This window comes from Streptomyces sp. NPDC002790 (assembly GCF_040295505.1).
Lineage (GTDB): Bacteria > Actinomycetota > Actinomycetes > Streptomycetales > Streptomycetaceae > Streptomyces.
In genome coordinates this window covers 1-43,894 of sequence record NZ_JBEOVM010000052.1, presented here as the reverse complement: position 1 = coordinate 43,894, position 43,894 = coordinate 1, and the positions used below count along the sequence as shown (strand labels likewise).

Here is a 43,894-nt window from a genome sequence, read left to right as displayed (position 1 = left end):
GCCACGGCTACCCGGCGCAAAGATCGGGGCGCTGCCCCATACCCCGCGCCTCAATCGCCGGCGGGGCTTGGTGGTCAGAAGCCGTGAGGAGTGGACGCAGCCCGCACCAGGCCGGTTGTGACGCGGGCGTCCTCGCCCATTTCGGGGTGCCACTGCACGCCCATCACCCAGGACATGCCGGGGAGTTCGACCGCTTCCACCGTGCCGTCGTCCGCGTGGGCCGAGGCGACCAGGCCCCTGCCGAGGCGGTCGACCGCCTGGTGGTGGTAGGTCGGGACCTCGGTGGGCTCCGGGACGAGGTCGCCGTAGCGCGTGCCCGGCAGCGGAGTGACGGTGTGGGTGCCGAAGGTGCCCGTCTCCTTGACGTGGCCCTCGATGTGCTGCGTGAGCGTGCCGCCGAGGGCGACGTTGAGCAGCTGCATGCCGCGGCAGATGCCGAGCAGCGGCGTACCGGAGGTCAACGCGGCCCGGATCAGGGCGAGTTCCCACGTGTCCCGCTCCCCGGCGGCCGGGCCCGTGCGCGGGTCGCGCTCCGCTCCGTACCGGCCAGGGTCCACGTCGGGGCCGCCCGCCACGATCACCCCGTCGAGCCGGGCCACCACCGACGGAGCGTGCTTCGGGTCGTCCGGGGGCGTCATGGCGGCGAGCCCGCCGGACTCCTGCACGAGCCGCGGGTAGCCGACGGGCAGCAGCGCCGCGGGCAGCTCCCAGATGCCCCAACTGGCCCTGTCCTCCAGGTAGGTGCTGATGCCGATCAGCGGCCTGCTCATCATGGTGTCGCGCTCCCCGATGCCGTTCCCCGATGCCGTACCTACCGAGCACCCGAGCGTACGAGATCACGCCGCACGCCACCGGAGCGTTCAGCATGCGGGCAGCGTCACCGGGGCAGTGTCCACTCTGCGGTGCCCCGTGGCTGCTTCCCTGGTGGCGGCCCGGCGATTACGTTGTGGTTCCGGTTGACCTGAGGAGGATCTTCCCGTGGCAGACCGCACATCCCCGCTGACCATCGAGGAACTGCACACCCTCGTCGGAAGCGGAGAGATCGACACCGTGGTCCTGGCGTTCCCCGACATGCAGGGCCGTCTCCAGGGCAAGCGTTTCGCCGCCCGCTTCTTTCTCGACGAGGTCCTCGAGCACGGCACGGAGGGCTGCAACTATCTGCTGGCCGTCGACACCGAGATGAACACCGTCGACGGCTACGCGATGTCCTCCTGGGACCGCGGCTACGGCGACTTCGCCATGCGTCCCGACCTGACCACCCTGCGCCGCGTCCCGTGGAACACTGGCACCGCCATGCTCACCGCCGACCTCGCCTGGGACGACGGTTCCCCGGTCGTCGCCGCGCCCCGGCAGATCCTGCGCCGCCAGCTGGAGCGCCTCGCCGAGCTGGGGCTCACCGCCCAGGTCGGCACCGAACTCGAGTTCATCGTCTTCAAGGACACGTACGAGCAGGCCTGGGACGCCAACTACCGGTCCCTTACGCCGGCCAATCAGTACAACATCGACTACTCCGTCCTCGGCACCGGCCGCATCGAGCCGCTGCTGCGCCGCATCCGTAATGAAATGGCCGGCGCGGGCCTCACCGTCGAGTCCGCCAAGGGGGAGTGCAACCCAGGGCAGCACGAGATCGCCTTCCGCTACACCGAGGCCCTCGCCACGTGCGACCAGCACGCGATCTACAAGACCGGCGCCAAGGAGATCGCCGCGCAGGAGGGCTGCTCGCTCACTTTCATGGCGAAGTACAACGAGCGGGAGGGGAACTCCTGCCACATTCATCTGTCGCTCGCCGACGCCGATGGTGTGAACGTCATGGCCGGGCCGGGAGGGCGCGGCATGTCGGAGCTCATGCGGTACTTCCTCGCCGGACAGCTCGCCGCGCTGCGGGACTTCTCGCTGCTCTACGCGCCGAACATCAACTCCTACAAGCGGTTCCAGCCGGGCTCGTTCGCGCCGACCGCCGTCGCCTGGGGGCACGACAACCGCACCTGCGCGCTGCGCGTCGTCGGCCACGGCCGCTCGACCCGCTTCGAGAACCGGCTCCCGGGCGGCGACGTCAACCCGTATCTCGCCGTCGCCGGGCTCGTGGCGGCGGGCCTGTACGGGGTCGAGAACAAGCTCGAACTCCCCGAGGGCTGCGCAGGGAACGCCTACACCGCCGACTACGCGCACGTCCCCTCCACCCTGCGCGAGGCCGCCGAACTCTGGGAGAACAGCCCCCTCGCCCAGGCCGCCTTCGGCGACGATGTCGTCGCCCACTACCGCAACATGGCGCGCGTGGAGCTCGATGCGTACGACGCCGCCGTGACCGACTGGGAACTCCGCCGGGGATTCGAGAGGCTGTGAAAGGGAGCGCCTTGCTGCACGTACTGAACCCGGCCACGGAAGAGCTCGTGGCCACCGTCCCGCCCGCCACCCGCGAGGACGTCGACGCCGCCGTCGCCCGCGCCACCGGCGCACAGCGCGCCTGGGCGGCGCTCGCCCCGGCCGACCGGGCCCGGCTGCTGCGCCGCTTCGCCGCCACCGTCGACCAACACCTGGAAGAACTCGCCCAGTTGGAGGTCCGCGAGGCCGGTCACCTCATCGGCAACGCCCGCTGGGAGGCCGGCAACGTACGCGATCTGCTGGAGTACGCGGCCGGCGGCGTCGAACGCCTTACGGGGCGTCAGATCCCGGTGGCCGGCGGCCTCGACGTCACGCTCCTCGAACCGCTCGGCGTCGTCGGCGTCATCGCGCCGTGGAACTTCCCGATGCCGATCGCCGCCTGGGGCGCGGCCCCGGCCCTCGCGGCGGGCAATGCGGTACTCCTCAAGCCCGCGGAGACGACACCGCTGACGGCTCTGCGGCTCGCCGAACTCGCCCTGGAGGCAGGGTTCCCCGAGGGACTCTTCCAGGTGCTGCCTGGGGAGGGGTCGGTCGCGGGGGACGCCCTCGTCGAGCATCCGGGCGTCGCCAAGATCGTGTTCACCGGCTCCGCCCGCGTCGGCAAGCGGGTCATGGCCAAGTGCGCCGACCGCGTGAAACGCGTGACCCTTGAACTCGGCGGCAAGAGCCCCAACATCGTGTTCGCCGACGCGGACGTCGAGGCCGCGGCCCTCGCCACCCCCATGTCGTTCCTCGACAACTCGGGCCAGGACTGCTGCGCCCGCACCCGCATCCTCGTACAGCGGTCCGTGTACGAGCGGTACCTGGAACTGCTCGCCCCGGCCGTGGAGTCGGTCGTCGTCGGCGACCCGTCGGACGAGAAGACGCAGATGGGGCCGCTCATCTCCAAGGCGCAGCTGGAACGGGTGCGCTCCTACGTCCCGCTGTGCGAGCCCGCGATCAGGGGCGCGGCCCCGCAGGGACCCGGCTTCTGGTTCCCGCCCACCGTCCTCACCGCCGCCGCCCCCGACGCGCGCGCCGCCGTCGAGGAGGTCTTCGGCCCGGTCGCCGTCGTCCTCCCCTTCGACGACGAGGCGGACGCCGTACGGCTCGCCAACGCCACCGAGTACGGCCTCTCCGGATCGATCTGGACCCGCGACGTGGGCCGCGCCCTGCGTGTCTCGCAGGCCGTCCGCGCCGGGAACCTGTCCGTCAACTCGCACTCGGCCGTGCGCTATTGGACCCCCTTCGGCGGCCACGGACAGTCCGGGCTCGGCCGCGAACTCGGCCCCGACGCCCTCGCCGCCTTCACCGAGACCAAGAACGTCTTCATCAGCACGGAGGCCTGACCCACTCATGAGCGAAGACATCATCTGCCGTCGCCTCGTCGGCCGTACCGCCGTCATCACCGGAGCCGGCAGCGGCATCGGCCTCGCCACCGCGCGCCGGCTCGCCTCCGAGGGCGCGCACGTCGTCTGCGGCGACATCGACGAGACGGCGGGCAAGAAGGCGGCCGAGGAGGCCGGCGGGACCTTCGTGAAGGTCGACGTCACCGATGCCGAGCAGGTCGAGGCGCTGTTCAGGACCGCGTACGACACCTACGGCAGCGTCGACGTCGCCTTCAACAACGCGGGCATCTCGCCGCCCGACGACGACTCGATCCTCGACACGGGCCTCGAGGCCTGGAAGCGCGTCCAGGAGGTCAACCTGACCTCCGTGTACCTGTGCTGCAAGGCGGCCATCCCGTACATGCGGCGCCAGGGCAGGGGCTCCATCATCAACACGGCGTCGTTCGTGGCCCGGATGGGCGCCGCGACTTCGCAGATCTCCTACACCGCGTCCAAGGGCGGCGTCCTCGCCATGTCCCGCGAGCTGGGCGTGCAGTTCGCGAGGGAGGGCATCCGGGTCAACGCACTGTGCCCCGGGCCCGTGAACACCCCGCTGCTCCAGGAGCTGTTCGCCAAGGATCCGGAGCGGGCGGCGCGCCGGCTCGTGCACATTCCGGTCGGCCGGTTCGCCGAGGCGACGGAGATCGCGGCGGCCGTCGCCTTCCTCGCCAGCGACGACGCGGCGTTCGTGAACGCCACCGATTTCCTGGTGGACGGAGGCATTTCCGGCGCGTACGTGACACCCGTGTGAGAACCCTGTGAGCAACGGACTTGCGCGTGTACGGTCCACTCACATGCGTAACAGACATGTTGCCGCGTGGACCTCGGTCGCGGCCGCCGCCCTCATGGCGGCCGCGGGCCTCAGCACTCCCGCGGCCGCCACCTCCGCACGGCCCACCGCCGCCAAGTGCCCCCAGTTGTCGACGAAGCTGCCCTGGTACGGCCAGAACCGGGCCAAGCTCCAGCGCATGATCGACGAACGGGGAATCTGCGGCGGGCACAAGGGCCCGCGTCCCGTCGCCGCGTTCGACTGGGACAACACCGTCAGCAAGAACGACGTCACCGACGCGACCATCGCCTGGTCGCTCAAGCACAACAAGATCCTGCGGCCCGCGAGCTGGAAGAAGACCAGCAAGTGGATGACCGACGACGCCGACAAGGCGCTCACCGCCGCCTGCGGCACGGACGTGCCGGTGGGCACCCCGCTGCCCACCTCCACCGACACCGACTGCACGGACGAGATCTTCAACATCCGTGAGTCCGGCGAGACGATGAGCGGCGCCGCCGCCTTCGCGGGCGAGTGGAACCACCGGCGCACCGTGCCCCAGTACGCCTGGGTGCCGCAGCTGTTCGCGGGCCACACCGTCCCCGAAGTGGAGTCGTACGCCGCCGCGGCCCGCACGGAGGCGCTCGCCGCCCCCGTCGGCTCCACGCAGAAGCTGGGCACGCACACCATCCCCGGCTACGTGCGCTATTACGACCAGCAGCGCGACCTGATCCGTACGCTGCAGCGGGCCGGCTTCGACGTCTACATCGTGTCGGCCGGGTCCGAGCCGGTGACCGAGGTGTGGTCGCGGGGCGTCGGCATCGACCGCAAGCACACCATCGCCATCCGCTCGATCCTCGACCGCGAGGGCCGCATCACCACGTACAACGAGGGCTGCGGCGGCGTCGGTGTGAACCAGGGCGAGGCCATCCCGTACATCGACGGCAAGCGCTGCTGGATCAACCAGGACATCTTCCACATCAAGGGGAAGTCGGCCTGGGAGAAGCAGCGTTGGGACAAGCGCATCGCGCTCGGCGGCGGTGACGCCGACACCGACGTGACCTTCGTCGGCGACGCGACCGGCGCGCACCTCGTCCTCAACCGCAACAAGCCCGAGATCATGTGCCGGGCCTACGACAACGCCGACGGACGCTGGGTCGCCAACCCGATGTTCATCGAGCCGCTGCCGCAGAAGACGGGCACGTACCCGTGCTCCACGGCCGGGTACAACGAGCCGGAGGGCGGCTTCGGGCCGCTGCTCAGGGACGACGGTTCGGTCGTCCCCGACCAGGTCGACTCGATCTTCTGAGCCCTACGTCGGTGGGTGGGGGCTACAGGAACGTGTAGCCCTCGCCCCGGTACGTCGGCACCGTCTCCACGATCCGGTCGCCCGACACCAGGCGCAGTGTCTCGAACCGCTCGCACAGCTCCCCGGCCTTCGCGTGCCGGAACCACACCTTGTCCCCGATGAGCAGGTCGTCGGCGGCGGAGCCCAGCAGCGGCGTCTGCACCTCGCCCGGACCCTCCTGCGCGTCGTAGCGCAGCCCCTCCGGCAGATACGGCACCGGAAGCCGGTCGGCGCCCGCGGCGCCCGAGGCCGGATAGCCGCCGCCGAGCACGGTGACGACACCGACGCCTGGCCTGCGCACCACGGGCTGCGCGAACAGTGCGGCCGGACGCCCCGTGAACGACGTGTAGTTGTCGAACAGCCGCGGTACGTACAACCCCGAGCCCGCGGCGATCTCGGTCACGGCCGCCTCCGCCGCCGTGTGTTGCACGCTCCCCGTGCCGCCCCCGTTCACGAACTCCAGGTCCGGCGCCACGGACCGCACCGCGCGCACCACTTCCGCCCGCCGCACCGCCAGCTCCTTGCGCGCCGCGGCCTGCATCAGCCGGATCGCCCGCGAGCGCACGGGCCGCCCCACGAGCGAGTCCCCGACGCCCGCCACATGGCCCTCGTACGCCATGATCCCCGCGAGCCGGAAGCCGGGGCGGCGGGTCACGATGCGGGCCAGGTCGGCGAGTTGGGACGGCGTACGCAGGGGTGACCTGAGCGCGCCGATCCGGACCCGGCCGCCGACGGCGCGCCACGAGGTGTCCAGCTCCACGCAGACCCGGATCTCCTCGCGGCCGCCGTCCCGCGCGCCCTCGATGAGACGCAACTGGGCCGGGTCGTCGACCATCACGGTCACGGCCGCGGCCAGCTTCGGGTCGTGGGCGAGCTCCGCGAAGCCGGAGCGGTCGGCGGAGGGATAGGCGAGGAGCACGTCGTCGAACCCGGAGCGCGCGAGCCACAGCGACTCGGCGAGGGTGAACGACATGATCCCGGCGAAGCCGTCCCTGGCGAGCACCCGTTCCAACAGGGCGCGGGAGCGCACGGACTTGCTGGCGACGCGGATCGGCTTTCCGGCGGCCCGGCGTACCAGGTCGTCGGCGTTGGCGTCGAACGCGTCCAGGTCCACGATCGCCAGTGGGGCGTCGAGATGAGCGGTGGCCCGGTCGTACCGGGCCCGATCGGCGGCGCGCGGTGTCATGGCCGAAGCCTGCCAGACAGGATTACCGCAGGGTAGGGGGACGGATGGTGATGGATCGGTCGATCCCGTGTACGGAGTACGCGTTGACCTGGTCGGGCCCGTTAGAGTGACGCGCACGTTGGCTTGAGGAGACGGGGGAGGCATGAGCACGGAAGCCCGACGCGTACCACCGCGCCCCACGACGCCGCCCCCCTCCGCCGAACTTCCCCCCACGGCCCCACCGTTGCCTCCCACACCTCCGCAGCCGACCTCGGCCGCTCCGTCGCCCCAGACCCCTTCGTCGTCTCCGGCCGCGTCGTCTCCCGCATCCCCGCCGCCGCCGAGCGCGTCCTCCCGCCTGCCCGACGGGCCGCCGCCGGCCAACAAGGGGGAGGGCCCGACGGCTTCACCGCGAACCCCGGACGGCCACCCCCGGCGCACACAGACGAAGAGCTCCGGCATCCCCCTTCCCCCCGAAACCCCGCCTGCGCAGCGCCCTGCCCCGGGCCAGGCGCCCGGCCTGCGCCCCGCGCCTGCCGGGACTCCCGGGATGACGGCGGCCTCCGATCCGCCGTCAGCCCCCGGCCAGGCGCCCGGCCCGCGGCCTGCTTCTGCCGGAGCTCCCGGTGTGCCGCCCGCTCCGGCGCCCGCCGCCCCGCTGCCGCCCGCCGCCGCCCCTTGCGCGCCGAAGGAAGCCCCCGCCGAGTCCACCACCCGGCTGCGCCCCGTGCCGCCCGCACCGACGGCGCCGCCCGGCACGCCGTCCGCGCCGCCCGGCACGCCGTCCGCGCCGCCCGGTGCGGTGGGAGCGCCGCCCATACCCCCGGCCCCGACCCAGCCGCCGCGGCGACCCGTCGGCGCGGTCGACCTGACGCCGCGCCCGGACACCGCCGGCCGGCCCTTCGTACGGTTCGCGCGCCCGGACCACTACGACGACAGCACCACGCTCCTGCGCCCCGTCGGCCCCCGCCTCAAACCGCGAACCGCGGCCATCGCGGCCTGCCTCGTGCTCGGCCTCGGCCTGCTCGGCGGCGCCACGACCGGCACCCTGCTCACCGGAGACGACAGCGGCCCGCCGTCCGTGCAGACCGCGTACCGGGAGGCGGGCCAGCTCTGGCACGGCGTCCCCGTCGACCAGCTGTTCCCGCGCACGCTGAAGGGCGAAGGCGCAGGCCCCGGCCGGGCCGACCGCACCTGGACGCGGATAGCGGTCGCCCCCGATACGAACTGCGCGGACGCCTTCGACCCGCTGCTGCACAAGGCCCTGCGTTCGGCCGGCTGCCTGCGCCTGCTGCGCGCCACGTACAGCGACGCCACACAGAGCAGCGTCACCACGGTCGGCCTGATGTTCACCAAGGCCGACGCGGAGGCCACCAAGGCGCTGCGCTCCCGCTTCATGGAGCAGGGCCTGGACCGGCGCGACGACCTCATGCCCCGGCCCTACGCCGCCAAGGGCACCCCGGCCGCCGGATTCGGCGACCGCCAGCGCGCCGCTTGGGCGATCAACATCCTGACCGACGCCCCCGTCGTCGTCTACGCGGTCTCCGGCTTCGCCGACGGCCGCACCGTCAGCGAGCCGCAGCCGGCCGCCGAAGCCATGAAGTCCGGTGCCACCAGCGCCCCCGCCCAGGCGGGCCTCGGCCACGACGCGCAGGGCGTCGCCGACCGGATAGAACGCGACCTGCGCAAGACGGTCAAGAAGGCCGCCGACCGGGACACGGAGCAGTAGCAGCCATGAAGCGTCGCCACACGATCGCCGCGGCCGGCACCGCGGTCCTCCTCGCGCTGCTCCCCGCCACCGCCGCCCACGCCGACTCGGTCCGATCACAGCAGTGGGGCCTCACCGCGCTGCACACCGACGAGGCCTGGAAGACGACGCGCGGCAAGGGCGTCACGGTCGCCGTCCTGGACACGGGCGTCGACGACAAGCACCCGGACCTCAAGGGCAGCGTGCTCCCGGGCAAGGACCTCATCGGCTTCGGCGCCGAGCGCGGCGACCGCCCCTGGGCCCGGCACGGCACCGCCATCGCCGGCATCATCGCGGGCCACGGGCACGGCAAGGGCGACGGCGACGGAGTCTTGGGCGTCGCCCCGGAGGCGAAGATCCTGCCGGTCCGGGTGATCCTGGAGGACGGCGACCCGGACCGCTCGAAGGCCCGCGAGACCCGCGGCAACGCCCTGGCCGAGGGCATCCGCTGGGCCGCCGACAACGGCGCCGATGTCATCAACCTGTCCCTCGGCGACGACTCGAACACGGCACATCCCGAGGCGAGCGAGGACGCGGCTGTCCAGTACGCGCTGAAGAAGGGCGTCTCCGTCGTCGCCTCCGCGGGCAACGGTGGCGAGCAGGGCGACCGCGCCTCCTACCCGGCCGCGTACCCGGGCGTCATCACCGCCACCGCCGTCGACTCGACCGGCACCCGCGCCTCGTTCTCCACCCGCCGCTGGTACGCCTCCGTCGCCGCGCCGGGCCGGGGCATCGTCACGGCCGACCCCGACGGCAAGTACTACTCGGCGTGGGGGACGAGCGCCGCCTCCGCGTTCGTGTCCGGCGCCGTCGCCCTGGCCAGGGGCGCCCACCCCAGCCTGGGCCCAGCGCAGATCAAAAAGCTCATGGAGGACACCGCCGACGATCCGCCCTCCGGCGGCCGCGACGACTCGCGCGGATTCGGCCTCGTCGACCCGGCCGCCGCGATCACCGCGGGCGCGAAACTGAAGCCGCAGCGCCTGGCCTCGGCCTCGTACGGCCAGAAGTACTTCGGCCCGGGACCCGACGACGACTCCGCCGGCTCCCTCGCCACCTGGGCGGGCGTGCTCGCGGGCACCGTCGGGGTGCTGCTGCTCGGCGCGGCCGGCTACCTGTGGCGCGGCCACCGCCTCACGCGCCGCCGCTGACCACCCGCACCGCCGCCTTCGCCACGTCCTCGACGAGCTCGACGCCCGCGTCCTTGGTGGCGCTCCCGTTGGACACCACAGAGACCAGGTACCGCTTCCCGTCGACGGTGACCCGACCGACGCTGTTGATGTCCCACAGCCCGGTCGTGCTGCGCCGCAGCCACCCGTTCTTCAGCGCGGCACCCCCGTCCCCGGCCGCGGACACGCCCCACGCCTGATCGCTCTCCACGTTTCCCATGAGCTTTTGGACGTACGCCTGCGAGTCCTCGCTCAGTACGAGACCGTCGCCGACCCCGAACACCTGCTTGAGGAGGGTGAGTTGGTCGCCGGAGGTCGTCTGCGTGAGACCCCACAGCGCCCCGTCCCCGCCGCTGGTGTCCGTCAGGCCCATCCGCTCGTTCGCCGCGTCGAGCGCCTCGGCCTGCCCGATCTCGTCCCACAGCGCGGTCGTCGCGGCGTTGTCACTGTTCTCGATCATCGCGATGGCGTACGTCCGCTCCCGCGCGTTCAGCGTCCGCCCCGCGTCCTGCGCCCGCAGCAGCAAGGTGGCGAGCACGTCGACCTTCACGATGCTCGCGGTGTCGTACGTCCCGGCCCCCGACGCGTATGAGGCGCCGCTCCCGCTCGTCTCGTCGTACACGGCGACGGAGACCTCGCCGCCGTGCCCCTTCGTGGCCGCCTTCACGGCAGTGGCCAGCTCGGCTTCGGTGTCCACGGTCGTGGGACTCCTCTGTGCGGAGGCGGTGTGCGAGACGAGGGCGGTCGCGTCGTGCGGCCGTGTCTGTGCGTAGACCGTAGTGCCGCCGAAGGCGGCGGCGAGTATGACGGCGGCGGCGGCGAAGCCGCGTCTTCTCGTTCGGCGGGACATGCCGCGATGCTCCGTCGCCGCCCTGTGCGGACCCTGAGTTCCGTCTCAGGGTCCGCTGAGAATCCGCCCTCGCCCGCTCGGTAGGCTCGGTGAACGTGGCGAACAAGAACATTCCCGACCCCGGCTTCTCCGACGACGACGGTACGGCGGACCCGCACCTGACCGAGGCCCTGGCCGCGTGGTCGAAGGACCGCACGGCCCACGGCCCGGTCCTGGCGGCGCTCCGGGGCACCCGGCTGCTCGTCCCCGTGGTCGCCGTGCTCGGCGAGGTCGAGGAGGACAGTGAGGAGGGGCGCGAAGCTCCCTGGAAGGGCGGTGGTGGGAGACGGGCGGGCGGCCTGCGCCGCGAGAAGACGTCCGACATGGCGGTCCCGACCCTGAAGGCGGGCGAGCGCACCGCCCTCCCCGCCTTCACGTCCACGCAGTCGCTCGCCCTGTGGGACCCCGAGGCCCGCCCCGTGGCCGTCCCGCTGCACCAGGCGCTCCAGGCCGCCGCCCACGAGCAGGCCGACACCGTCGTCCTCGATATCGCGGGCCCCGTCCCGTACGAGCTGACGGGCCCGGCCCTGTACGCCGTCGCGGAGGGCCGCACCGACGCCGACCCGCTCGCCGACCCGGCCGTCAGGGGCGCTGCGCGCGCGGCGGTCGCCGCCGAGCCGTCCGTGGCCCGCGCCTACCTGGGCCGCGGCCACTCGGATGCGGACGGCGCCCTGGCCCTGGTCCTCGACGCGGCCGCCGACGTCCAGGCCACGGCCCAGGCCGTCGCCGGCCGCATCGCCGCCGACGAAACACTGAGGGCCCGCCTGGTGCGCGGCCTCGATCTGGCACTCCTGCCGACCGAGGCGACGCCGCCGGGCGAGCCCCTCTACGTACGTCAGTGATGCGTACGTCAGTGACTTTCGCTACGTACGTAGTACGTAGCCCATTGATTGCTTGACCGCTCAGCCGTATACGGGGCCCGTGTACTTCTCGCCCGGGCCCTTGCCCGGCTCGTCCGGTACGACGGAGGCCTCGCGGAACGCGAGCTGCAGCGACTTCAGGCCGTCCTTCAGGGGCGCCGCGTGGAAGGAGCTGATCTCCGTCGCGCTGCCGTCGAGCAGGCCCGCCAGGGCGTGGATCAGCTTGCGCGCCTCGTCGAGGTCCTTGTGGGCATCGCCCTCCTCGGTGAGGCCGAGCTTCACCGCGGCGGCGCTCATCAGGTTCACCGCGACCGTCACGATGACTTCTACGGCGGGAACCTCGGCGATGTCGCGGGTCAGCGCGTCGTAGTCGGGGCTGTCGGTTGCGGGGGTCGCGTCACTCATGGGCCCCACGATATGTCGCGCGCACCCGATTGGGCGCACCCCCCAAGTCCTGCTAACCTTGTGTAACGACCGGCCGGACACACGTCCTCGCGGATGCAGTGACCGGCCCACAAGTGGAGGCTCCGATCTCCCACCTGACCGTCCGACCAGGGCGGTGGGTCACCGGTCAGACGGCCCCCGTCGTTCCGTACGGACGACGGAGCCGTCCGAGTCTGCGCCCCGCGGTTCACCGTGGTGGTGCTCCGGTATTCCTTGGAGCCCCGCCTGTGTACCGTCCGGGGCATTTTCTGTGTTTCGGCGCGGTTGGTACTTACGTCAAAACGTACGCGGCGGTCCGCCAGGCCGTCGTGTGGTGCTACCGAGGAGGATCCATCAGCGCCGAGCCCCGCATCAACGACCGGATTCGCGTTCCCGAAGTGCGACTTGTCGGTCCAAGCGGCGAGCAGGTCGGGATTGTTCCGCTTGCCAAGGCCCTTGAGCTTGCTCAGGAGTACGACCTCGACCTGGTCGAGGTGGCGGCGAATGCCCGTCCGCCCGTATGCAAGCTCATGGACTACGGGAAGTTCAAGTACGAGTCGGCCATGAAGGCCCGTGAGGCGCGCAAGAACCAGGCGCACACGGTCATCAAGGAGATGAAGCTCCGGCCGAAGATCGACCCGCACGACTATGACACCAAGAAGGGTCACGTCGTCCGGTTCCTCAAGCAGGGCGACAAGGTCAAGATCACGATCATGTTCCGTGGTCGCGAGCAGTCCCGTCCGGAGCTCGGCTTCCGGCTGCTGCAGCGTCTCGCGAACGACGTCCAGGACCTCGGGTTCATCGAGTCGAACCCGAAGCAGGACGGCCGAAACATGATCATGGTCCTCGGTCCGCACAAGAAGAAGACCGAGGCCATGGCCGAGGCTCGCGAGGCGCAGGCCGCCCGCAAGGCCGACGCGAAGGCCAACCCGGGCAAGTCGCAGAACGCGGCTGAGGGCGATGAGGACGTAGACGGAGCGGTCGAGGCCGACGCCGAGACCCCCGCCGAGGCTCCGGCCGAGGCATGATCCGTGCGGCGCACAGCCTGTGCGTCACGGATACCAACTGACACAACTGACGTTCCACCACGGCCGGTTCGCGCCACGCACGGACCGGCCGGGAATGCCACTGACGAGGAGAGAACGGCGCCATGCCGAAGAACAAGTCGCACAGCGGTGCCAGCAAGCGCTTCAAGATCACCGGCTCCGGCAAGGTCATGCGCGAGCGCGCCGGCAAGCGCCACCTGCTCGAGCACAAGTCGTCCCGCGTGACGCGTCGCCTCACCGGCAACGCCGAGATGGCCCCGGGCGACGCCGCGAAGATCAAGAAGCTTCTCGGCAAGTGATGTACGGGCGTTTTTGCGCCCAGTACGTCGGCTAGACCGGGACCCATTCGAATTCGGGTCGGGTGACAACAACCCCGGCCCCGCTACAAGGAGTTAACAGTGGCACGCGTCAAGCGCGCGGTGAACGCGCACAAGAAGCGTCGGGCGATCCTCGAGCAGGCCAGCGGCTACCGCGGTCAGCGTTCGCGTCTGTACCGCAAGGCCAAGGAGCAGGTCACCCACTCCCTGGTCTACAACTACAACGACCGCAAGAAGCGCAAGGGCGACTTCCGTCAGCTGTGGATCCAGCGCATCAACGCCGCTGCCCGCCAGAACGGCATGACGTACAACCGCCTCATCCAGGGTCTGAAGGCCGCCAACATCGAGGTGGACCGCAAGATCCTGGCCGAGCTGGCCGTGAACGACATCAACGCGTTCGCCGCCCTCGTCGAGGTTGCGCAGAAGGCGCTGCCGTCGGACGTGAACGCGCCCAAGGCTGCGTGAACGCTCCGCTGAGCTGCATGTGACGTGGGACCCGCAGGCCGGTTGGCTTGCGGGTCCCACGTTGTTCGGGGGTCGTCGCCGCGTGCCGCACCGCACGGGGCTCCCGCCCCGGACCCCGGCTGCTCAATCGCCGCAGGGGCTTAATCAGGTGACCCACATCAAGCCCCGCCGGCGATTGAGGCGCGGGGCCCGGGGCGGAGCCCCGTGCGGTGCCGTGCAACCGTTCCTAAGGCCCCAACCCCGTCACCCTCCCGAAAGTTAGGCGCATGGTTGCAACGCCCGAGTTGATTTCTCCCAAGTCGCCCCGCGTGAGCGCCGCGCGGCGGCTTGCCAAGCGGAACTTCCGGGGGAAGGAGCGGCTGTTCCTCGCCGAGGGGCCGCAGGCCGTGCGGGAGGGCGCTGCGCACGGCGGGCTCGTCGAGATGTTCGCGACCGTCGAGGCCGCCGAGCGCTACGCCGACATCGTCGGGGAGGCCAGGGACGCGGGCGCCCGGGTGCACCTCGCCGAAGAGGACGTCATCGGTGAGATCTCCACCACCGTCACCCCGCAGGGCCTCGTGGGCGTGTGCCGGTTCCTGGACACACCGTTCGAGGAGGTCCTCGCCGCACGGCCCAAGCTCGTCGCCGTCCTCGCGCATGTGCGTGATCCGGGGAACGCCGGGACCGTGCTCCGGTGCGCCGACGCCGCCGGTGCCGAGGCCGTCGTGCTGACCGATGCCTCCGTGGACCTCTACAACCCGAAGGCCGTACGGGCTTCGGTCGGGTCGCTGTTCCACCTGCCCGTCGCCGTGGGCGTACCCGTCGAGGAGGCCGTCGCCGGGCTCAAGGCGGCGGGCGTGCGGATCCTCGCCGCCGACGGAGCGGGCGAGGACGACCTCGACGACGAGCTGGACCAGGGGACCATGGGCGCCGCGACCGCCTGGGTGTTCGGCAACGAGGCCTGGGGCCTGCCGGAGGAGACCCGCGCACTCGCCGACGCCGTCGTGCGCGTGCCCATTCACGGCAAGGCCGAAAGCCTCAACCTCGCGACGGCCGCCGCCGTGTGCCTGTATGCCTCCGCGCGTGCGCAGCGTGCCCCCGGAGGGTGCCGCTCCGTCACTCCCGGCTAGTAGGGTGACTCCTCCGGATCGACCGCCGGAAGGGGGAGTGCGGGAGATGAGCGTCGTCAACGGCAGCGGATCGCGGGGCCTTGCCGGTCCCGGCGCGTCCGGGCCCGACGAGCTCGCCGCTCTCGGCATCCACCCCGACGACCTGCCCGACGGACTCGTCGTCGCGGACGAGCGTGGCCACGTCATCTGCTTCAACGCCGCCGCGGAGCGCATCACCGCGGTCCGCGCGGACACCGCCCTGGAAGCTCCGCTCGAGCGCGTCCTCCCGCTGGAGGACCTCGAAGGCCGCCGCTGGTGGCAGCTCACCGATCCGTACGGGGGGCTCGCCACGCGTGTCGGACAGCCCGAGCGGAACCTGTTACTGCCCGGCGGCCGGGAGGTTCTGGTCACCGCGCGTTACGTACGGACCCGGCCGACAGGACCCGTGGGCCGCGTCGTCGTGTCGCTCCGGGACACCGAGGCCCGGCGGCGTACCGAACGCAGCCACGCCGAGCTGATCGCCACCGTCGCCCACGAGCTGCGCTCCCCGCTGACGTCGGTCAAGGGCTTCACGGCGACGCTGCTCGCCAAGTGGGAGCGGTTCACGGACGAGCAGAAGCGGCTGATGTTGGAGACGGTCGACGCCGACGCGGACCGCGTCACGCGGCTGATCGCCGAGCTGCTCGACATCTCCCGGATCGACTCCGGCCGGCTCGAACTACGGCGCCAGCCCGTCGACGTCGCGGCCGCCGTCTCCCGGCACATCCAGGCGCACGTCGCCGCGGGCCGGTCGGCCGACCGGTTCCTGCTGCGCGTCAAGCATCCGCTGCCCGACCCGTGGGCCGACCCGGACAAGGTCGACCAGGTCCTGAGCAACCTGCTGGAAAACGCCGTGCGCCACGGGGAGGGAACCGTCACCATAGATGTCGAGCCAAGCCGGCCCACCGGCACGTCGGTCACCGTGAGCGACGAGGGCCCCGGCATCCCGGAGGAGTCCATGAACCGCGTCTTCACCCGCTTCTGGCGGGGCAGCAAGCGCGGCGGGACGGGCCTCGGGCTCTACATCGTGAAGGGCATCGTCGAGGCCCACGGCGGAACGATCACCGTCGGCCGCGCCCCCGGCGGCGGCGCCGAGTTCCGATTTACGTTGCCCGTGGCGACGCCGGCGTATCTCACCAGCTGACCGCCAGGCACCACGGGCGCATTCGTACACCTCACCCCCGCCAGACGAGTAGATCCGCGCTCCCGCCTGACCGGATCGGCCTGGCACGCACTCTCCCAAGCTCTTAAGGAGCAGGGGGACCCCCCCCTCGGCGTTGTCGTCGGTCCACGACGCTCCGCGTCGCCTCCCTCCTCTGCCTTGCGATCGCACGCACCAGGCCGATCCGGTCCCGCCCTGCGGTCGGACGACGGGAGCGCGGATCTACTCGTCTAGACTCGTCCTTTGGCACGTTTGCGTCCCCGCCACTCGACGGCCGTCGAACGCGTCTGCGGGACCATCAGCCACGCCAATCGGAAGCACGGGAAGAGATGTCGGCACCGAACAAGTCGTACGACCCTGTCGAGGTCGAGGCACTGAAACCGGAAGAGATCGAGCGCGTGCAGGCGGAGGCGCTCGCCGCCTTCGCCGCCGCGGACTCGCTCGACGCGCTTGCGGAGGCCAAGACCGCGCACGCCGGCGGCACCTCGCCGCTGTCGCTCGCCAACCGCGAGATCGGCGCGCTGCCGCCGCAGGCCAAGGCCGCCGCGGGCAAGCTCGTCGGGCAGGCCCGCGCCGCCGTCGGCCGGGGCCTCGCCGCCCGCCAGGCCGAGCTGGAGGCCGAGCGTGACGCCCGCGTCCTGGTCGAGGAGGCCGTGGACGTCACGCTGCCCCACGACCGCGAGCAGGCCGGCGCCCGGCACCCGCTGACCACGCTCTCCGAGCGCATCGAGGACGTCTTCGTGGCCATGGGCTACGAGGTCGCCGAGGGCCCGGAGATCGAGGCCGAGTGGTTCAACTTCGACGCGCTCAACATCGGGCCCGACCACCCCGCCCGCGGCACCCAGGACACCTTCTTTGTCGAGGGCGCCACGGAGCAGGGGGACGACGGGGCGGGGCTCGTGCTGCGTACGCACACCTCGCCCGTGCAGATCCGCTCGATGCTCGACCGCGAGCCCCCGGTCTACGTGATCTGCCCCGGCCGCGTGTACCGCGCCGACGAGCTGGACGCCACGCACACCCCCGTCTTCAACCAGGTCGAACTGCTCGCCATCGACGAGGGCCTGACCATGGCGGACCTCAAGGGCACCCTCGACCACATGGTCCAGGCGCTCTTCGGCCAGGGCATGAAGACGCGGCTGCGGCCGAACTTCTTCCCGTTCACCGAGCCGTCCGCCGAGATGGACATGGTCTGCTACGTCTGCCGTGGCGAGTCCGTGGGCAACCCCGACCGCCCCTGCCGCACCTGCGGCAGCGAGGGCTGGATCGAGCTGGGCGGCTGCGGCATGGTCAACCCGAAGGTGCTCGTCGCCTGCGGTGTGGACCCCGAGAAGTACAGCGGATTCGCCTTCGGGTTCGGCATCGAACGGATGCTGATGTTCCGCCACAACGTCGAAGACATGCGAGACATGGTCGAGGGTGACGTCCGGTTCACCCGACCGTTCGGGATGGAGATCTGATGCGTATCCCGCTTTCCTGGCTGCGGGAGTACGTCGACCTCCCCGCCACCGAGACCGGCCGTGACGTACAGGCCAAGCTCGTCTCCGCCGGCCTCGAGGTCGAGACGGTCGAGCAGCTCGGCGCAGGCCTCAAGGGCCCCCTCGTCGTCGGTCAGGTACTGACCATCGAGGAGCTGGAGGGCTTCAAGAAGCCCATCCGCTTCTGCACCGTCGACGTCGGGCAGGCCAACGGCACCGGTGAGCCGCAGGAGATCGTCTGCGGCGCCCGGAACTTCGCCGTCGGCGACAAGGTCGTCGTGGTCCTGCCGGGCGCCGTGCTGCCCGGCGACTTCGCGATCGCCGCGCGCAAGACGTACGGCAAGACCTCGCACGGCATGATCTGCTCCGGCGACGAGCTGGGCATGGGCGACGACGGCAGCGGCGGCATCATCGTGCTGCCGCCGGAGCACGAGGTCGGCACCGACGCCATCACGCTGCTCGAACTGGTCGACGAGGTGCTGGACATCGCGGTGACCGCCAACCGCGGCGACTGCCTGTCCATCCGCGGCGTCGCCCGCGAGGCCGCCATCGCCTACGGTCTGCCGCTGCGCGACCCGGCCCTCCTCGACGTGCCGACGCCGAACGCCGACGGCTACCCGGTGCAGATCACCGACCGCCTCGGCTGCGACCGCTTCACCGCGCGCACGGTCGCCGGGCTCTCGCCCGACTACCGCTCCCCGGTCTGGCTCCAGCGCCGCCTGCAGAAGGTCGGCATGCGCCCGATCTCACTCGCGGTCGACGTCACGAACTACGTGATGATGGAGCTCGGCCAGCCCCTGCACGCCTACGACCGTTCGCTGGTCCAGGGCGCGATCGGCGTCCGCCGCGCCGAGCAGGGCGAGCAGCTCACCACCCTCGACGGCGTCAAGCGCAAGCTCGATGCCGAGGACCTGGTCATCACCGACGACCGCGGCCCCATCGGCCTCGCCGGCGTGATGGGCGGCGCCAACACGGAGATCGCGGACCACGCGGAGGACGCCGGCACCACCGACGTCGTCATCGAGGCAGCGCACTTCGACGCCGTCTCCATCGCCCGCACCGCGCGCCGCCACAAGCTGTCCTCCGAGGCGTCCAAGCGCTTCGAGCGCGGCGTCGACCCGCAGGCCGCGTCGGCCGCCGCCCAGCGCGTCGTCGACCTGCTCGCGCTGCTCGCGGGCGGCAAGGCGGAGCCCGGCGTCACCGAGGTCGTCGCCCCGTCCGGGCCGCATACCATCACCGTCCCGGCCGACCACCCGGACAAGGTGGCGGGCGTGACGTACGGCCGTGAGACCGTGGTGCGCCGCCTCCAGGAGGTCGGCTGCGACGCGTGCGGCCAGGACGTCCTGACGGTCACCGTGCCGTCCTGGCGCCCCGACCTCATGGACCCGAACGACCTCGCCGAAGAGGTCATCCGCCTGGAGGGCTACGAGAACCTGCCCTCCACGCTGCCGAAGCCCCCGGCGGGCCGTGGCCTGACCGCGCGGCAGCGTCTGCACCGCCGCGTCGGGCGCGCCCTGGCCGGCGCCGGGTACGTCGAGGCGCTCAACTACCCGTTCCTGGGCGAGGGCGTCTTCGACCAGCTCGGCCTGGAGGCGGACGACGCCCGCCGCAAGGTCGTCAAGCTGATCAACCCGCTCAACGACGAGGAGCCCGCGCTCCGTACGACGCTGCTGCCGGGGCTGCTCTCCGCGCTGCGCCGCAACGACGGCCGGGGCAGCCACGACCTGGCGCTCTTCGAGACCGGTCTGGTGTTCCGGCCGACCGGCGAGGAGATCGCCCCGGTCCGCCTCCCCGTCGACCGCCGCCCGACCGACGAGGAGATCGCCGGCCTGAACGCCGCGCTGCCCGCGCAGCCGCGCCGTGCCGCCGTCGTCCTCGCGGGCGCCCGCGAGCAGGCGGGCTGGTGGGGCAAGGGCCGCCCGGCCGACTGGGCCGACGCCATCGAGGCGGCGCGCATCCTCGCCCGCGAGGCGCACGCGGAGCTGACCGTCCGTGCCGACCGGCACGAGCCGTGGCACCCGGGCCGCTGTGCCGCCCTGTACGCGGGTGACCAACTGATCGGCCACGCCGGTGAGTTGCACCCGCGTGTCGTCAAGGCGCTGAACCTGCCCGAGCGCACCTGCGCGATGGAACTGGACCTCGATGCTCTGGAGCAGGCCGGTACCGGCGCGCTCGAGGCGCCGCGGATCTCCACGTTCCCCGTCGCCACGCAGGACGTCGCCCTGATCGTGGACAGGACGGTGCCGGCCGCCGAGGTCGAGAAGGCGCTGCGCGAGGGCGCCGGTGAACTCCTCGAGTCCATCCGGCTGTTCGACGTGTACGAGAACGCGGAGCAGCTCGGCGACGACAAGAAGTCGCTCGCCTACGCGCTGGGCTTCCGGGCCGGCGACCGCACGCTGAAGGCCGACGAGGCCTCGGCCGCGCGCGACGCCGCGGTGGCGCTCGCCGCCGAGCGCACGAGCGCGGTGCTGCGCGGCGCGTAACCACGCCCGCCGGCGCACGCAGCCGCACCTTGAGGGGTGCACCCGGGAGACCGGGTGCACCCCTCACTCATTCGAGTGAGGATTCTCGATGATCCGGTCCCGAACGGGCAGGCGGTAGACAGAATCATTGCGGCTGCCGGGCCGACCGGCGAGCGCGCTGCAGTGGCCGAGGGAGCCGTCGGCATGATCCGTATCAAGACCAGGGCACCCACCGGAATCGGAGCCAGGCGCTCGCGGCGTACGTTGATGCTGGGGCTGCCGACCGTCTGGGGTGCGGTCGCGATGACGTACAAATACGTCTGCCCGCTCGCGCAGTTGGACGGGCTGGGGGCGCGGGTCGCGACCAGCGCCGTCTTCTTCGCCGTCGGCACCGGGCTGATATTGCGCGTACGCCACACCCTGATGCGGGAGTTGAGCGAGGCGCGGGCCGTCGCGGACGCCGCGCAGTCCGCGCTGCTGCGCCCGCTGCCGCCCCGGCTCGACGGGCTCGCGCTCGCCGCTGGGCAGCTCTCAGCGGACCGCGCCGCCAGCGTCGGCGGTGATCTGTACGACGTCGTCGCCACCGATCACGGCGTCCGTGTGGTCATGGGGGATGTACGAGGGCATGGCATCAGCGCGCTCGGCACCGTCGGCGCCGTCCTCGGCAGTTTCCGCGAGGCCGCACACGACGAGGACGAACTCGGTCCCGTACTAAGGAGGTTGGAGCGCGCGCACGCCCGCTACCTGCGCCAGCGCGCCCCTGACGAGCACCCTTCCGCCTGTGCGACGGAGCCGGAGAACCCGATCGCGGAGGAGTTCGTTACGGTGCTGCTCCTGGAGATCCGGCAGGACGGCGCGGTGCACGCCCTCAACTGCGGTCACCCGTGGCCGTATCTGCTGCGCCCCGGCGCCGAGCACTGCGTGGAGCCTCTGAGTGGCGGCGATCCGATGCCTCCGCTCGGCCCGTTCCCGCTGCCCGCTGAGCTGCCGCCGGTGCGCTGCGGGCGGATCCGGCCCGGCGAGGGGCTCCTGCTGCACACCGACGGTGTCGAGGACGCCCGCGATCACCAGGGTCGGTTCTTCCCGCTGCGGTCCACGCTCGACGGGGCGGTGCGCCGCGGTCCCAGCACGCCGCAGGCCGTCATCCACGCCGTCTACAGTCGGCTCCTGTGCCACGTCGGCGGACCGCTCGACGACGACGCCGCGCTGCTCGTGCTGCGCAACGACCGGAGCCGGGTCCCCGCCCAGCATGCCGGGCCCGCCGTGCGCACCGCCCACAAGGTGCTCTGAACTTCCGGGCGTTCACGACCGTACGAGGCCGGGGGCCGCGCCGTCCGCCCGTCGCGGAGTGGGTCGGGCAGGCGAGCGGGCGGACGACGCGGGTTCGGGCCGCCGCGCTGTACGAGGGGGAGCCGACGGCCCGGCCGGCCTCTTGCGAGGCAATTCAGTCAACCGGGCTCCAATCAGCCACAACAGCGCGCACACGCCACGGACTTGGGCATTCCGATCACACCCCGTGTGAACGCGGCTCGACTAGGCTGGCGCCACCGAGCCAATGGCGGGCAACGGAGGCTCTTGATGCAGCCCAACACCCTGCTCGACGCGATTCTCGACGAAGCCGGGATCTCCCATGCGGGACTCGCGGCCCACGTGAACCAGGAGGGCAAGGCGCGCGGCGTCGCTCTCCGCTACGAACACACCGCGGTCGCCCGCTGGTTGAAGGGCCAGCGGCCGCGCGGCCAAGTCCCCGACCTGATCTGCGAGGTGCTGGCGGCGCGGCTGCAACGGCACGTCACCCTCGACGACATCGGCCTCGGCGTCTCCTGCGAGCCCGCCGCAGCGCACGTCACGACGCTGTCCGGTTTCGTGGAGCGGGCCACCGCTCTGTGGCGCTCCGACCAGCAGCAGCGCCGGCACATCCTGGACGCGCCCGCCGTCACCGGCACCCCGGCCGTGATGCCGGTGTGGGAGTGGGAGAACCCGCCCGAGGACAACGACGTGTCGCGCGGCGGCCGTCACCCGGTCAGCGTCGCCGACCTGGAGATGATGCGCTCGGCCCGCGCCCACTACGAGCAGATGTACCGCAAGGCGGGCGGCATCGCGACGCGCAGCCGCATCGTCGGCTTCCTCAACACCGAGGCGGCGCCCCTTCTGCGCGGTAGCTACACGGACGACACCGGCCGCCAACTGCACCGCGCCACCGGCGGATTGGTGGCCATCGCGGGCATCTGCGCGTACGACTCCGATGCGCACGGACTGGCGCAGCGCTACTTCCATCAGGCGCTGCGGCTCGCGAAGGCCAGTGCCGACAGGGGACTTGGGGCGTATGTCATCGCGCTGCTCGTCAACCAGTCGCTGCACATGCGCGATCACCGGCAGGCGGTCGCCTTCGCGGAGGCCGCGCTGCGCGCCGCCGGCCGGCACATCTCGCCCGCGCTCGCGTCGGATCTGTACGCGATGCAGGCGAAGGCGTACGCGCACCTCGGTGACGGTACGAGCGCCCTGGAGTGCATCCGGCGTGCCGAATCCGCCGCCGATCGCATCCGGCGCGGGCACGAGCCGGACGAGACGGGTTACGTGCAGCCCGGATTCGTCAACGTACAGGTGGCGGAGGCCCTGTTGAGCCTCGGGGACTACGCCGCCGCCAAGGAGCACGCGCAGGAGGCGGTGCACACCCCGGCGCACGATCGGGGGCGTGTGCACCGACTCGCCGTGCTCAGCCAGATCCAGCTCAGACAGGGGAACGCGGAACAGGCCGTGGCCACCGCCGTGGAAATGGCCGAGACCGCTCGGGGAATGGAGTCGCAGCGGCTGCGCGACAGACTCCGGGCGGTGCGCGAACACCTCGTGCGCAGCGGCTGTGCAGGTACGGCCGAGGCCGCCGAACTCATCGACGGAGCGCTGCGCGTGCCGCTGTGACCCATTGCGCGGGGAGCCCACGAACGCCACTGCTGCGATATTGCCAGCAACTCGGCGGAAGGTGGCAGAACCGTGCAGTGGACGAAACAGAACGAACAAACTGTGTATGCAAACCGATGGTTCAGCGTCAACCTGGCAGACGTCGCTCTACCGGACGGCCGGCACCTCGACCACTTCGTGATACGGCTGCGGCCCGTGGCCGTCGCCACGATCGTCAACGAGGCGCACGAAGTGCTCCTGCTGTGGCGGCACCGCTTCATCACCGACAGCTGGGGCTGGGAACTGGCCGCGGGTGTCGTCGAGGACGGGGAGGACATCGCGTACGCGGCGGCAAGGGAACTGGAGGAGGAGACCGGCTGGCGGCCGGGACCGCTGCGGCACCTGATGAGCGTCGAACCGTCCAACGGCCTGACCGACGCCCGACACCACATTTACTGGACCGACGAGGGAACGTACATCGGCCACCCCCAGGACGATTTCGAGTCGGACCGCAGGGAATGGGTCCCGCTCAAACTCGTCCCCGACATGATCGCTCGCGGAGAGGTCCCGGCCGCCAACATGGCGGCCGCACTACTTCTCCTGCACCACCACAGCCTCGGCTAGCGCCCTTTGGGCTAGTGGCCGAGTGCCTGCCACACCACGACGGCCAGTGCGCAGACCGAGGTCAGCGCGGCCACCGTGGGCAGCGGCCAGCGGGTGTTCTCGAGCGCGCTGAGCCGGGTGCCGAGGTCGTCCTGATCCTTGACGGTCTGGTCGTCGCGGTGTGTGTGCAGCGCCAGTTGACCGTCGATGCGGGCCAGTTGGACCTCGACGACCCGTCGTAACTCTGCGAGTTCCTCCGGGACCACGGGATTATCCGGGTCGGTGGTCACGAGTTGGCTCCTTTCCATGGGCGCACATCCCTTGATGTACGTACCGGAAGTCAACTCGCCTGGTGGGCGCGGAGGGAGCGTGTGCGAACGGCATATGCGGGTCACCCGCGCGCTCCCCGTGCGAACGCGATGGGCCCGGTGCTCGAAAGAACACCGGGCCCATTCGGGCGTCACGCTGTGTGGTCAGGCGTAGGTGTAGAAGCCCGAACCGCTCTTGCGGCCGAGCCGGCCCGCGTCGACCATCCGCTGCAGCAGCGGGGGAGCGGCGTACAGCGGCTCCTTGTACTCGTCGTACATCGAGTCCGCGATGGAGACGATGGTGTCCAGGCCGATCAGGTCGGCCAGCTTGAGCGGGCCCATCGGGTGGGCGCAGCCGAGCTCCATGCCGTTGTCGATGTCCTCGCGGCTCGCGATGCCCGACTCGAACATCCGGACGGAGGAGAGCAGGTACGGCACCAGCAGCGCGTTCACCACGAAGCCCGAGCGGTCCTGGGCGCGGATGGCGTGCTTGCCGAGGATCTTCTCCACCATGACCTGGGCGCGGCTGATCGTGCCCTCGGACGTGGTGAGCGCGGGGATCAGCTCGACGAGCTTCTGCACCGGCGCCGGGTTGAAGAAGTGGATGCCGACCACGTGGTCGGGGCGGGACGTCGCCACGGCCAGCTTCACCAGTGGGATGGAGGAGGTGTTCGAGGCGAGGATCGCGTCGGACCGGGTCACGACCTGGTCGAGGACCTGGAAGATCTCCGTCTTCACCTGCTCGTTCTCGACGACCGCCTCGATGACGAGGTCACGGTCGGAGAACTCCCCGAGGTCCGTGGTGAAGGTGAGGCGCTCCTGCGTCTCGGCCAGCTCCTCCTCGGTGATCTTGCCGCGCGAGGCTGCCTTGGAGAGGGAACTGAGCAGTCGCGTGCGCCCGTACTCCAGGGCCTCGCCGGTGGTCTCGGCCACCTTCACGTCGAGTCCCGCACGGGCGCAGACCTCCGCGATTCCGGCGCCCATCTGGCCGCAGCCCACTACGCCGACGCGTTGGATGTCACTCAAGGGGTCCGTCACCTCGTGCCTTTCGCTCTTCTTCCGGGGCGCACCGGTGCCGGGGCACGGTGTCTCTCCGGGGGCTTCCGGATCCGCACGTTACCCCGTAGACATGGGTGGGGTGGAGCCCGGGTTAACGCCTGTTCATGCGGTCCACACCGTGTCACATGTGTTTGGGGGGAACCTATGGGACGTATCTCACGTATGTCGCGGCGCGCTTTCACGCTCGGGTCGGCCCTCGCGCTGACCACCTTGACGGCGGCGGACGCCGCTTCCTCGGTGCCGGTGCGGCGGCAGTTGCGGGGCATGTGGCTGGCCACGGTGGCGAACCGGGACTGGCCCTCGCGGGCGGGCCTGGGCGCCGCCGAGCAGCGCGCCGAACTGATCGCGCACCTGGACACGGCCGTTCGCCGCCGGCTCAACGCCGTGATCTTCCAGATCCGGCCGACCGCCGACGCGCTGTGGCCCTCCGCTCACGAACCGTGGTCCGCCGTCCTCACCGGAACGCAGGGGCAGGACCCGGGCTGGGACCCGCTGGGCACGGCGGTGGCCGAGGCGCACGCGCGCGGCCTGGAGCTGCACGCCTGGTGCAACCCGTACCGGATCGCCAACCACACGGACCCGAGCCGGTTGATCCCCACGCATCCGGCGCGGCTGCACCCCGACTGGGTCGTCGTCTACGGCGGCAAGCTCTACTACAACCCCGGTCTGCCGGAGGTCCGTCGTTTCGTCGTGGACGCGATGCTGGACGCGGTCGAGAAGTACCCCGTCGACGCCGTGCACTTCGACGACTACTTCTACCCGTATCCCGTCGCGGGCCAGACCTTCGACGACGACGCGGCCTACGCCACGTACGGCGGCGGCTTCCCGGACCGGGCGGCCTGGCGGCGCGCCAATATCGACCGGCTGATCCGGGAGATGGCGGCGCGCATCAAGAAGACCAGGCCGCGGGCGAAGTTCGGCATCAGCCCCTTCGGCGTGTGGCGCAACAAGGTGACCGATCCGAACGGTTCGGACACCATGGCAGGCGTGCAGACCTACGACGACCTGCACGCGGACACCCGCAAATGGGTGCGCGAGCGGTGGATCGACTACATCTGCCCGCAGGTGTACTGGAACATCGGGTTCGCCGCCGCCGACTACGCCAAGCTCGTGCCGTGGTGGGCCGACGTCGCACACGGCACGGGTGTGCGCCTCTACGTGGGAGAGGCCCTCTACAAGGCGGGCGATCCGGCGCAGCCCGCCGCCTGGCAGGACCCCGCCGAGCTGTCCCGGCACCTCACGTTCGCGGACGGCTTCCCGGACGTGCGCGGGCACGTCTTCTTCTCGGCCAAGGAGGTCGGGCAGGACAGGAACGGCGCGATGGCCCGCGTGGTGGCGGACCACTACACGCCCTGAGGCCGGTCCCGCCGTGTGGTGGGGTGCCGGACGACGGCGTCGGGCCCCGGCGACATGATCGCCTCGTGGCCGTCCTCGAACCGCACGCGGAACGGCGGATCACCGTCCGCGCCGAGCACTTCGACGATCTGCGCCACCCGGTCGTGCTGCCCGACGATCCGGCCGTGCACCAGGAGCTGGTCCCCTATGGTCGCGCGCATCAGGAGTGACCTCCTCTACGTGCCGTACGTGCCTGCCGTACTGTGCGGCAAGTGTACGGCCGTGCAAGGGAGTTGAGACCTGCCGGGCGTTCAGCCGCGTGCGCGTTGGGTGGCCGCGATGCACAGCAGGACCGCCACCGCGGTGAGCGGCGCCGCGACCGGCAGCGTCTCGCCGAGCAGGGCGACCGACCAGATGAGGGTCAACAGCGGCTGCGCGAGCTGGAGTTGGCTCGCCTTCGGGATACCGATCATCGCCATGCCCTTGTACCAGACGATCAGGCCGAGGAACTGCGAGCCGACCGCCACCCACAGCAGCCCCGCCACGGCGTGCCCGGTCAGGTGCGCGGGCTCGTACGGGAGGGAGATCGCCGCGCCCGCCACGGCGAGCGGCAGGCACAGCACGAGCGCCCACGCGATGACCTGCCAGCCCGGCATCACGGACGCGAGTCGGCCGCCCTCTGTGTAGCCCGCCGCGCAGATCAGCAGCGCCCCGAAAAGGAACAGGTCGGCCCGGGTGAGGGCGCCGCCGCTCTGCTGCACCGTGAACGCGATCACCGCCGCCGCGCCCACGCACGCGGCGACCCAGAAGGTGCGCGAGGGGCGGGTCCCGGTGCGTATCGACGAGAAGACGGCCGTGGTCAGCGGCAGCAGGCCGACCACCACAGCTGAGTGCGCGGTCGTCGCCGTCTCGAGCGCGAGCGTGGTGAGCAGCGGGAAGCCGACCACCACTCCGGCGGCGACGACGGCGAGGCCCGCCCAGTGCCGCCGCTCGGGAAGCCGGACGCGCAGGGCCAGCAGGCAGGCGCCCGCGACGAGCGCGGCCAGCACGCAGCGCACGCTGATCAGGGAGTAGGGGCCGAAGCCCTCGAGGCCCCAGACGGTGGCGGGGAAGGTGAGCGAGAAGGACGTGACACCGATGGCGGCGAGCAGCGTTCCGGCGAGCCTGCCCGGCGGCCGGACCGGGGGCGCGAGGGCTTCGGCCGCGGTGGCCGGGGCGGTCGGCCGACCGGCAACTGCTACCCGGTCCCGCTCGATAGCGCTATTCTGTGCTCTCATGCAACAGAGTAGCAGCGTGGGCGAACTGGCGAAACAGCTCCGATCCGAGCTGAACCGCTACTCACCAGGGGAAAAGCTGCCGTCGAGCCGCTCCCTCGTCGAGCGCCTCAAGGTGAGCCCGGTGACGGTCTCCCGCGCCCTCGCCCAGCTCGCCGCCGAGGGCCTCGTCGTCACCCGCCCGGGAGCCGGCGCCTACCGGGCCGAGGCGCGGGCCTCCGCCGGACCCGTCGGCGACACGTCCTGGCAGGAGGTCGCGCTGAGCGCCGACGCCGCGACGGAGGTCGTGCCGCGCGCGGTCGACGCGGCGGGCGTCCTGGTCACCCTCTCCGCGCCGCCACCCGGCGTGATCGAGCTCAACACCGGCTATCTGCACCCGGTACTGCAACCGGTCAGCGCGATGTCCGCCGCCCTCGCGCGCGCCGGACGACGCCCAGGGGCCTGGGCCAAGCCGCCAGTCGACGGCCTCCCCGAACTGCGTGAGTGGTTCGCGCGCGGCATCGGCGGGGCGGTCTCCGCCTCGGACGTGCTGATCACGTTCGGCGGGCAGTCGGCGCTCACCACGGCGCTGCGCGCACTCGCGCCGCCGGGTGCCCCCGTCCTCGTCGAATCGCCCACGTATCCCGGCATGTTGGCGATCGCGCGCGCGGCGGGCCTTCGGCCGGTGCCGGTGCCGGTGGACCGGGACGGTGTGCGCCCCGAACTCCTCGCGCAGGCCTTCAAGGCGACCGGTGCCAGGCTCTTCGTGTGCCAGCCGCTGTTCCAGAACCCGACGGGGGCGGTGCTCTCCGCCGAGCGGCGGCCCGAGGTGCTGCGGATCGCGCGGGAGGCCGGGGCGTTCGTCGTCGAGGACGACTTCGTGCGCCGCCTCGTCCACGAGGACGTGGGCCCGCTGCCGAGACCCCTCGCGTCCGACGACCCGGACGGCGTGGTGGTCCACGTCTGCTCGCTCACCAAGGCGACGTCGCCGAGCCTGCGCATCGGCTGCCTCGCCGCCCGCGGACCCGTCCTGGAACGGCTCCGCGCGATCCAGGTCGTCGACCACCTCTTCGTACCGCGCCCCCTCCAGGAGGCCACCCTCGAACTCGTCGGGTCCCCGGCCTGGCCGCGCCATCTGCGCACCCTGGCGGGGAAGTTGAGGACCCGCCGCGACATCCTGGCGGCCGCGATCACCACGGACCTCCCCGCGCTCGACCTCACGCACATCCCGGCCGGCGGCTACCACCTGTGGCTGCGCCTGCCGGAGGGCAGCGACGAGGCGGCGCTGGTCGCGGGCGCCCTGCGCGCGGGCGTCGCGGTCGCCCCCGGCCGCCCGTACTTCTCCGCCGAACCCCCGGCGCCGCACATCCGGCTGAGCTTCGTCGGTGTCGCGTCGACCGAGGAGATCACCGAGGGCGTACGCCGCCTGAAGCAGGCCTGCGCGAAGGTCCTGGCCCCGAATCCACTCGACGCGCACGCGTCCGACCTGTGAGGATCCCGGAATGACCAGCTCCCTGCCCGACGGCTACGCGATATCCACCGACCCCGCCCGCATCGACGCGGACCGCGTCCACAGGTGGCTCTCCGAGGACGCGTACTGGGCACTCGGCCGACCGCGCGCCCAGCAGGACAAGGCGCTCGCCGGTTCCCTCAACTTCGGCGTGTACGACGCGGCCTCGGGCGAACAGGTCGCCTACGCGCGCGTGGTCACGGACGAGGCGACGTTCGCCTGGCTCTGCGACGTGTACGTGGACCGCTCGGTCCGCGGCAAGGGCATCGGCAAGGCGATGGTGTCGTCGGTCCGCAACCACCTCCAGCCACTCGGCATCCGCCGGATCCTGCTGGCAACGCGCGACGCCCACGGCGTCTACGAGGAGCTGGGCTTCGCCCCTCTGGAACACCCGGACCAGTGGATGGCGCTGTACTTCACCCAATAAAGCCCCTGCGGCGATTGGGCAGCGGGGTCCGGGGCAGCGCCCCGCGACCGCACCCCCGGACTACCGCTCCTCGACGACCCGCCGATAGTCCGTCGTGAGCACCAGATCCTTGGCAGGCCCCTTCACGCGCCACACACTCCGCCACCGCCGCGAGTCATACACGGTGAACTCCCCCCGATAGAGATCCGCCGAACACGGATGGTCGGCAACGTGCTGCCCCGCCCGTAGATCCAGGCCATGGAAGAACCGCCCGTCGGCGAACCGCACCACCGCGGTCCCCGGCTCCTCGCCCGGCAGGTAGCGAAGCGTTCGCTCGGCAGGCCGCGCAACCCCATGCCACTCGAACGTCCCCGACTCGAAGTGCAGCAGTCCTTCGCCCTCGTCCGTGAACACCGTGGTCCCGCCGAACACCCCCGTCACCCCCTCGGAGAGATCCCGCACCGTCCGCTCGACCCGCCAGCGCCCCGCCAGAAACGCCAACACATCGGAAACCGGCCTGAGTTCCCCTGCCACGCACACCACTCCCGCTCACCTCTGCGCGAACCGTTGACGCGCGTACCGCTGGTTCCTATCTTGCCGTTCGCAGTTTAGGACTTCGTACGAGATATCGAACACTCGCCTAGGCTTGAGGAGCGCGCATGACACATGGACGACGCAGACGCTGGAGCTGGAGGACCTGGGGCCTCGGAGCCACCGCGGGTTCCCTGCTGGTGAGCGCGGCCGTGCTGCCGTCATCGGCCTCGGAGGCGGGCGACGGGGGAACGGCGGCCGATGTCACCGACTACTCCGTCACCGTCGACCCGAACCGCTCGGGCGCGGCCATCGACGACACGATGTACGGCGTCTTCTTCGAGGACATCAACCGGGCCGCCGACGGCGGGCTCTACGCCGAACTCGTACAGAACCGGTCCTTCGAGTACTCCACCGCCGACAACAGCGCCTACACCCCGCTCACCGCCTGGAAGACGAGCGGCACGGCGAAGGTCGCCGACGACGCCGGGCGCCTCAACGCACGCAACCGCAACTACCTCTCCCTGACCGCCGGTTCGAACGTCACCAACTCCGGCTACGGCACCGGATACACCCTCACCAAGGGCAAGGCGTACGACTTCTCGGTCTGGGCCCGCGGCGACGCCGAACTCACCGTGACCCTCGGCGACGCCGACGGCTCCCTCGCCACACCCCGCAAGCTGCGGACGCGCGGCGACTGGGCCCAGTACAGGGCGACGTTCACGCCGACCCAGGACACCACGGCGGGGCGCCTCACCGTCACCACCACGAAGGACGCCGCGCTCGACATGGTGTCGCTCTTCCCGCGCGACACCTACAAGGGCCACAAGAACGGCCTACGTAAGGACCTCGCGGAGAAGGTCGCGGCCCTCAAGCCCGGCTTCGTCCGCTTCCCCGGTGGCTGCCTGGTGAACACCGGCTCCATGAAGGGGTACGACGAGGCCTCCGGCTACGAGCGCAAGCGTGCGTACCAGTGGAAGGACACGGTAGGGCCGGTCGAGCAGCGCGCCACCAACGCGAACTTCTGGGGCTACAACCAGAGTTATGGGCTCGGTTACTACGAGTACTTCCAGTTCGCCGAGGACATCGGCGCGATGCCGCTGCCCGTCGTCCCTGCCCTCGTCACCGGCTGCGGCCAGAACAAGGCCACCGACGACGACGCGCTGTTGAAGCGGCACATCCAGGACACGCTCGACCTGATCGAGTTCGCCAACGGGCCGACGAGCACCAAGTGGGGCAAGCTGCGCGCCCAGATGGGCCACCCGAAGCCCTTCCAACTCACGCACCTCTCGGTCGGTAACGAGGAGAACCTGCCGAACGAGTACATGGCACGCTTCAAGCAGTTCCGCGCCGCCATCGAGGCGAAGCACCCGGACGTCACCGTCATCTCCAACTCCGGCCCCGACGACAGCGGTACGACCTTCGATACGGCCTGGAAGCTCAACAAGGACGCGAAGGTCGACATGGTCGACGAGCACTACTACAACAGCCCGCAGTGGTTCCTTCAGAACAACGAGCGCTACGACTCCTACGACCGGCAGGGCCCCAAGGTCTTCCTCGGCGAGTACGCCTCGCTCGGCAACCAGTGGTCCAACGCCATGTCCGAGGCCGCCTACATGACAGGGCTCGAACGCAACGCGGACGTCGTCAAGCTCGCCTCCTACGCACCGCTGTTCGCCCGCACCGACACCGTGCAGTGGAAGCCCGACATGATCTGGTTCAACGACCAGAAGTCGTGGGGCTCGGCCGACTACGAGGTGCAGAAGCTCTTCATGCGCAGCGTCGGCGACCGCGTGGTCCCGTCCAGCGCCACCGCCACCCCGTCGACCCTGGAGCCGATCACCGGCGCCGTGGGCCTGTCGACATGGGCCACCAGCGCCGCGTACGACGACGTAAAGGTCACGGACGTCGACGGGAAGACGCTGCTGAGCGACGACTTCAGCGGTGACGCCGCGCAGTGGAAGGGGACCGGCAGCGGCAGTTGGAGCGTCCAGGACGGCCAGTACGTGCAGTCCGACGCCGCCGCCGAGAACACCCTCGTCACGGCCGGTGACCCGAGCTGGCAGGACTACGACCTGCACGTGAAGGCCACCAAGAAGTCCGGCAAGGAGGGCTTCCTCGTCGCCTTCGGGGTCAAGGACACCGGGAACTACTACTGGTGGAACCTCGGCGGCTGGAACAACACGCAGTCCGCCGTCGAACAGGCCGTGAACGGCGGCAAGTCGACGCTGCTGTCCAAGGCCGGATCGATCGAGACGGGCCGCGCGTACGACGTCGACGTCAAGGTCCGTGGCCGCCAGGTCACCCTGTACCTCGACGGTCAGGAATGGGGCTCCTTCAAGGACGACAAGCCGGCCGAGCCGTTCCGGCAGGTCGTCACGCGCGACAAGAAGACCGGTGACCTGATCGTCAAGGTCGTCAACGCGCAGGACTCCACGGCCCGTACGAAGGTCGACCTCGGCGGCGCCGATGTCGCGCACTCGGCGGCGGTGACGACGCTGACCGCGGCGCCCGACGCCGAGAACACGGCGACCGACCGGCCCGTGAAGCCGGTGACGTCGACCTTCACGGGCGTGTCCGACAGATTCACGTACACGTTCCCGGGCAACTCGGTGACGTTCCTGAGGATCAAGAAGGGCTGACCCGACCCCCGCGGGCCTCAGCCGTTCACGAACCGCATGCTGCCCGCGTCGTAGCGGTCCCCGGCCACCTCACCGGCCGGGGCCGCCGCGTCGATCGCGGCCAGCTCGTCCGCCGACAGCTCGAGCGTCGCTGCCGCCACGTTCTCCTCCAGGTACTTCTGGCGGCGCGTGCCGGGGATCGGCACCACGTCGTCGCCCTGGTGCTGCACCCAGGCGAGCGCCAACTGGCCCGCCGTGACGCCCTTCCGGTCCGCCAGCTCCTCCAGGCGGGCGACGATCGCGAGGTTGCGCTCCAGATTGCCGTCCGTGAAGCGCGGCTGGGTGCGGCGCAGGTCGCCCTCCTGGAACTGCTCCGTCGACTTGTAGGCGCCCGTGAGGAAGCCGCGCCCCAGCGGCGAGAACGGCACGAGTCCGATGCCCAACTCCCGGCACACCGGCAGAATCTCCGCCTCCAGGTCGCGCGTCCACAGCGAGAACTCGCTCTGCAGCGCCGCGATGGGATGCGTCGCGTACGCCTTGCGCAGCGTGTCCGTGCCCGCCTCGGAGAGGCCGAGGTGGCGCACCTTGCCCTCCTTCACCAGCTCCGCCATGGCGCCCACGGTCTCCTCGATGGGCACGCTCCGGTCGACGCGGTGCAGGTAGTACAGGTCGATGTGGTCGACGCCGAGCCGGCGCAGTGAGGCCTCGCATGCCTGGCGCACGTAGGCCGCGTCGCCCCGGATCGCGGTCGGCTCGCCGCGCTTGTTGGCGAAGCCGAACTTCGTGGCCAGGACGGCCTGTTCGCGGCGGCCCGGCGCGGCGAGGGCGCGGCCGATCAGCTCCTCGTTGTGCCCGCTTCCGTAGAAGTCCGAGGTGTCGAGCAGGGTGACACCGAGGTCGAGGGCGCGGTGGATCGTGCCGATCGACTGCTCGTCGTCGGACGGGCCGAAGCCGGTGCTCATGCCCATGCAGCCGAGGCCCTGCGCGGAGACGGTGAGCGCGCCCAGGCGGCGAGTGGGAAGGTTCGACATGGGTGCTGCCTCCTGTGATGGTGCCGGTGCCGTATGTGCTCGACCGTATGACGTGGAGCGCACTCCAGGGCAAGCCGTGCGCCTCCGGGTACGCTGCCCGCGCGCCGGGCAGGCCGGCGGGCGACAAGGGGGAGCGGTCATGAGCGCAGCGCGCATCCGGAGGAGAGGGGCGGCGGTGTGCGCCGCCTTCGTGGCCTCCCTGCTCGCCGTCGCGGGGTGCGGAACATCCGGCGGGCAGGCGAAGGCGCCGGCCCCGTCCAAGGCCCACGAGACGGAACTTTCCTGGAAGTTCGAGCACATCGCGGACTTCAACGGTGAGCTGACCGACGTCGCGGCTCTCGCCGAGGACGACATCTGGGCGACCGGCGCCGAGAACGACGGCAGCTACTCGCCCCTGCTCCTTCACTACGACGGCGAGCGGTGGAGCCGCGAACCCTTCCCCGACGCGCTCGGCACGGGCGAGGGCTATCCGCCGGTGCTCGAAGAATTCGGCGACAAGACCGTGTGGATGCGGTCGAGTCCGCGCCGGGACGGCGTCCCGCAGGAGGACACGGCGGCGGCCAAGTGGGCCCAGTGGGACGGCGACCGCTGGTCCCCCGTGCCGAACCCGCCGCCCGGAGCGGCGTCCGACCTCGACGCCGCGTCCCCCGACGACATCTGGGCACTCACCGGTGAGCAGACCGCCGCCCACTGGGACGGCGCCCGCTGGACCACGACCCGGCTCCCGTACAAGGTGGGCGATCTGGCCGTCGTCGGCCCCGACGACGTCTGGGCCGTCGGCTTCCGCGCCACTGGGCCCGGCACGAAGACGGCGCACGGCGAGTCGTACGACCAGCCCGCCTCCGCGCACTGGGACGGCACGTCCTGGAAGCCGGTGGACACGCCCCTGGCCCGCTTCGAGGAGCCGATCCCGACCGAGCCCGCCGCACGCCTGACCCGCGTCGTCGCGCTCGAAGGCGGGGAGGTGCGCGCGTACGGCATCAACTCCTTCAACCACGGCGAGGGCGAACCCGAACCGGAGGACCAGTACATCCGGCTGCGCCGCGATGGCGTGAAGTGGGTCGACCAGAAGCCCGACCCCGGACAGTGCGAGCTGCGGGTCCCGCTCGCCCAGGGAAAGGGCGGTCTCTTCCTCGACGGCAACTGGTACCTGACCGACGACAACCGCTGCGTGAAGATCGAACGCCGGCGGCTGCCCCAGTCGACCGGCGCCCGCAAGACCTCGAACCAGGGGCTGTGGCTCAATGAGATCTACCGGATCCCGGGCACCGACGAATGGCTCGGCGCGGGAAAGGTGGAGGTCAGCCAGTCCGGCGGCCCGTTCAACGCGCCCGTCGTCGTACGCCTGGAGCGCGGCTGAGCCGCCCGCACCGCGTCCCGTGGCCGGAGTGTGCCGATCACTCACTCGTTGCATAAACGTGCACAGCGACGTATAGTCATGCCATCCAAGAGGAGGGTTCCATGGCGGTACGCGCAGCAGTGGCGGGAGCGAGTGGATATGCAGGCGGCGAAGTGCTGCGCCTGCTGCTCGCCCACCCCGAGGTGGAGATCGGCGCCCTGACGGGCAACTCGAACGCGGGGCAGCGCCTGGGCGCGCTCCAGCCCCACCTCTTCCCGCTCGCCGACCGAGTCCTCCAGGAGACCACGACGGAGGTGCTCTCCGGGCACGACGTCGTCTTCCTGGCGCTGCCGCACGGGCAGTCCGCCGCCGTCGCCGAGCAGCTCGGCCCGGACGTCCTCGTCGTGGACATGGGCGCCGACTTCCGGCTGAAGGACGCGGGCGACTGGGAGAAGTTCTACGGCTCCGCGCACGCCGGGACGTGGCCCTACGGCCTGCCCGAGCTGCCCGGTGGCCGCGCTGCTCTGGAAGGGTCCAAGCGCATCGCGGTGCCCGGCTGCTACCCGACGGCCGTCTCGCTCGCCCTCGTCCCCGCGTACGCCGCGGGGCTCGTGGAGAGCGAGGCCGTGATCGTCGCCTCCTCCGGCACCTCCGGCGCGGGCAAGGCGGCCAAGCCGCACCTGCTCGGCAGCGAGGTCATGGGGAACATGTCGCCGTACGGGGTGGGCGGCGGTCACCGGCACACCCCCGAGATGATCCAGAACTTCAGCGCCGCGGCGGGGGAGCGGGTCTCCGTCTCCTTCACGCCGACGCTCGCGCCGATGCCCCGCGGCATCCTCGCCACGTGCAGCGCCAAGGCGAGGCCCGGCGTCACCGCCGACCAGGTGCGCGCCGCCTACGAGAAGGCGTACGGCGACGAGTCGTTCGTCCGTCTGCTGCCCGAGGGCCAGTGGCCGCAGACGGCCGCCGTGTACGGGTCGAACGCGGCGCAGATCCAGGTCGCGCACGACGAGGAGTCGGGCCGCGTCATCGTCATCAGTGCGATCGACAACCTGACCAAGGGCACCGCCGGCGGTGCCATTCAATCCATGAACATCGCCCTCGGTCTCGACGAGACCACCGGGCTCTCGACGATCGGAGTCGCGCCGTGAGTGTGACGGCAGCCAAGGGATTCCAGGCCGCGGGCATCGCAGCCGGAATCAAGAACAGCGGGAACGCGGACCTGGCCCTCGTGGTCAACCGCGGCCCCCGCCTGGCGGCCGCGGGCGTGTTCACCTCCAACCGCGTGAAGGCCGCCCCGGTCCTCTGGTCCGAGCAGGTCCTCAAGGGCGGCCAGGTCTCCGCCGTCGTCCTCAACTCCGGTGGCGCCAACGCCTGCACGGGCCCCAAGGGCTTCCAGGACACGCACGCCACGGCCGAGAAGGTCGCCGAGGTCCTCGAGCTGAACGCCGGGGAGGTGGCCGTCGCGTCCACCGGACTCATCGGCGAGCTGCTCCCCATGGACAAGGTGCTGCCCGGTGTCGAGGCGGCCGCGTCCCAGCTCTCCGAGCACGGCGGCGAGAAGGCCGCCATCGCCATCAAGACCACCGACAGCGTGCACAAGACGGCGGTGCACCAGGGCAAGGGCTGGACCGTCGGCGGCATGGCGAAGGGCGCCGGCATGCTGGCACCCGGCCTCGCCACCATGCTGGTCGTCCTCACCACGGACGCCGCGCTCGACAGCGACGTCCTGGACAAGGCGCTGCGCGACGCCACGCGCGTCACCTTCGACCGGGTCGACTCCGACGGCTGCATGTCGACGAACGACACGGTGCTGCTGCTCGCCTCCGGCGCCGCCGAAGTCACCCCGGAGTACGAGGAGTTCGCCCAGGCCGTCCGCGAGGTCTGCGACGACCTCGGCCGGCAGCTCATCGGCGACGCCGAGGGCGCCAGCAAGGACATCAAGGTCGAGGTCGTCAACGCCGCGAGCGAGGACGAGGCCGTCGAGGTGGGCCGCTCCATCGCCCGGAACAACCTCCTCAAGTGCGCCATCCACGGCGAGGACCCCAACTGGGGCCGCGTCCTCTCCGCGATCGGCACCACGCGGGCCACCTTCGAGCCGGACGAGCTGAACGTCGCGATCAACGGCGTATGGGTCTGCAAGAAGGGCGGCGTCGGCGAGGACCGCGAGAAGGTCGACATGCGCTACCGGGAGGTCGTCGTCACCGCCGACCTCGCCGCGGGCACGGAAACCGCGACGATCTGGACGAACGACCTGACCGCCGACTACGTCCACGAGAACAGCGCGTACTCCTCATGAGCGAGACGAACGACACCAAGCAGGCCACAGCGCGGAAGCACACCGCGCTCCCCAAGGCCCAGACGCTCATCGAGGCGCTGCCCTGGCTGACCCGGCACAACGGCAAGACGGTCGTCATCAAGTTCGGCGGCAACGCCATGATCGACGAAGACCTGAAGGCCGCCTTCGCGCAGGACGTCGTCTTCCTGCACCACGCCGGACTCAAGCCGGTCGTGGTGCACGGCGGCGGCCCGCAGATCAGCAAGGCGCTCGACAAGCACGGCATCGTCAGCGAGTTCAAGGCGGGCTTGCGGGTCACCACCGAGGACGCCATGGACGTCGTACGGATGGTGCTCGCCGGGCAGGTGCAGCGCGAGCTGGTCGGCCTGCTCAACCAGCATGGTCCGCTCGCCGTCGGCATCACCGGCGAGGACGCGCACACCATCACCGCAACCAAGCATCAGCCCCGCATCGAGGGCGAGTTGGTCGACATCGGCCGGGTCGGGGAGATCACCGAGATCGACACCGGCGCCATCGAGGCCCTGCTCGCCGACGGCCGGATCCCGGTCGTCTCCTCGATCGCCCGCTCCCAGGACGACTCGCATGTCTACAACGTCAATGCTGATACGGCGGCTGCGGCACTCGCTGCTGCGCTGGACGCCGAGACGCTGATGGTGCTGACCGACGTCGAGGGCCTCTACGAGGACTGGCCGCACTCCGACGAGGTCATCAGCCGGCTCACCGCCACCGAACTCGAGAAGCTGCTCCCGGAGTTGGCGAGCGGCATGGTCCCGAAGATGGAGGGCTGCCTGCACGCGGTGCGCAACGGCGTGCACACGGCCCGCGTCATCGACGGGCGGGTCCAGCACTCGATCCTGCTGGAGATCTTCACCGACGAAGGCATCGGCACGATGGTCATGGCCGACAAAGAGACCGGCAAAGAGGGGGAGGGCAACTCGTGACTGCTGACCAGGAGTTGACGGCCAACCAGGAGCTGACGGCGCGCTGGCAGGGCGCCCTCATGAACAACTACGGCACCCCGCGGCTGCCCCTCGTCAAGGGCGCGGGCGCCAAGCTGTGGGACGCCGACGGCAAGGAGTACCTGGACTTCGTCGGCGGCATCGCGGTCAACGCGCTTGGGCACGCCCACCCGGCGATCGTCGAGGCCGTCTCCACGCAGATCGCCTCCCTCGGCCACGTGTCGAACCTGTTCGTCGCCGAACCGCCGGTCGCGCTCGCCGAGCGGCTGCTCCAGCACTTCGGCCGGGACGGCGCGGTCTTCTTCTGCAACTCGGGCGCCGAGGCCAACGAGGGCGCGTTCAAGATCGGCCGGCTCACCGGCCGGACGCACATGGTCGCCACCACCGGCGGCTTCCACGGCCGCACCATGGGCTCCCTCGCGCTGACGGGACAGCCCGGAAAGCAGGACGGCTTCACGCCGATGCCGGGCGACGTCACGCACGTCCCGTACGGGGACGTGGACGCGCTCAAGGCGGCGGTGACGACCGACACGGCGTTCGTCATCATCGAGCCCATCCAGGGTGAGAACGGCGTGGTGGTACCGCCCGCCGGCTACCTGAAGGCGGCCCGCGAGATCACCCGCGCCACCGGCACCCTGCTCGTGCTCGACGAGGTGCAGACCGGCGTCGGCAGGACCGGGCACTGGTTCGCGTACCAGGCGGAGGAGGGCATCGAGCCCGACGTCGTCACGCTCGCCAAGGGCCTCGGTGGCGGCCTCCCGCTCGGCGCGACGATCGCCTTCGGCGAGACGGCGAAGCTGCTGAAGCCGGGCCAGCACGGCACGACGTTCGGCGGCAACCCGGTCGCCTGCGCGGCGGGCCTCGCGGTCCTCGGCACCATCGCGGGCGACGGCCTCCTGGAGAACACCAAGGCGGTCGGCGAGCGCCTCAAGGCCGGCATCGAGGCACTCGGCCACCCGCTGGTCGGTCATGTCAGGGGCGCGGGCCTGCTGCTGGGTATCGTGCTCACCGGGCCGCGCGCCCCGCAGGTGCAGCAGGCGGCCCAGGACGCGGGCCTCCTGGTGAACGCGCCCGCACCCGACGTCGTACGGCTCATGCCGCCGCTGAACCTTAAGCACGCCGAGGCGGACGCGTTCCTCGCGGCGCTGCCCGCCGTACTGGACGCGGCCGCCGACGACGAAGGACGAGCCTGAGGAATGGGACGACGATGAGCAGCAAAGCGGAGAGAGACGTGGCCGCGGCCACGCACCTGGCGCACGCCGCGGCGGGCGTGCCGCAGACCCGCGCCGCGCGGCACCGCCGGATAGTGGACATCCTCAACCGTCAGCCGGTTCGCTCCCAGAGCCAGTTGGCGAAGCTGCTGTCCGACGACGGGCTCACGGTCACGCAGGCGACGCTCTCCCGCGACCTGGACGAGCTGGGTGCGGTCAAGATCCGCAACACCGGTGGTGAGCTGATCTACGCCGTGCCCAGTGAGGGCGGCTTCCGCACCCCGCAGGCTCCGCTCGGCGAATCGGCCAAGGAGGAGCGGATGCGCCGCCTGGCCGGCGAGCTGCTCATCTCGGCGGAGGCCTCGGCCAACCTGGTGGTGCTGCGTACGCCCCCGGGCGCGGCCCAGTTCCTCGCCTCCGCGATCGACCAGGCCGAACTGCACGTCATCCTCGGCACGATCGCGGGCGACGACACGGTCATGCTGATCAGCCGCGACCCGGCAGGCGGCCAGTCCCTGGCGAACCACATGCTCCGCCTGGCCCAGAACGACCACTGACCCCCACCCCGCCCCTCAATCGCCGCAGGGGCTATTTATAGCCCCTGCGGCGATTGAGCAGGCCCGTCCGGCAGGACTTTCGGGAAGGGGCGGGGTGGGGGAGAAACGCCCTCAGCCCAGCCCCACCGCCCGCGCCCCATCCGCCCCGAGGAACGCCACCAGCTCACCCACGGTGGGCGCGGTGGCGGGCCCCCGCCGCGTCACCGCAAGCGCCGCCGCCGCATTGGCCCCCCGCGCAGCGTCATACGCCGAAACCCCCCGCCCGAGCAACGCCAGAAACGCCCCGACATGCGCATCCCCCGCGCCATTGCTGTCCACGGCGTCCACCGGAAACCCCGGAACATGCACCACGTCCCCCGAGCCCGGCGCAGCCAACCAGCACCCGTCCTTGTCGGCCCGCACCAACACCCCCGCCCCGTCCCGCAACCGCCCCCGCAAGGCGGCGGCCGCCTCCCGGGGATCACCGCCCCCGGCCATGATCCCGGCCTCGCGCGCATTGCAGCTCAGCCAGTCCGTCCGGGCCAGGACCGGTTCGAGGACCTCGGCCGGAATGTCCGCCACCAGCGGCGCCGGATCGAAACAGACCCGTACGCCATCGGGGAGCCCCGCCACCAGCTGCGCGAGCAACGGCCCGTTGACCTCCATGACAAGGCCGTACCCGGACACCTGCACGAGGTCGCCGCCCCGCACGGCGCCCGCCACCGCAGCCGCCTCGCCCTCCGTCATCCGCGCATCGACTCCGAAACTGGTCACGAACGTCCGCTCGCCGCCGCCGTCGACAAGGGCCACACAGAACCCGGTGTCGCCGTCGGTACGCGCCGGATGCAGTGTCCCGATGCCCTCCGCGGCGAGCGCGGAACGCACCAACTCCCCATAAGGGCCGGTGCCGTGAAGCCCCGCGTACACCGCTTCGGCGCCCAGCCGCCGCGCCGCCGTGAGCGCGTTGAAGCCGCCGCCCGCGTACAACTCCGTACGTGTACCTATGACATCGCCACCCCGCTCCGGCAGGGCGGGCACGTCGATGACGAGATCGGCGATGACGTTCCCGGCGAGAACGACGCGGGAGTCGGCGGTCATCGTGTGGCCTCCTTGAGAGCGGCGGAATCGGTGTCGGGGGAGTCGAGGGTCACCTTCGTGCGGCGCCCGAGCAGCGCGTACAGCACACCGCCCACGACGATCGCGACGAGCCAGCCGAGCCCGTTGACACCGAGCCAGGACCCGGCCAGCGGGCCCTTGAACCACACGTCGTCCGCGCTGGTCGAGGCCGTGGTGAACAGCAGCCCGGCCACGATCGCCACCACCCACGCGACGACGGCGGGCAGATGGAAACCGCCGGTGTACCAATAGCGGCTGGTGCGCCCGGTGTCCATCACACCCTCGGGGTCGTACTGCCGACCGCGGACGCTGTCGACGACGATGACCCCGATCCATGCCGAGATCGGCACGGCGAGCAGCGTCAGGAACGTACTGAACGGGCCGTAGAAGTCGCCCGCGATCAGCATGAAGTAGACGCCGCCGAGGAACATCAGGCCGACATCCACGCAGACCGCCCAGGCCCGCGGCACCCGCAGACCGAGCGTGATCATCGTGAGCCCGGCCGAGTACGTGGACAGGTGATTGGACATCAGCAGTCCGCCGAACGCCGCGATCAGATACGGCACGGCCATCCACGACGGCAGCATCGCGTTGATCGCCGCGACCGGGTCGGACGCGGTCGCGAGCGTCGGATCGCCGGCCGTGAGCAGCGATCCCAGCGAGATCAGCAGCACCAGCGGGATGCCCGCGCCGAACGCGGAGGCCTGTACGAGCCGCCCGCCCGGGATGGACCGCGGCAGGTAACGGGCGTAGTCCGCACCGGCGTTGGCCCAGCCGATGCCGGTGCCCGCGGCGATGAAGCCGATGCCCGCGATGACACCGCTGAGCGGTCCGGCCGGGGCGTCGAGGACCTTCGCCCAGTCGACGGTCGCGACGAGGAAGCCCATCACGACCAGGTTCAGGATCCCGAAGGCCACCGTCGCCCACTTGTTGATCCACATGATCGTGGCGTGCCCGAGCCCGCTGATCAGCAGGGTGCAGGCGATGAAGACCAGCAGACAGATCAGGGTGAGGACGGTGCCCTGGCCGAACCCGAAGAGCGTGTTGAGCAGAGCGAGCAGTGCGTACGCCGCCGTGGTCGTGGTGATCGTCTCCCAGCCGACCCGGCTGAGCCAGCTGATCAGTGTGGGCCCGTGGTTGCCGCGCTGGCCGAACACCGCGCGCGACAGGGTCAGGGCGGGCGCGCCGCCCTTCTTGCCGGCCAGGCTGAGGGCGCCGACGAGCGCGAAGGAGCCCACCGAGCCGACGATCGCGACGATCACGGCCTGCCAGATGTTCAGGCCGCGGAAGGCGACGAGGGTCGCGCCGAGCGGCAGCCCGAGGATCGAGATGTTGGCGGCGAACCACGTCCAGAACATCTGGCTCGCGTGGCCGTGCCGCTCGCTGTCGGGGACCGGTTCGATCCCTCGGGTCTCCACGGTGCCGACGCGGTCGTTCTTCGTTGAATCGGCCATGGCGGAACCTCCTTGCTCTTGCTCGGTGCGGTCGGGGTGCGGACCGCCGGCGGTTGGTTCAGCGGTCGGTTCTGCGGTTGGTTCGGTAGGTGAGCAGCTGCCGGGTCAGCGGCTCCAGGTCGAGCCCGTTGACCTCGCGCAGGGTGCGTACGGCGTCGGCGGGCAGGGCGGTGAGGCCGTGCAGGGAGCCGGCGATCGCGCCGGCCATCGCGGCGATCGTGTCGCTGTCGCCGCCGAGGTTCGCCGCGAGGAGCGTGGCCCGCCACGGGTCGCCGCCGGTCAGCGCGAGCATCGCGAACGCCGCGGGGACCGACTCCTGGCTGGCGACGCTGGTGCCGATGAGCGCGACGACACGGTCGAGTGCCGCGGCCTCGTCGAGGCCCGCGATCAGCTCGCGCACCGAGGCGATCCGCGCCGGGATGCTGGCGCCCGCGATCCAGTTGCCGCGCCGCTCACCGGCCGCGGAGGCGGCGATCGCGGCGTCGAAGACGTCATCGAGGGTGCCGCCCGCGATACCGGTGGAGACCGCCGCGGCGACGGCCGCCGCGCCCGCGATACCGATGTTCGTGTCGTGCGTGACCTGGCAGGACTCGACGACCCGGTCGAGGAAGGTCTCGGTGTCGGCAGGGGCGTAGGAGTAGGCGATGCCGACCGGCGCGACGCGCATCGCGGAGCCGTTCGTCGTGCCGTACTTGCCGGCCTCCTTGGGGTCTGCGCCCCGGTCCACGGCGTCGAGCGCCGCCTTGGTCGAGGGGCCCAGCAGGTCGAACGACCCCTTGGCCTTCATCTCCCGTTCCCAGGACAGGAGTTCCTCGGCGAACCGCAGCGGGTCGACGTGCCCCCCGCCCTCCACGATCAGCCGCGCCACGATGACGGCCTGGTCGGTGTCGTCCGTGACGGACCCGGCGGGCATTCCGGCACTGACCGGGTTGTCGGGCCGCGCGGGCTCGAAGCCGGTCAGGGTGCCGTAGGCGCGGACGACGTCCTCGCGCGACATGACCTGGGTCGGCATGCCGAGCGCGTCGCCGAGCGCGAGCCCGTAGAAGGCACCGGCGGCGCGGTCGAAGAGGGCGGGATCGGGGGTGGTACTCACGGTTGGCCTCCTCGGCCGGTACGTACGTGCAGTTGGAACCGGGACGGGGGGGGCCGGCGCGGGACCAGCACGCCCACCCCCCCCCCCCCCGCGCGGCACCCCCCGGCGCCCCCGCGGGGGGGAAACCCCGGGGGGGCGGGCCGGGCCCCCGCGCGGGGGTGCGGG

Annotated in this window: 40 protein-coding genes; 27 read left to right on the top strand and 13 right to left on the bottom strand. The window is 71.2% G+C overall.

Features of this window, described 5'->3' with window-relative positions; translation table 11 throughout:
• Positions 1 to 74 precede the first annotated feature (74 nt).
• A complete protein-coding gene (locus ABT004_RS22335) occupies positions 75 to 770 on the bottom strand; it encodes a gamma-glutamyl-gamma-aminobutyrate hydrolase family protein (RefSeq protein WP_351339620.1) in 696 nt (231 codons plus the stop codon).
• Between the two features lie 208 nt (positions 771 to 978).
• On the opposite strand from ABT004_RS22335, the gene ABT004_RS22330 reads away from it, so the two are divergent.
• The 4 genes from ABT004_RS22330 to ABT004_RS22315 are packed head-to-tail and all read left to right on the top strand — an operon-like array spanning position 979 to position 5,824.
• On the top strand, positions 979 to 2,343 hold the full coding sequence (locus ABT004_RS22330; protein ID WP_351339614.1) for a glutamine synthetase family protein: 1,365 nt from the start codon (positions 979 to 981) through the stop codon (positions 2,341 to 2,343).
• 11 nt (positions 2,344 to 2,354) lie between these two features.
• Positions 2,355 to 3,710: an aldehyde dehydrogenase family protein gene (locus ABT004_RS22325; RefSeq protein ID WP_351339611.1), complete on the top strand. Its 1,356-nt coding sequence runs from the start codon at positions 2,355 to 2,357 to the stop codon at positions 3,708 to 3,710.
• A 7-nt stretch (positions 3,711 to 3,717) separates the two neighbouring features.
• Positions 3,718 to 4,500 carry a 3-oxoacyl-ACP reductase gene (locus ABT004_RS22320; protein WP_351339609.1) on the top strand — a complete coding sequence of 261 codons (783 nt, stop codon included), beginning with the start codon at positions 3,718 to 3,720 and terminating at the stop codon, positions 4,498 to 4,500.
• Positions 4,501 to 4,543: 43 nt separating this feature from the next.
• On the top strand, positions 4,544 to 5,824 hold the full coding sequence (locus tag ABT004_RS22315) for a haloacid dehalogenase-like hydrolase (protein WP_351339606.1): 1,281 nt from the start codon (positions 4,544 to 4,546) through the stop codon (positions 5,822 to 5,824).
• 22 nt (positions 5,825 to 5,846) lie between these two features.
• Here the strand turns inward: ABT004_RS22315 and ABT004_RS22310 are convergent, their stop codons facing one another.
• A complete protein-coding gene (locus ABT004_RS22310; protein ID WP_351339604.1) occupies positions 5,847 to 7,049 on the bottom strand; it encodes an amino acid deaminase/aldolase in 1,203 nt (400 codons plus the stop codon).
• A 607-nt stretch (positions 7,050 to 7,656) separates the two neighbouring features.
• Here ABT004_RS22310 and ABT004_RS22305 point away from each other — a divergent pair.
• Positions 7,657 to 8,757, top strand: a complete 1,101-nt coding sequence (locus ABT004_RS22305) for a hypothetical protein (protein WP_351339601.1) — start codon at positions 7,657 to 7,659, stop codon at positions 8,755 to 8,757.
• Positions 8,758 to 8,762: 5 nt separating this feature from the next.
• Positions 8,763 to 9,923 (top strand): type VII secretion-associated serine protease mycosin, encoded by a 1,161-nt coding sequence (gene mycP, locus ABT004_RS22300; protein WP_351339598.1) that lies wholly within the window; start codon positions 8,763 to 8,765, stop codon positions 9,921 to 9,923.
• Here mycP and ABT004_RS22295 read toward each other — a convergent pair.
• Positions 9,907 to 10,791 (bottom strand): serine hydrolase, encoded by an 885-nt coding sequence (locus ABT004_RS22295; RefSeq protein WP_351339595.1) that lies wholly within the window; start codon positions 10,789 to 10,791, stop codon positions 9,907 to 9,909. The two genes, mycP and ABT004_RS22295, sit on opposite strands and share 17 nt — an antisense overlap.
• A gap of 95 nt (positions 10,792 to 10,886) precedes the next feature.
• Between ABT004_RS22295 and ABT004_RS22290 the strand changes: the two genes are divergently transcribed.
• Complete coding sequence (locus tag ABT004_RS22290) at positions 10,887 to 11,672, top strand: SseB family protein (protein WP_351339592.1); 786 nt, start codon at positions 10,887 to 10,889, stop codon at positions 11,670 to 11,672.
• Between the two features lie 60 nt (positions 11,673 to 11,732).
• Here the strand turns inward: ABT004_RS22290 and ABT004_RS22285 are convergent, their stop codons facing one another.
• Positions 11,733 to 12,095 (bottom strand): DUF1844 domain-containing protein, encoded by a 363-nt coding sequence (locus tag ABT004_RS22285; protein ID WP_351339589.1) that lies wholly within the window; start codon positions 12,093 to 12,095, stop codon positions 11,733 to 11,735.
• Positions 12,096 to 12,442: 347 nt separating this feature from the next.
• Here ABT004_RS22285 and infC point away from each other — a divergent pair, with 347 nt between their 5' ends.
• From infC to ABT004_RS22235, 10 genes are all read left to right on the top strand, one after another.
• Positions 12,443 to 13,141 (top strand): translation initiation factor IF-3, encoded by a 699-nt coding sequence (gene infC, locus ABT004_RS22280; protein ID WP_351339586.1) that lies wholly within the window; start codon positions 12,443 to 12,445, stop codon positions 13,139 to 13,141.
• A gap of 122 nt (positions 13,142 to 13,263) precedes the next feature.
• Complete coding sequence (gene rpmI, locus ABT004_RS22275; protein ID WP_266721587.1) at positions 13,264 to 13,458, top strand: 50S ribosomal protein L35; 195 nt, start codon at positions 13,264 to 13,266, stop codon at positions 13,456 to 13,458.
• Positions 13,459 to 13,557: 99 nt separating this feature from the next.
• Positions 13,558 to 13,941, top strand: coding sequence for a 50S ribosomal protein L20 (gene rplT, locus ABT004_RS22270; RefSeq protein ID WP_351339582.1), 384 nt, complete (start codon positions 13,558 to 13,560; stop codon positions 13,939 to 13,941).
• Positions 13,942 to 14,207: 266 nt separating this feature from the next.
• Positions 14,208 to 15,050, top strand: a complete 843-nt coding sequence (locus ABT004_RS22265; protein WP_351339580.1) for a TrmH family RNA methyltransferase — start codon at positions 14,208 to 14,210, stop codon at positions 15,048 to 15,050.
• A gap of 46 nt (positions 15,051 to 15,096) precedes the next feature.
• Positions 15,097 to 16,212: a sensor histidine kinase gene (locus ABT004_RS22260; protein WP_351339577.1), complete on the top strand. Its 1,116-nt coding sequence runs from the start codon at positions 15,097 to 15,099 to the stop codon at positions 16,210 to 16,212.
• 347 nt (positions 16,213 to 16,559) lie between these two features.
• Positions 16,560 to 17,687: a phenylalanine--tRNA ligase subunit alpha gene (pheS, locus tag ABT004_RS22255; RefSeq protein WP_351339574.1), complete on the top strand. Its 1,128-nt coding sequence runs from the start codon at positions 16,560 to 16,562 to the stop codon at positions 17,685 to 17,687.
• On the top strand, positions 17,687 to 20,188 hold the full coding sequence (pheT, locus tag ABT004_RS22250; RefSeq protein ID WP_351339571.1) for a phenylalanine--tRNA ligase subunit beta: 2,502 nt from the start codon (positions 17,687 to 17,689) through the stop codon (positions 20,186 to 20,188). Before pheS ends, pheT begins: the two co-directional genes overlap by 1 nt.
• 183 nt (positions 20,189 to 20,371) lie before the next feature.
• Entirely contained in the window at positions 20,372 to 21,457 is a 1,086-nt protein-coding gene (locus tag ABT004_RS22245) for a PP2C family protein-serine/threonine phosphatase (protein WP_351339568.1), read from the top strand.
• 288 nt (positions 21,458 to 21,745) lie between these two features.
• Entirely contained in the window at positions 21,746 to 23,086 is a 1,341-nt protein-coding gene (locus ABT004_RS22240) for an NsdA family TPR-like regulatory protein (protein ID WP_351339567.1), read from the top strand.
• A 72-nt stretch (positions 23,087 to 23,158) separates the two neighbouring features.
• Complete coding sequence (locus ABT004_RS22235) at positions 23,159 to 23,689, top strand: NUDIX hydrolase (RefSeq protein ID WP_351339565.1); 531 nt, start codon at positions 23,159 to 23,161, stop codon at positions 23,687 to 23,689.
• Positions 23,690 to 23,700: 11 nt separating this feature from the next.
• Here ABT004_RS22235 and ABT004_RS22230 read toward each other — a convergent pair whose 3' ends face one another.
• The gene (locus tag ABT004_RS22230) at positions 23,701 to 23,958 is read right to left on the bottom strand and encodes a hypothetical protein (RefSeq protein ID WP_351339563.1); all 258 of its coding nucleotides are present in this window, start codon (positions 23,956 to 23,958) and stop codon (positions 23,701 to 23,703) included.
• Between the two features lie 183 nt (positions 23,959 to 24,141).
• Entirely contained in the window at positions 24,142 to 25,002 is an 861-nt protein-coding gene (locus tag ABT004_RS22225) for a 3-hydroxybutyryl-CoA dehydrogenase (RefSeq protein ID WP_351339561.1), read from the bottom strand.
• Between the two features lie 186 nt (positions 25,003 to 25,188).
• Here ABT004_RS22225 and ABT004_RS22220 point away from each other — a divergent pair, with 186 nt between their 5' ends.
• Positions 25,189 to 26,391 (top strand): glycoside hydrolase family 10-like protein, encoded by a 1,203-nt coding sequence (locus tag ABT004_RS22220; RefSeq protein WP_451190017.1) that lies wholly within the window; start codon positions 25,189 to 25,191, stop codon positions 26,389 to 26,391.
• On the opposite strand, the gene ABT004_RS22215 is transcribed toward ABT004_RS22220, so the two are convergent.
• On the bottom strand, positions 26,379 to 26,591 hold the full coding sequence (locus tag ABT004_RS22215; protein WP_351339557.1) for a DUF1918 domain-containing protein: 213 nt from the start codon (positions 26,589 to 26,591) through the stop codon (positions 26,379 to 26,381). The genes ABT004_RS22220 and ABT004_RS22215 overlap by 13 nt on opposite strands.
• 90 nt (positions 26,592 to 26,681) lie before the next feature.
• Positions 26,682 to 27,647 carry a DMT family transporter gene (locus ABT004_RS22210; RefSeq protein ID WP_351339554.1) on the bottom strand — a complete coding sequence of 322 codons (966 nt, stop codon included), beginning with the start codon at positions 27,645 to 27,647 and terminating at the stop codon, positions 26,682 to 26,684.
• Here ABT004_RS22210 and ABT004_RS22205 point away from each other — a divergent pair.
• Positions 27,646 to 29,115: an aminotransferase-like domain-containing protein gene (locus tag ABT004_RS22205; RefSeq protein WP_351339551.1), complete on the top strand. Its 1,470-nt coding sequence runs from the start codon at positions 27,646 to 27,648 to the stop codon at positions 29,113 to 29,115. The two genes, ABT004_RS22210 and ABT004_RS22205, sit on opposite strands and share 2 nt — an antisense overlap.
• A gap of 10 nt (positions 29,116 to 29,125) precedes the next feature.
• Positions 29,126 to 29,560, top strand: a complete 435-nt coding sequence (locus ABT004_RS22200; RefSeq protein ID WP_351339549.1) for a GNAT family N-acetyltransferase — start codon at positions 29,126 to 29,128, stop codon at positions 29,558 to 29,560.
• 60 nt (positions 29,561 to 29,620) lie between these two features.
• Here ABT004_RS22200 and ABT004_RS22195 read toward each other — a convergent pair whose 3' ends face one another.
• The gene (locus ABT004_RS22195; RefSeq protein WP_351339547.1) at positions 29,621 to 30,073 is read right to left on the bottom strand and encodes a DUF6314 family protein; all 453 of its coding nucleotides are present in this window, start codon (positions 30,071 to 30,073) and stop codon (positions 29,621 to 29,623) included.
• A 125-nt stretch (positions 30,074 to 30,198) separates the two neighbouring features.
• Between ABT004_RS22195 and ABT004_RS22190 the strand changes: the two genes are divergently transcribed.
• Entirely contained in the window at positions 30,199 to 32,712 is a 2,514-nt protein-coding gene (locus ABT004_RS22190) for an alpha-L-arabinofuranosidase family protein (protein ID WP_351339544.1), read from the top strand.
• Between the two features lie 17 nt (positions 32,713 to 32,729).
• Here ABT004_RS22190 and ABT004_RS22185 read toward each other — a convergent pair whose 3' ends face one another.
• Entirely contained in the window at positions 32,730 to 33,722 is a 993-nt protein-coding gene (locus ABT004_RS22185) for an aldo/keto reductase (protein WP_351339542.1), read from the bottom strand.
• Positions 33,723 to 33,861: 139 nt separating this feature from the next.
• Here ABT004_RS22185 and ABT004_RS22180 point away from each other — a divergent pair, with 139 nt between their 5' ends.
• The 6 genes from ABT004_RS22180 to ABT004_RS22155 all read left to right on the top strand — a co-directional run bounded on the left by ABT004_RS22180 (position 33,862) and on the right by ABT004_RS22155 (position 40,087).
• On the top strand, positions 33,862 to 35,082 hold the full coding sequence (locus ABT004_RS22180) for a hypothetical protein (RefSeq protein WP_351339540.1): 1,221 nt from the start codon (positions 33,862 to 33,864) through the stop codon (positions 35,080 to 35,082).
• A 101-nt stretch (positions 35,083 to 35,183) separates the two neighbouring features.
• Positions 35,184 to 36,212 (top strand): N-acetyl-gamma-glutamyl-phosphate reductase, encoded by a 1,029-nt coding sequence (gene argC / locus ABT004_RS22175; protein WP_351339537.1) that lies wholly within the window; start codon positions 35,184 to 35,186, stop codon positions 36,210 to 36,212.
• On the top strand, positions 36,209 to 37,360 hold the full coding sequence (argJ, locus tag ABT004_RS22170) for a bifunctional glutamate N-acetyltransferase/amino-acid acetyltransferase ArgJ (protein ID WP_351339535.1): 1,152 nt from the start codon (positions 36,209 to 36,211) through the stop codon (positions 37,358 to 37,360). Before argC ends, argJ begins: the two co-directional genes overlap by 4 nt.
• Positions 37,357 to 38,301 carry an acetylglutamate kinase gene (argB, locus tag ABT004_RS22165; protein WP_351339533.1) on the top strand — a complete coding sequence of 315 codons (945 nt, stop codon included), beginning with the start codon at positions 37,357 to 37,359 and terminating at the stop codon, positions 38,299 to 38,301. Before argJ ends, argB begins: the two co-directional genes overlap by 4 nt.
• A gap of 14 nt (positions 38,302 to 38,315) precedes the next feature.
• Complete coding sequence (locus tag ABT004_RS22160; protein ID WP_351339617.1) at positions 38,316 to 39,512, top strand: acetylornithine transaminase; 1,197 nt, start codon at positions 38,316 to 38,318, stop codon at positions 39,510 to 39,512.
• Positions 39,513 to 39,526: 14 nt separating this feature from the next.
• The gene (locus tag ABT004_RS22155; RefSeq protein WP_351339530.1) at positions 39,527 to 40,087 is read left to right on the top strand and encodes an arginine repressor; all 561 of its coding nucleotides are present in this window, start codon (positions 39,527 to 39,529) and stop codon (positions 40,085 to 40,087) included.
• Between the two features lie 111 nt (positions 40,088 to 40,198).
• Here the strand turns inward: ABT004_RS22155 and ABT004_RS22150 are convergent, their stop codons facing one another.
• From ABT004_RS22150 to ABT004_RS22140, 3 genes are read right to left on the bottom strand one after another with little or no spacing between them, the layout of a single operon-like run.
• Positions 40,199 to 41,164, bottom strand: coding sequence for a PfkB family carbohydrate kinase (locus ABT004_RS22150; protein WP_351339528.1), 966 nt, complete (start codon positions 41,162 to 41,164; stop codon positions 40,199 to 40,201).
• Positions 41,161 to 42,636 carry a purine-cytosine permease family protein gene (locus ABT004_RS22145; RefSeq protein ID WP_351339526.1) on the bottom strand — a complete coding sequence of 492 codons (1,476 nt, stop codon included), beginning with the start codon at positions 42,634 to 42,636 and terminating at the stop codon, positions 41,161 to 41,163. The genes ABT004_RS22150 and ABT004_RS22145 overlap by 4 nt, the downstream gene beginning before the upstream one ends.
• A 58-nt stretch (positions 42,637 to 42,694) precedes the next feature.
• Positions 42,695 to 43,729 carry an ADP-ribosylglycohydrolase family protein gene (locus ABT004_RS22140; protein WP_351339524.1) on the bottom strand — a complete coding sequence of 345 codons (1,035 nt, stop codon included), beginning with the start codon at positions 43,727 to 43,729 and terminating at the stop codon, positions 42,695 to 42,697.
• Between the last annotated feature and the right edge of the window lie 165 nt (positions 43,730 to 43,894).

What these genes read in the sequence shown, in the direction of transcription:
- ABT004_RS22145 (WP_351339526.1), bottom strand. Translation starts at nt 42,636, where the DNA reads ATGGCCGATTCAACGAAGAACGACCGCGTCGGCACCGTGGAGACCCGA.
- ABT004_RS22205 (WP_351339551.1), top strand. Translation starts at nt 27,646, where the DNA reads ATGCAACAGAGTAGCAGCGTGGGCGAACTGGCGAAACAGCTCCGATCC.
- ABT004_RS22315 (WP_351339606.1), top strand. Translation starts at nt 4,544, where the DNA reads ATGCGTAACAGACATGTTGCCGCGTGGACCTCGGTCGCGGCCGCCGCC.
- ABT004_RS22200 (WP_351339549.1), top strand. Translation starts at nt 29,126, where the DNA reads ATGACCAGCTCCCTGCCCGACGGCTACGCGATATCCACCGACCCCGCC.
- pheS (WP_351339574.1), top strand. Translation starts at nt 16,560, where the DNA reads ATGTCGGCACCGAACAAGTCGTACGACCCTGTCGAGGTCGAGGCACTG.
- ABT004_RS22150 (WP_351339528.1), bottom strand. Translation starts at nt 41,164, where the DNA reads ATGACCGCCGACTCCCGCGTCGTTCTCGCCGGGAACGTCATCGCCGAT.
- ABT004_RS22185 (WP_351339542.1), bottom strand. Translation starts at nt 33,722, where the DNA reads ATGTCGAACCTTCCCACTCGCCGCCTGGGCGCGCTCACCGTCTCCGCG.
- argC (WP_351339537.1), top strand. Translation starts at nt 35,184, where the DNA reads ATGGCGGTACGCGCAGCAGTGGCGGGAGCGAGTGGATATGCAGGCGGC.
- mycP (WP_351339598.1), top strand. Translation starts at nt 8,763, where the DNA reads ATGAAGCGTCGCCACACGATCGCCGCGGCCGGCACCGCGGTCCTCCTC.
- ABT004_RS22285 (WP_351339589.1), bottom strand. Translation starts at nt 12,095, where the DNA reads ATGAGTGACGCGACCCCCGCAACCGACAGCCCCGACTACGACGCGCTG.
- ABT004_RS22320 (WP_351339609.1), top strand. Translation starts at nt 3,718, where the DNA reads ATGAGCGAAGACATCATCTGCCGTCGCCTCGTCGGCCGTACCGCCGTC.
- rpmI (WP_266721587.1), top strand. Translation starts at nt 13,264, where the DNA reads ATGCCGAAGAACAAGTCGCACAGCGGTGCCAGCAAGCGCTTCAAGATC.
- ABT004_RS22180 (WP_351339540.1), top strand. Translation starts at nt 33,862, where the DNA reads ATGAGCGCAGCGCGCATCCGGAGGAGAGGGGCGGCGGTGTGCGCCGCC.
- ABT004_RS22210 (WP_351339554.1), bottom strand. Translation starts at nt 27,647, where the DNA reads ATGAGAGCACAGAATAGCGCTATCGAGCGGGACCGGGTAGCAGTTGCC.
- ABT004_RS22265 (WP_351339580.1), top strand. Translation starts at nt 14,208, where the DNA reads ATGGTTGCAACGCCCGAGTTGATTTCTCCCAAGTCGCCCCGCGTGAGC.
- ABT004_RS22190 (WP_351339544.1), top strand. Translation starts at nt 30,199, where the DNA reads ATGACACATGGACGACGCAGACGCTGGAGCTGGAGGACCTGGGGCCTC.
- ABT004_RS22295 (WP_351339595.1), bottom strand. Translation starts at nt 10,791, where the DNA reads ATGTCCCGCCGAACGAGAAGACGCGGCTTCGCCGCCGCCGCCGTCATA.
- ABT004_RS22245 (WP_351339568.1), top strand. Translation starts at nt 20,372, where the DNA reads ATGATCCGTATCAAGACCAGGGCACCCACCGGAATCGGAGCCAGGCGC.
- ABT004_RS22215 (WP_351339557.1), bottom strand. Translation starts at nt 26,591, where the DNA reads ATGCGCGCGACCATAGGGGACCAGCTCCTGGTGCACGGCCGGATCGTC.
- pheT (WP_351339571.1), top strand. Translation starts at nt 17,687, where the DNA reads ATGCGTATCCCGCTTTCCTGGCTGCGGGAGTACGTCGACCTCCCCGCC.
- ABT004_RS22335 (WP_351339620.1), bottom strand. Translation starts at nt 770, where the DNA reads ATGAGCAGGCCGCTGATCGGCATCAGCACCTACCTGGAGGACAGGGCC.
- ABT004_RS22260 (WP_351339577.1), top strand. Translation starts at nt 15,097, where the DNA reads ATGAGCGTCGTCAACGGCAGCGGATCGCGGGGCCTTGCCGGTCCCGGC.
- ABT004_RS22240 (WP_351339567.1), top strand. Translation starts at nt 21,746, where the DNA reads ATGCAGCCCAACACCCTGCTCGACGCGATTCTCGACGAAGCCGGGATC.
- ABT004_RS22155 (WP_351339530.1), top strand. Translation starts at nt 39,527, where the DNA reads ATGAGCAGCAAAGCGGAGAGAGACGTGGCCGCGGCCACGCACCTGGCG.
- ABT004_RS22310 (WP_351339604.1), bottom strand. Translation starts at nt 7,049, where the DNA reads ATGACACCGCGCGCCGCCGATCGGGCCCGGTACGACCGGGCCACCGCT.
- argB (WP_351339533.1), top strand. Translation starts at nt 37,357, where the DNA reads ATGAGCGAGACGAACGACACCAAGCAGGCCACAGCGCGGAAGCACACC.